Origin of the sequence: Candidatus Methanoprimaticola sp. MG2 (assembly GCF_047501175.1) — an archaeon.
In the GTDB taxonomy this organism is placed as follows: Archaea; Thermoplasmatota; Thermoplasmata; order Methanomassiliicoccales; family Methanomethylophilaceae; genus Methanoprimaticola.
The window spans coordinates 1-53,156 of sequence record NZ_JBEQWH010000007.1 but is presented as its reverse complement, the minus strand read 5'-3'; the positions used below and the strand labels follow the sequence as shown (position 1 = coordinate 53,156).

Below are 53,156 nucleotides of genomic sequence, written 5' to 3'. Positions count from 1 at the left end.
CCGTCTTGACGGTCTCATAGTCGTCCGGATCGTACCAGACGATGGCTTTCATGCGGACCTTGCCACGGCGCTCCCCCATCTCGTTCGTTCCGGAAAGATGCCATCCTGTGCTGTCTATCGCCATGTCGATGTAGGTCTCGCGCATGTAGATGGGTCTGCCGTTCTCCGCCACCTCGGACCACCCATCCGCTGGGGCGTCCACGCACAGGGAATACACCTCCGGGATGTCCAACAGACTGTCCGCCTCCGAGACGAAACGGGTGTTGTGCAGTGTCAACGATGACATCGTCTCGAGTGTGATGCCTTCTCCGAGGGCGAGTATGTTGTCCCTCCCGGACATCTCCGCATGCTGCACGGCCATCCTCAGCGACTCCACATGGTCCATCCTGGCACCGAGGGAGCGGACGATCAGCGGGTTCCCTTCGACATCCGTTACCAGGAACACCATCCCCTCGAAAGATATCCTCCTGGGACTCTCGTGATGGATGTCGGCACCGTGCAGGTCAGGCGAGTCCCAGAGCACGAATATATAGTGTCTCTCGTCCCGGTCCAGCGTGGATGCGGACGCGGACCTGTCTTGCAGGGCCGTGAGTGCCCTGTCCACGTCCGCCCTTACAACTTTTTCCTTATGCAGCAGGTCATCCAGGTAGTATTTGGGCATGCTTTCCATGAACCTCATGGCATGCACGGGGTCCATGGCCATGGTCAGGATTATCGCCAGCAGCATGTCAGACCTGTCTCCGAACCTGTTCTGCAAGGTCTCTCCGAGCCTTAGAGACTCGGCCGCCTTCCTGGCCATCAGGACGTTCCCCAGCTCGGCGCAGGTGAACTCCCCGTCATGGATGTGTGTGAGGAACTCCTCCGGAGGGACCTTCTTCGGAGCGACTAGTCCCGTGTCGGGATCGAGGATCCCTACGTATCTTTTGATGACAGCCGGTGTATCCTTCCCCGCGACTCTTCTGGATGTGTATAGGTACACGTAGTCCTTGGCTCCGCGTCTCTCTATTAAAATCTTCATTGTTCTGTGTTGTTTATATGGTTATACAATATTTCAAAATATTCCATAGTTTTTGAGCTATATATAGTGTTAAAACAAAATGTGATTGTGATGCACGATGAGGAACGAATCAAAGTGGTTGGTGGTCGTTGTTGTCGTGGTGGTTGTGGTAATGGCAGCAGTCGCAATCCATCTTTCTCAAGATGATACAGAGGATACAGGAATTAGGCCAGGAGACCATCCAGTTTTCCATCGCGGTTCAATCGTTACTGAAAGTTTCCGCCTGGATAGTGATGATAACGATACTTGGATCACGGGGACAATAGCCATATATAGGTCGGGGAGCGGGTTTGCGGGAGATATCGTTCTGCAATATTACGAGGATCCTGTAGATCCGTCCTGGATCGAGTTTGTCACATATCATGACTTTTATATGACTGAGGTTAGGACAGACCATGTACATCCTGATGGGGCCTGTCTGAATGCTACGACATTGTCATGGAATGGGGGGTCTATGAGTAATTCATTGCTCATTGAGAAGTATCATGACTGTGCGTATAGGGATGATGGGACGTTCATGATTCATATAGAATCAATAGACGGTATGAACCTCGATCAGACACAAGCTGAGTTTCTTGTCGGATTTGATAATGGTAACAAAATACACGTGTATGTGGATCTTCCGATGGGACAATGATGACGTAAAAACAAGGATTAAAACAAGTTGTATTGGAAAGGAGGAATGAAATATGAATAAGACGGCCGTATTGGGGACACTGGCGGTTTTCATAATCGCATGTTTGTCACCTTGTATGACCGATGCAGATGATGTTGCAGCAAATGATGTAGCAAATCCTGCTTTTGTAGAGATTACTGACAACAATCGTAACATTGTTGTTTTGACAGATCGTCCAATGACCAGATCGAACGGTTTTAACGAATCAATCACCTTCCAGAGCACATTCGAATCCATAGGTCCGGACGACATAGTCGTGCTTGACGGTCTTTGGGTAGAGGCTCAGGATCAGAGCACAGTGTATGACGACGTGAAGGCGTTGGTGGACAACGGGAATCCGGTCCTGCTTGTGGCAAATTCTCCCGAGGCCATCTCATATGACAAGATTGGTCATTCGACGGGATATTCGCCTTCGGCCCATGTCTACGGAGTGATATACGACCCATCGACCGGTGCGGTATACTGCAATAGCATATCGCATGTGGACGTGCCGAAGTCTTTCGATATTGCGATCCAATGGGTGTACAGCCACATCAGTGATCGTCATTCAGGCGAGAGCGAGCGATGTCGCAAGTGAATCTGGAACATGCAGTCCATCGAAGCAATCCACGGTCTCGGTATCGTTATCGATTCTGATGGGGATGTATCGCACTCGTGAATCCGCGGGTGCGATGCCGGTCAGGATCCGATCGAAGGATGGGACAGTGGCATCACGCGTGCGCATGTCTTTAATAAGTGTGGCGAATGGCCACCATATTAAGAGGCGCTCTTATGAGAAGAACAAACACCTGCGGAGAGCTCAGGTCCGCGGACCTGGGCAAAGAGGTATGTCTTCAGGGATGGGTCAGATTCTCCAGGGATCACGGAGGAGTGGCGTTCATCGACCTGGCGGACAGGTATGGGATCACTCAGGTCGTATTCGATCCGGAGGCACTGCCTGCCGGCGTCGACGCCAAGCGTCTGGAGGAGACCATCGGGACGTTCTCCCGCGAGTCCTGCGTCCAGATCAACGGTACCGTCAGGAACAGGGTCGAGGGCACCGAGGATGCCAGGAACCCCACCGGGGAGATCGAGGTCCTCATAACCGAGGCCGAGCTCCTCAACAGGTCCAAGCTTCCCCCCTTCGAGCTGGGGGACCAGAAGGAAGGCGTCCTTCCCGACGAGGACATCAGGATGAAGTACAGGTACCTGGACCTCAGAAGGACCGACATGGCGCAGGCCCTAGTGTTCAGGAGCAGGCTCGTGCACATCGTCAGGCAGTACCTCGAGCAGAACGGGTTCCTCGAGATCGAGACGCCCATCCTCGGAAGGTCCACCCCCGAGGGCGCGAGGGACTACATAGTCCCCTCCAGGATCCACCCCGGGACGTTCTACGCGCTCCCCCAGTCCCCTCAGCAGTTCAAGCAGATGCTGATGGTGGCAAGCATGGACCGCTACTACCAGGTGGCCAGGTGCTTCCGCGACGAGGACTCCAGGAAGGACCGTCAGCCCGAGTTCACCCAGCTGGACATAGAGATGTCCTTCGTGGACATGAAGGACATCCAGGACATGATGGAGGGCCTCGTCAGCACGATGTGGAAGGGCCTCTACGGAGAGGACCTCCCGACGCCGTTCCCACACATCGCCTATCGCGATGCGATGGAGCGCTTCGGGTCCGACAAGCCCGACATGAGGTACGGCCTGGAGTTCACCAAGCTGACCGACGTCGTCAGGGATGCCCCGTACAAGATCTTCCAGAACATCCTTGCCGAGGGCGGCATCGTCGCCGGAATGAACCTCAAGGCCGACATCGCCGGAAGCAAGGTCGGAAGGAACGATGTCGACAGGTACATCGCGTACGCCAAGAAGGTCGGGCTTGGAGGTCTCACATGGATGAGGTGCGAGGACGGGAAGCTTAACAGCAACATCGTGAAGTACTTCACACCCGAGATCCTCGAGAACATCAAGGTCACCATGGGCGCAGAGGAGGGCGACCTCCTGTTCATAGTGGCCGGACCCTGGAAGGCCACCTATGAGAGCGCTGGATTCCTCAGGAAGAAGATCGCGGAGGACCTCGGGCTCATTCCCGAGAACGAGTTCCAGTTCTTCTGGATGGACCAGTGTCCCATGTTCGAGATCGATCCCGTCTCCGGGAAATACGATGCGTTCCACCACCCGTTCGTCCTTCCGCAGAACGACCTCGACGACGATTACGTTGGAGGTGCCTGCTTCGACCTGTGCCTGAACGGGAACGAGCTCGGTTCCGGGTCGCTCCGTATCCACGATCCCGAGCTTCAGAAGGCCGTGTTCCACAAGCTCGGTCTCGATGACGAGAGGATCGAGAGGAACTTCGGATACTTCGTGGAGATGCTCAGCTACGGTGCTCCGCCACACGGCGGGATAGCCATCGGGATAGACAGGCTGTGCGCCATCCTCCTGAACAGGGAGTCCATCAGGGATGTGATCGCGTTCCCCAAGAACAGGAGGGCCATCTCCCTTCTGGACGGTTCCCCGTCCAAGGTGGACGACGACAAGCTGGAGGAGCTGCAGATCCTCTCCCTCGCGGGCGACCTCGACATCGGCGATATCGAGGAGCCTATGGACGAGGAGAACTGAAACCAGGGCCTTCGGGCCCTTTTTATACCGATTTTAAAAAGTTAAATACAAGCGGATTATCGCGATATCGCAGAGCTTGGTGCATCTGGGAGGATTAACTGGCTCTGTACCCTTATCACACAGAGTCCTTGATGTTTCCCGTCACGGGTGTTTTTGAGAAGGGAAGGTGCGGAGTCGCCTCCGCGTTTGATGTTCAGAGTCTGGACTCTATGTTCCTCTTGACCGCTTCCAGGACCTCGGCAGAGGAGTGGGCCCCGCCGGACTGCTTCATCACGAATCCGATGACGCGGTTGGCCGCCTTCTCGTTCTTCCTGTAGTCCTCCACGACGCCCGGGTTCTCGTCCAGGTATGCGCAGACGACCTTGTCCAGGTCCTCTGACGCTCCCTTCGCGGCCTCGGCGCTCTGTCCGGTCATGGCGCATTTGATCTCCATGGAGCATTCGGCATCGGTGATCTCCCCTCTGACGAACCTCTCGATGGATGCGACGGCCTCCGCCGGGTCCCTGCCCGCCGACTCCATCGCCTTCCAGTTGGCGCTGATCGGGCCCGCGACCCACTTGATGGCCGTCTGGGCATCGTGGTCGCCCGCGACCTTCTCGAAGATCTCCGCCAGCCCGATGGACGTGGCTATCAGCTGCTTGGCCATCTTCTGGTCTATGCCGTACTGGGTCGACATCCTGAGCGCCATCTTCTGGGGGCTCTCCTTGATCCTTATGCCGTCTGCCAGGTCCTTGATGTTGTACACCCCGAGGTCCGGCTCGTCTATGTACCCGTAGTCGGCCTCGAACTCCTTCTTCCTGACGGATATTGTGACGCCGCGCTCCTCGTCGAAGCGCCTGGTCTCCCTTTCGATCCTCCCGCCTGCGCGGAGTATCTTCGTCTGACGGAGCACCTCGAACGTGAGGGCCCTCTCGACGTTCTTCAGACCGGTGACGTTCTTGACCTCGCACCTCTCGGTCCCCACCGATATGTTGCAGTCGCAGCGGATGCTGCGCTCCCCGTCCCCGGGGAGGTCGATGACATGGCGTATGTCCTCTATCAGCTGCTTGAGGAACTCCCTGGCCTCCGCCGGGCTCTTCAGGTCCGGCTCGGTGACGATCTCCGCCAGAGGGATGCCGGAGCGGTTGTAGTCCACCAGCGAGGACAGGTCGCCGACCCTCTTGGTCTTCCCGGGGTCCTCCTCGACGTGTATCCTGGTGATCCTGATGGGCTTCTTCCCATCCATGTAGTAGACCCCGCCCTCCCCTATGGGGTTGTCGTACTGCGTAATCTGGACGCTCTTCGACATGTCGGGGTAGAAGTAGGTCTTCCTCGAGAACCAGGTGGTGTCGGAGACCTTGCACCCGAGCATCTTTGCCAGCATGATGCCGTACTCGAGGACCTTCCGGTTCAGGACCGGTCTGGACCCGGGCATCCCGAGGCACACGGGGCACACATGGGTGTTGGGTCCTTCGGCCTCGGTGGTCGGACACGAGCAGAACATCTTGCTCCTCGTGGGGAGCTGGACATGGATCTCCAATCCGATCTTCATGCGGACGGCCTCCTGAGCTCGAAGGTCCTCTCCCAATCCTCCGCCATCGTGAACAGTGAATCCTCGCTCCAATGGTCCCCGACGAACTGCATGCCGATGGGCATCCCGTCGGAGTCGTATCCGCAGGGGACGTTCAGATGGGGCATCCCTGCGAGGTTAGGGGGAACGGTCAGATAGTCCGCCTTGTATGATTCCAGCGCGGTCATCCTCTCGATCTCGTCGAACCGGGGGGCGACGAACGGCATGGTGGGCGTGAGGACCGCATCATGGTTCCTCAGGATCTTCCTGTAGTCGTCGATGACCAGCTGCCTGACCTGTCTGGCCTTGGCATAGTAGCGGTCACGGTATCCGACCATCCTGGTGAACGTCCCCAGGAGGATCCTCCTCTTCGCCTCGTCCCCGAACCCCTGCGAGCGTATGCTGGAGAAGTAGTCGTCGAACTTGAGCGAGAGGTCCCCCTCCTGCATCCCGTACCTCATACCGACGTAGCGGGCGAGGTTGGTCGAGGCCTCTGACGTAGCGATCACGTAGTACGCGGGGATGGCGTATTTGAAGGAGGGCATGTCGACCTCCTCGACGTCTATCCCCCTGGACCTGAGGGATTCCAGCGAGTCCCTGAACACCCTCTCCACATCGGCCGAGAGGCCCTGGACGCCGTCCTTCGGGACCGCGACGCTCTTTATGCCGCGCCCCTCGTTCTTCAGCTCGGGCTGCATGCAGGAGGTGGGGTCCCTCTCGTCCTTGCCGGCGATGATGTTGACGTACTTCCTGAGGTCTCCCGCCCTTGTAGACAGTATGCCGATCTTGTCGAGGGAGTTCCCGTAGTCTATGAGCCCGTACCTGGACACCCTCCCGTAGGTGGGGGCTATCCCGTACACCCCGCAGAAGCTCGCGGGACAGCAGATCGATCCGCCCGTGGAGACCCCTATGGAGACGTGGTCCTCCAGTACCATGGCGGCGCATGCGGAGCCTCCGGAGGACCCGCCGCACGCTCTCTCCAGGTCGAACGGGTTGCGGGGGACCTCATAGGCCGAGTTGGCGGAGAAGGTCCCGAACCCGAACTCGTCCATGTTCGTCTTTCCGATGAGCTTCCCGCCGGCCCCGCGCATCTTCGATATGCAGGTGGCGTCGAACACGGGATGGTATCCTTCCAGGATCCTCGATCCGGCGCAGGTCTCCATGTCCTTGGATGTGAGGTTGTCCTTCGCGGAGAACAGGAATCCCGCATCCCCGGGCTCCGTGTCCTCGGTCATCGCATGGAACATGCCGTATCTCGCATTGGTCTCCCTGAGGGAGCCGAGCACGGATTGCATCGTCATGAGAGCCTCGGCCCCCTGACGTATCCGTCGTAGGTGTTCATGTCCCTCGACAGAGTGTCGGGATCGAACTCCAGCCACGGCTCATCGTCCCTGGTTATGTCCGCGACCCCGATGGGGTCGATGCCGTAGGAATCGCATTCAGGAGCCTCGTCCAGCAGCTCGAAGTAACCCAATATGTCATTGAGGTCCCTACTGTACCTGTCGAGCTCCTCCTCGGTGAGCTTGATGTGCGCCGTGCGCGCAACCCTTTCGACGGTTTCTCTGTCCATCCGATAGACCTTCTATGCGCGAGCATGCGGGTTCTCTCTATAAACTATTGCGCACGCGAGCCCGTCACGTCCTCTTGAGGAGTATGAGCCCGTACAGCGTCGCATGGTCCTCGGAGAAGCCGAAGGACTTCCCGAACCCCTTCAGGTATCCCTCGAGGTCCACGCCGATGGACGATATGGACGGGACCAGCTGTTCCGGGAACCTGCACGGCTCTGGATAGGAGCATACGCCGCAGTAGCCGCATCTCCCGTCCGCGAAGCCCATGCATCCGCAGTCGGACGCCCTGAGCTCCGCGGTCAGCATCCTGATCAGCAGATGGAGCTCCTCGTCCGCCCGCCTCAGGGCCTCCGCGTCCTTCGGGTCTATGTCGAACCTCTTCTCCAGGAGGATGGCGCCGTCGTACGCGTCCCTGAGCGTGTCGATCCTCTCGGTCCACCCGGGCGGGCAGGACCATGAGGTCCCATAGTTCCCGCACAGGTTCCTGCGACAGCTGTCCAGGCATCTCAGGACATCGTCCTCGCGATGCTCCGGCGGGTCGCCCATCGTCACGGACCATCCCGATGCTTCGGCACTGCGGCGGACCCTCTCAAGCACGGTCATGATGACCTGTTTCCGTTATGGGCTTATAAGCCTAATCGACAGGGTTTATAATCGCATGGATTGTGGAGGAGTCCATGGCAGAAGCCTCTCCGGAAAAGAAGATCGCTACGGCGATGAAGGCGATGGACGAGGGCGACTTCAAGAAGGCATACACGGCCTTCAAGAAGCTTACGACCGAATTCTCCGATAACGCCGATGTTTGGTACTACAAGGCCGAATGCGGGAACTATGCCTCTGGCATGTTCGGCGCGAAGGTCGACACCCAGGAGATCATGGATGCGTACAAGAAGGCCATCGAGCTCGACGGTAGCCGTGTCGACTACTACCAGTCGTACGGGTCCTTCTGCATCTCCGTGAACAAGTATGACGAGGCAGAGGGCGCGTACAACGAGGCCGCCGAGATAGACGAGTCCATGTCCCCCTCCCTCTACTCGGAGTTCGCCATCGAGTACTTCAACAACGTCATGGCGTCCTACGGGGAGATCATGGACGACCCCAAGGCGCGTGCGCCGTACGCGAAGAAGGCGCTCACCTACATGCTCAAGGCCCTCGATCTCGATCCCGAAGAGGCCAAATCCCTGCTCTGAGCAGGTCCTTCCCAAACCATCGGGGTCGCATCTCGGCGCCCCGTTCATTCTTCCATACCATCCGTTTGACGCCATCATCCTCCGTCTCTCGGACCATCCGTCTTTTCATATGATTACAATTAGATGGATGCAAGCTTATATTCTTTTCAACCTGTCATCTGTCTATTTATTCCAATCTTAATATTTATTTGAACAATAAAACCTTAAAAATCTATTCCATCTGATAAGTTTTAAATAAAATAGATATTTACGCAGAATTCAGTCTATTGATTAGACAAATGAGGTATATAATGCTCAACAAGAAGTTCCTATTGACGTTACTTCTGGCAGTAACACTTTCAATTGTCGTTTTTTCATTAATACCGGACTCGGTCTCTGCGGCGGAGCACGATGTCGGGGAGGACCCCTCGGACTATGCCAACATAGCCTGGGTGGCGATCTGTTCTGCGCTGGTATTCATAATGACCCCCGGTGTCGCACTGTTTTACGGGGGCATGCTCAGGAAGCAGAGCATGACGTCCGTGATATCCCAGACCCTCCTCTCCATGGCGGTCATGGGGATCTCGTGGTTTTCAGTGGGATACTCTCTCGCATTCTCCGACGGTAACATGTTCATCGGAGGATTCGACAACGTCTTCTTCAATGGCGTCTCCGCATACACGATCGAGGACGGTTCGTATGTGCCAGACATGGAGTTCGCACTGTTCCAGATGATGTTCGCACTCGTCACTGCGGGGATCGTCCTCGGTGCCTGTGCCGAGCGCATAAGGTTCACCGCCATCACCTGGTTCCTGGCCCTGTGGTCCGTCCTCGTCTACGCCCCCATGGCGCACATGGTCTGGGGCGGAGGGCTGTTCATGAACCTCCCGTTCGGTCTGGAGACACTTGATTTCGCAGGCGGTACGGTCATCCACATATGTGCCGGATCCACCGGACTCGCACTGGCGGCATACCTCGGAAAGCGCTGTTCCAGGACTATGAAGAGGGCTCACAGCATCCCCATGGTGTTCTTCGGATGCTTCCTCCTCTGGTTCGGATGGTTCGGGTTCAACGGAGGGTCCGGACTTGCCATGAACGGACAGGCGGTCAACGCGATCATGGTCTCCATGGTGGCCGCGGTCTTCGCGATGGCATCCTGGGCCATCGTCCAGTATCTGCATGTCGGGCGTGTCGGCGTCCTCGGTCTCGCAGCGGGTTCCATCGCGGGACTGGTCGCGATCACCCCCTGTGCAGGGTACGTCTCCCCTCCCAGTGCAGCCATAATCGGGGTCGTCGGGGGCATAGTGTGCTACCTGGGTGTCATCCTCATGAGGAACCATTCCGGGCTGGACGATGCCCTGGATGTCATGGGCGTCCACGGGATAGGCGGCATATGGGGGGCCATAGCCACCGGTCTCTTCGCGGAGTTCAACATCAGCGGTGCCGGAGGTCTCTTCACCACAGGCGACTGGCAGCTGCTCGTGGGGAACGCCATCGCGGTGGTGATCACGGTGATATTCTGCTTCGTGGTCTCGTACGTCATCATATGGGCCATCGGAAAGGTCATGCGCGTACGCGTGACCGAGAACGAGGAGCTCATCGGACAGGACCTCGTCGAACACGGAGAACCGGCTTACGTGATGTGATTGGAATGAAGATGGTAATCGCAATAATCAGGCCAGACAGGCTCCAGTGCGTCAAGGACGGGTTGAAGGATGCCGGGATCTACGCGATGACGATAACGCATGTCACCGGTCGCGGGGAGCAGATGGGACTGGTATTCACCACGAGGGTGGGCGAGTTCACCGTGGACGAGATCGAGAAGATCAAGGTCGAGATCGTGGTGGAGGATGACCAGGTGGACACCGTCATCGGCGTCGTCAAGCGTGGAGCGGAGACCGGACATCCGGGGGACGGCAGGATATTCATCATCCCGGTCCTTGAGTCTATAAGGATACGGTCCGAATGCACGGAGGGAGATCAGGCCGAGTGAGTCCGCGATACACGTCTGGCACTTCGCACCTTCACAGGCCCCCATGGCTGTCCCGTATGGTCATGGGGGCGTCAAACTTCTGGACAATGTGGTTCGTCTTCAGGTCTGAACGACCGTGGCCGTATACAGTCGATGCATTTGGTTCTGAATCACACAACATCTCGGTGTCTCGGATGCGGTCAAATGATGTGAAGGGCCGAGAATCTTGTATCCCGGCCCGTTTGCTTTAGGATCAGTCGTTTCACTGATCCTTTCACTCATTCTGCAGATTGTTTCTTACCGGTTCTGGTGCAGTCTGCCACACCAAATACCCCTGCTGCGATCCAGATGACCGCGACCACGATGTATTCCTGCATGGACCAGGATATCTGGTAATGTGCGTGAGGCATGAGGAACACGAATAGCCCGATCATGGCCAGTATCATCAGGATGACTCCCTTGACGGTCTTGCCCATATACACGTGCCCTACTCCGGGCATGACCATTGAGAAGAGGATGGCGTATTCGTTCCTCATGATGATTCCACGACCCCTTTGTTACTTGATTCTATCATCGAGGTCGATGTCGTCGATCCGTTCTGCATTTCAATCACCCGTCTCGACGTAGTACACGATTTGGACCGTGGTTTCGATAGAGACAGTACTCAATCGACTGAATTTATTATAAAAACTTTCGTATAATCATCATAATTATTCGGATATGTAGCTATAAAACAATTTCATAATATATCCAGTCAGTCATGATGGTTTGTGAGAATCACCTACACGGAGATCAACGGGAGGAGGTATGCGTACGCGTGTACCTCCGAGCGCGTCCCTGGAAGAAAGAACCCTGTCTCAAGGAGGACATATCTCGGTATAGTCGATCCGGGAACGGGAGAGATAATTCCAAAGAAGGGATTCTCTGAAGCCGATCTTCTGATAGGCAGGATGTTGGACATCAAAAGTTATGGCGATGTCGCGGTGGTGATGTCCGTCATCAAGAGATTGAACCTGTTGGACGATCTGGAGGAGGTTTTTGGCGATCGCGGACTCAGGATATTGGCCATGGCCATGGCCCAGGCCATACGGCCATCATCATCGGATTATGTTGACAGGACTCTGAAGGAGTCATACATCCGTGAGTGTCTGGGGACGGGAGCAGAGACAATCAACTCGAAATGGGTGGCGGATGTCCTTAACTCATTCAGTCGGATCGATTCAGAGAGGTTCTTCAGAAACAGGGTCGGGCAGGATGATAATCGGATATTCTTGTTGCCGATCGTGGCATCATTATCCAAAGGATTCGGTGATTTTTTGAGGATGCTGTATTCCTCTACGAAGTCGGACGATGTGGCCGTGGTTGTGGCGATGGATGGAGAGGGAAAACCGATCGGATTCGATCTCATGAACAATCCTTCGTTGGACCCGTCCGATGTGATCAAGTTGATGTTACATATGAAGGAATCCGGGTACAGGCCGATACTTGTTTCGGATACGACATCGTCTTCAACTCTCCGTCTTGCCGACTTCATAGTGAACGATCTCGATTTCATAATCCCTTTTCCAGCATCATCAGTGCAATACGTCTCCATGTCCAGCGCGTTCGGGGTTCCGTTTGATGACATGGAGCATCACAGGGAGGATGGGTCCATCGTGAAGGAAACCCAGGTGGGCATTCTGATGGAACACGGCGCATATCGTGGCGTGTACGATTCCGATCAAAGATTCTCCAAGTGTGGGGTCCGTCTTCAGGCTTTCATGAGCTACAGCCCCCACATAAATTCAGACATCATAAGATTCGTCAACGATTCTATAAATAGCATAAAGTTGAGATTGAATGGGCAGTTTTCCAGTGATCCAGAAACCTCTCTTCGGAATGAAGCAGGGGGACTCGTAAACCTGTTGAAGGTTTCGACAGACAGGTATGGGTTGATGAAGGTAACAGTTAACAGGGATGCGATGTCGAAATTCCGTCGGAATGCAGGCTGTTCGCTTGTTCTTGCCACTGGTTTCTCTTGGGACGAGATATCTTTCGTCCGTTCTATGAGGAAGGGTCTTCTGGACACACTCCATCAGTTCTACAAGGGGTCGAGATGGGTAGCTGTGTTCAAGGGAGCGAATGTGAATCTATACAATCAGATGTTCATCGAGTTTCTGGTGGTAATAATCTATTCTGAGATCCAGACGGTTCTGCGGTCCGAGGGAATCCGCGACGAGGTCGGGGACGCTCTTTATCTGGCATCATCCCTAAAGCTGGTGGCCGTTCCATCCGGGATCATCCTGAATTCCGTTGATCGCAGAGCCAAGAGGATATTGGATGCGTTCGGGGTGGACACATCAACTGTTCCTGAGATGGTGACAGAGCCCAGAGCTGGCGAGCAGATCGAATGATACGGTAAATCAAGGGCTTTTCGAGCCTCCTGGTCACCAATCAGATGGGGATGATAATGATGTATGGTAGCGAGGGGTCGATTTGAACGACCGATCTCCGGGTTATGAGCCCGACGGGATATCCTGGCTACCCCACCTCGCTATGAAACCGCCTAACAAGGCGGTATATTTAATGTTTGTGTCTGTTCAGAACAGCTTCTTCAGGAACATCAGGTCGTCGATCTTCCCCTTGACCTGAATCTTCTTGAGGACGTACGCACGCATCGGCCTCAGGGATCCGTCTATGAGCCCCTGAAGGTTCTCGGGGGTGGTGGTGACCGTCACATCCGCGTTCGGGTCTAGTCCCGCGTCGAAATGGTAGATGCGAGCATCCTTGAGTTTCAGGGTGTATGTCTCCTCTCCGAGGTTCAGATTGAATATCTTCTCCAGAGGTTCGATCTCCTTCTTCAGTTCAGGATCCTTCTCCATCTTCCTGTGGAACCTGTCGATCACAGCCTGAATCTCCTGCTGCATGCTCATGTTGTCACCATTCGTCCAGCCTTCTCACCGCTTTGGCGGATATCATCTGTCTGACCGGTTCCCACGATCTCCTCGTGTGCGGAGGTGGACAGTTGTTCTCTTTCATCCAGTCCGTGATGAAATCCATGGTGTAGTGGTCGCTCGGATACCCGCTTCCGAAATCCCCGAGTTCCACATGAAGTTCCTCGATAATGCGGTCGCGCGTAACCTTCGCCACGATGGAGGCTGCTGATACGACTGGGTACATGTCGTCGGCTTTATGCTTTGCTATTATCTCGACATCCTGGAGCGATGCACCGAGGCGGGCGGAGAACTTGTCCTCGTTCACATCGGGACAGTCGGCATACGCTATGTCGCAGGGATGTGCCGATATCGCCTCGGAGAACATGTCCAGCTCGATATCGTTCAGGGAGATCTCCTTCCTCCGGGCATCTATGTCGCTCGCGGAGATCATGACGGTCGTCCAGGCATCGGCCCTTTCGACGATCATGTCGTACATCTTCTTCCGGGTCTTGGGGGTCAGCTTCTTGGAGTCCCTGACACCGATCTTCGAGAGCACATCGTCATCCTCCACCCATACGGCTCCTACGACCAGGGGCCCCATCACGGATCCCCTTCCGGCCTCATCTACGCCACAATGCATCTGTTACCCGTTTTCCTGTAGATTGCGCTTCATTTAAGAATTGCTCGGTTTTAAGGCGAGCCATGACTCTAAAGTGCGACCTGCAGTATGGCAAGGGCGATGCAAGCTATAAGCTAACCCGTGTCGGCGTTCGCAATGTGCGTAAACCCGTCGTCGTACAGAGGGAGGGGCTCAGCGAGAAGCTCAACAACACCCTCGGCTGTTCGATCGACATCTTCGTGGACCTTCCCGCAGACCAGAAAGGGTCCCACATGTCCAGGAACGTGGAGGTCCTGAACGAGGTCGTGGAGGAGAGCATCCGTCATCCGATCACCGCCATAGAGGACATGGCGGCGGACATCTGCAAGAGGCTGCTCGTCCATCACGAGTATGCCAGGAACGCGGAGGTCCACATATCCGCGGAGTACTACAGGCCCAGTATGACCCCCCAGGGCAGGGAGACGTTCGAGATCTACACGCTCCTCGCCGGAGGTACCATAGAGCGCGGGGGACCCCTGACGAAGACCGTCGGGATCCGCGCTGTCGGGATGACCGCATGCCCGTGCGCCCAGCAGACCGTCACCGAGATGCTCGAGTTCGACGGGGACATGCCTGTCATGTCCCACAACCAGAGGAACGTCTGCACCCTGACCGTCACGATGCCCGAGGACGTGTCCATCGAGGCCAACGATCTGATCGATATCGTGGAGGACTCGTTCTCGTCCCCCACGTTCGAGCTTCTGAAGAGGCCCGATGAGGGACAGGTCGTCATCAACGCCCACAGGAACACAAAGTTCGTGGAGGATGTGGTGAGGGGCGTGGTCCTCCGCTTCGTCAACAGGTATTCGGATCTGCCCGACTGCGTGAGCATCGACGTGATCAGCGATTCCGAGGAATCCATCCACAAGCACGATGCGTATGCCGAGAGGGTCGCCACGCTCGGCGAGCTCAGGCAGGAGAATCAGTGAACCGTGCGGGTCCTCCGGGATACCGGGGACCCGACACGATGTCCAAGTTTCAATGACAACGGCCGGAGGAGGTCACTCCTTCGGCCATTCCGCCGTCTTTTCCAGTTTCTTTCCCATCACGGAGATGTCGCAGACGTAGACGTTCTCCGGACAGTCGAGGTCGTCCAGGCATCCGACCCAGTAGACCACGAGCCCCGGACCGAACAGCTTGGTGTACGGGACCAGCTGCTTCCTGGCGTTGAACCTGAACTCCGTGTTGTCCCCGAACGACGCCTTGCTCTCGACCCAGTAGATCTCCTTGCCCTCGTAGATCACGGGATGGTCGAGCAGGCAGTCCGGGGTCTTGGTGAACTCGGTCCCGCGGAGGTCGTCCTCCGTGCGGTACGTTATACCCTGGCCGTCGAGCCACTGGTGGGCGAGGTCCTCCCCCCATATCCCACGCTCTTTCTGGCGGTCGTTGGCCTCGGGGGAGTAGACGATGTCGTTCCTCACGGCCTCGCGGACCTCGTCCGCGGTCTCGTCGCTCTCGAGCAGGGTAGGGTCGCGGACATAGGACCAGAACTCCTTCTTGGTCGCCCCGTCCTCCAGGAAGATGAACATGGCGGTCAGGAGAGGGGGGAAGCGGTTCTTCTCCGCCAGCTCCATGATCGATCTGCCCTTCTTCCATTCCTTGAGCATCTTGCTCGCGTTGTTCTTCACCATGTAGAAGCGCTTCTTCACCTCGCGGGTCGTCTTCTGGGTGAACAGGCTGTCCAACATGCGGGCGTCATAGTCGGAGGAAAGTCTCTCGACGTCCGCCGGTGTGCGGAGGTCGTTGTACAGCTGTTTGTATTCCTCGTACTTCATTTGATCACTGTTTCAATCTTAGGCAAAGGTCTTCGACGGCCGCGAGAACGACGTCCCTGACCATGTTGGTCGGCGGACAGTAGGCGTTCTCCGAGTCGACCATGAACGTCTCTGCGGTCTTCCCGTCTATTATCGCAGACGTGAGCCAGTTGATGCGGCCCGTGGCATCCTCGCCGGCGACGATCTGGGCCCCGATCAGGCGGTGGCTCGTCCTGTCCGCAAGGACCTTGACGACCAGCCTCTTCCCGCCGGGATAGTATCTGGCACGTGTGAGTCCCTCGGCCTTCCCGCATACGACGTCTATGCCGTACCAGGATGCAAGCCCCAGGGACATCCCCGTCCCTGCGATCTGCAGGTCGCCGATCATGCTCACCCATGGGCTCGCCACGGGTCCGAACTCCTTCTTCTCGCCTTTGGCGGCATTGTTCCCTGCCACAAGTCCTTCCTTGACCGCAGTGGATCCGAGCTGACTCATGGTCGCTCCGGGCATAACTGCGGACTGACACTGGACCAGGTCCCCGGCGACGAAGATGTCCGGGACCAGGCGGCCCCTCCTGTATGCGTTCATCGTCGGGGCCGCGATGACCGCGTTCAGCTGTCCGATGTCGAGCCCGAGCATCTTGGGTATGTCGAGATTGGCGCGGACGCCCGTAGCGAAGATCATGACGTCGCAGGGGTAGTCCTCTCCCGCGGCCGTGACGAACTCGACCTTCCCATCGCCCTTGACGGCCTGGATGGGCGCCTTCATGACGAACTTGATTCCTTTCGCTTCGAGCTCCTGCTGGATCATGTCTGCCATGTCCTTGTCCGCGATGCGGGGTATGACCTGGTCCATCATCTCGATGATCGTGACGTCCTTCCCCATGTCCCTCAGGGCAACGGCCAGTTCGAGGCCGATGACGCCGGCCCCACCGATCACGACGTTGGTGGAACCCTCCAAAGCCTTCTGGATGTTCTTCCCGTCCCTGACGGTCCTCACGACGAACACGTTGTCAAGGTCCTTGCCTTCGACAGGGGGGATGAACACGGTCCCGCCGGTGGCGATCACGAGCGAATCGTAGGGGTAGGTCACTCCTGCGGCCACGACCTCCTTCTTGTCCCCGTCAACCGTCTCGACCCTCGTCCTGATGATGACGTCTATGTCGCGGTTCTCCTTGTAGAACGCGGCATCATGCATGACGATATCGTCCCATCCCGTTTTCCCCTCGATTCCCCAGGGGATGGCGCAGGGCGAATATGCGATGTCCTCATCCTCGGTGATGACAGTGATCTTGGCATCCCTGGATGCCTTTCTCGCGGCGGATGCAGCGGACATTCCTGCGGCCCCCGATCCGATGACGACAATGTTCATGGACATATGTATCTGACACCCGCATGTGTGCGAGCATAAAGAGGTTTTTCTGTCGATGGGGGCCAAGGCCCATGTCGAGGTCGACCATCTGGCACATTGTTCCGTGGAACATATGCAGGCAAACCAATTTTAATGTGGTCTGGGATGCCTATCCGATGAAGGAGAAAAGGTCACCCTCTCAACTGGAGGCCTCCTGGAAGGAGACCGACATGGCCGGAGGCCAGAAGGTCGACGCCATGGTCATGATCATGCGTACCAACGGATGTTGCTGGGTCAGGGAAGGGGGTTGTACGATGTGCGGCTACAGGGAGGCATCCCTCGGTGGGGTCACCGAGGACGATCTGCTGAAGCAGCTGGATCAGGCCCTCTCCCGCTACAGGGACGAGCCCTTCGTCAAGATCTACACCTCCGGCAGCTTCCTGGACGATAACGAGGTCCCTCCGTCCGTTAGGGCGAAGATATTCGAGGCGTTCAAGGGATGTCAGCGCATCCTCTTCGAGAGCCGCCCGGAGTTTATCACCGACGAGTCCCTGGCCGACGTTCCCGCCAACGTGACCGTCGCACTGGGCCTGGAGAGCTCCGACCCGCAGGTCCTGGAGACGGCGGTCCACAAGGGTTTCACACCCGACGACATACTCCGTGCGGGGACGCTGTTGAAGTCCAAAGGCCTCGGGGTGAGGACCTATCTGCTCCTCAAGACGCCGTTCATGACGGAACGCATGGCGATAGAGGATGCGGTCCGTTCCGCAAGGTTCGCGGATCAGTTCTCGGATGAGATCTCCGTCAACCCCCTCAACGTCCAGAGAGGCACGTACGTCGAGAGGCTGTGGAAGCGCGGGGACTTCAGGTCCCCTTGGATATGGTCCCTCATAGAGGTGTTCAGAAGACTGTCTGGCACTGTCGATGCCAGGGTCATGTCGTCCCCTTCCGGGGGCGGGGCATCCAGGGGCGTCCACAACTGTGGCGAGTGCGACAAGGCGGCACTCGATGCGGTGGAGAGATTCAGCTACACGCAGGACCCTGCGGATCTGGATGTGAAGTGCGAGTGCCAGGCTAAGTGGAGGGCGTATCTCGAGTCAGAGGCCATCCTGGGGACTCCCGCGGATCTCGACAGGGGCCTTGAAAACGATTTGGCACTCAGGATGTGACACAATGGAGTACGACATCAAGAAGGGATGGTTCAAGAACATCGAGGGAGACCTGCTCAAGGCCATGATGGCCGACGTGTTCGGAAACGTGGAGCAGGACGGGGATTCCCTCGTGTCAAGCTACGGGGTACTCGAGAGGATCGAGGTCAAGGTTCTCGCCAAGGACAAGCTGGACATAACGACCGTCAACAAGTGCGGGTGCGAGGCCGACGACGCGGCCATCCTCGACAGCAAGAGGCGTCTCAACGAGTTCGCCGAGAAGGCGACGGGATTCGATGCCAAGGCCCGCATGAAGAGGGCGCAGAAGAAGGCCAAGGAAGGCAAGCTCTGAGCCCTTCCCCCAAACCTCTTCCCCTTTCTCTTACCTTATAAAGGAAGGCGGGCATAGGGTTAAATATAACACCCTTATACACACGCCTTAGATTGGACATAATAGTGTTCGACCAGACGCATCGGGCAATGCAGAAGCACCCCACGGCTGTCCTATATCCTTCGGGTTCTTGGGACGCATATGGCGTCACGGTCGGAGCATTAGACGTTGTTCGTCTGATAGCGCGAGGTTAGCGAAGATACCCTCGCAGGCAGGTTAAAACATGCCGCAAAGGAGACGTCCTAAGAGAGGATCCAGGGCATACGGCCCTAGGAAGAGAGCGCAGTCGCAGACGCCGAGGCTGGATTCTTGGCCCGAGATCAGCGGAGCCCCTAAGATTCAGGGATTCGCCGGATACAAGGCCGGAATGACCCACGCATTCGTCGTTGACAAGCGCGCAAAGAGCACCACCTCCGGAATGGAGGTTCAGGTGCCCGTGACGGTTGTCGAAGTGCCGCCCATGAAAGTGGCCGCCGTCAGGTTTTATGAGAGCAGCGTGATGGGCCTGAAAACGGCCGGAGAGGTCTGGGCAAAGGATCTGGACCCCCTCCTTGAGAAGCGCCTGAGCGTTCCCAAGAATCACGATGAGAGCACGTTCGCCAAGTACGATGGCCTCGACATCGAGGACGTCCGCGTTCTGGCATACACCCAGCCCAAGATGGTCTCCGGAGTCCCCAAGAAGGTCCCCGACCTCATGGAGCTCAGGATCGCCGGCGGAACCATCGACGAGCGTGTCGAGTACGCAAAGAAGGTCCTCGGGACCGAGGTGGGATTCACCGACTTCGTCAGCGAGGGAGCCCTCACCGACGTCATCGCAGTGACCAAGGGGAAGGGATTCCAGGGAGTCACCAAGCGCTGGGGAGTCAAGCTCCTGTCCCACAGGAACAGCAAGCACCGCCGCGGAATCGGTAACCTGGGACCCAAGAGACCCGGATATGTAAGGTCCACCGTTCCCGGATCCGGTCAGATGGGATACCACCAGAGGACCGAGTTCAACAAGAAGATCGTCAAGGTCGGAACCGAGGGTTCCGAGGTCACTCCCAAGGGTGGCTTCCTGAACTACGGAGAGGTCAGGGGCGCTTACGTCCTCGTCTACGGCTCCGTTCCCGGACCTACCAAGAGACTCATCAGATTCAGGGACGCCACCAGGATGCCCAAGAAGGCCGACAACGACGCAGTCGATGTCACCTATGTGTCCACCGAGTCCAAGCAGGGGGCATGAAGATGCAGACAAATGTCTATTCGGTTTCCGGAGGAGTCGCAGGCACCGTGGATGTTCCCGCGGCGTTCGAGACCCCCTACAGGCCCGATATAATCAAGAAAGCAGTATTGGCCGCAGCGGCCAACGCCAGGCAGCCTTACGGTCCCGGCGCCCGCGCAGGTATGAGGCACTCCGTCAGCACCTGGGGAAAGGGTAGGGGAACCGCCCGTGTCCAGCGTGTCCACGACGGCAGGATGGCCACCGAGTCTCCCAACAACGTCACCGGAAGGAGGGCTCACCCCCCCGTGCCCGAGAGGAAGTGGGAGCAGAAGGTCAACAAGAAGGAGCTCAGGATCGCCCGCCAGTCCGCACTCGCCGCAACGGCTTGCGCAGAGTGCGTCAAGGCCCGCGGTCACCAGTTCGATGATTCCGTTTCCTTCCCCATCGTGGTCGAGGATGCGATCGCCGACATGAAGGCGACCTCTGAGATCGTCGAGGTCTTCGAGAAGATCGGAATCGGATACGATCTCGAGCGTGCGAAGGACGGACGCAAGATCCGCGCCGGAAAGGGAAAGATGAGGAACAGGAGGTACAGAACCCCCGTGTCCGTTCTGATCGTCGTCAGCGACGCAGAGAGGAACGCACCCATCTTCAAGAGCGCATCCAACCTCCCCGGAGTCACCGTTGAGGAGGTCAAGACCCTGAACACCAGCATCCTCGCCCCCGGCGGAGACGCGGGAAGGCTCACGGTCTACACCAAGTCCGCCATCGACGCAATAGGAGGCTGGACCCAATGAAGCAGAACGACGTTCTCATCAGACCGTACGTCACAGAGAAGGCCATGAACCACATGTCGGGGACCCCGACCCAGGCCTTCAAGGACGGCAACAAGATCGAGTTCATCGTCCACAGGGATGCTGACAAGAGCCAGATCAAGACCGTCTTCGAGGAGCGCTTCGAGGTCAAGGTCGAGAAGGTCTGGGTAAGAATCCAGAAAGACGGGAAGCACGCCATCATCAAGCTGGCGGAGGGTTACTCCGCTGAGGATGTCGGTGCCCGTGTAGGAGTCTTCTGAAGGTGAGTGAACATGGGAAAGAGATTGATTTCTCAGAGGCGCGGCCGCGGAACTTCGCTGTACCGCTCGCCCAGCCACAGGCACGTCGACGACGTGAGGCTCCCCGCCATGTCCGAGGGCTCCGCCGTCATCAAGGACCTGATCCAGGCTCCCGGAAGGACCTGCCCCCTGGCAGTCCTCGACCTCAATGGCAGGACTGACTACCAGCTCGCAGTCGAGGGAACCAAGGTCGGCCAGACCATCACCATCGGCGGCAAGGCCGTCGTTGCCGGTAACATCACGCAGCTCATGAACATCCCCGAGGGTACCCTCGTCCACAACGTCGAGGCCAGGCCCGGAGACGGAGGGAAGTTCGTGAAGACCGCCGGTTCCTACGGAACCATCGTCTCCAGGGGAGAGAAGGTCGTCGTCCAGATGCCTTCTGGAACCCTGAAGGAGTTCAGCCCCGACTGCCGCGCCGCCATCGGCGTGATCGCAGGAGGAGGAAGGGGAGACAAGCCCCTCGCCAAGGCCGGTAAGAACGTTCACACTCTCAGGTCCAGGTCCACAGCGCCCTTCAAGACCAAGGGAGTCGCAATGAACCCCGTAGACCACCCCCACGGCGGTGGAAGCCACGCCCACGTCGGTGGACCCAACTGTCAGAAGAGGACCGCATCGCCCGGTCAGAAGGTAGGATTCCTGCCTCCTAAGAAAAAGGTAAAGAAGTGATATCATGGCAAAGAAGATCATCGCAGGATCGGCGAAGGCCTCCAGGAGAAAGTCCAGGAAGAAGGCATCGGCGATACAGGCGAGGAGGAAGAAGGAGTTCCTGTACCGCGGGTACAACATGGAGCAGCTCCTCGCCATGCCGTTCGATGAGTTCCTCACCCTGTTGCCCTCTAGGGCCAGGAGGACTTACCTCAAGGGCCTGAACTACGAGCAGCAGCTCGTGTTCGACAAGCTGATGACCGCAGAGGATGTCGTCAGGACACACCGCAAGGACCTGCCCATCATCCCCCAGTTCGTCGGAAAGACCGTGAGCATCTACAACGGCAAAGAGTTCAAAGACATCGAGATCAAGCCCGAGATGATCGGATGCTTCCTCGGAGAGTTCGTAATGACCAGGAAGCCTCCTGTGCACTCCGGACCTGGTGTCGGAGCGACTAGGTCGTCCAAGTTCATGCCGCTGAAGTGAGGTGCTGATCATGGTTTCAGGATACACAGCAATCGCAGATGCAGACACGACCGCAAAGGCACTCGGAAGGGAGATGCCCGTCTCCCCCAAGTTCGCCCGCGAGGTCGCAGGAATGATCCGCGGCATGAAGGTCGAGACCGCCAGGCAGGCCCTGGAGGACGTCATCGACAAGAAGAGGGCCGTTCCCCTCAAGAGGTACAACAAGCGTGTTTCGCACAAGCCCGGAGTGGGTCCCGGAAGGTACCCCGTCAAGGCAGCGAAGGCGATCCTCGGAGTCCTGAACTCCGCCGTCTCCAACGCCGAGTACAAGGGACTGAACGTCGACAACATGGCCATCGCGACCATCTCCGTCGCTAGGGGACGCGTCATCCCCGGGCACATGCCCAGGGCACACGGACGCGCCACCCAGTGGAACCAGGAGACCGTCAACCTCGAGATCATCATCGAGGAGGTGGAGTGAAATGGCAGCAGAGAGAAAATTCGTAGCTGAGAACATTCGCAGGGTCCTCCTCAAGGAGTACCTGATGAAAGAGGTCAGCCGCGCCGGGTTCGGCGGACTCGATGTCCAGAGGACCCCCATGGGAACCCGTGTCATCCTCACCACCGAGAGGCCCGGACTCGTCATCGGACGCCGCGGACAGACCATCAAGAACCTGACCACGGTCATCGAGGACCGCTTCGGGTTCGAGAACCCCCAGATCGAGGTCCAGGAGGTCGAGAACGCCTCCCTGAACGCACAGATCATGGCCGAGAAGCTCGCCTTCTCCCTCGAGAGGGGATGGCACTTCCGCAGGGCCGGACACTCCACGGTCCGCAGGATCATGGACGCCGGTGCACGCGGATGCCACATCATCGTGGCAGGAAAGCTGACCGGACAGAGGCACAGGACCGAGAAGTTCAAGGACGGATCCATCAAGTTCTGCGGAGAGCCCAAGGCCCAGTTCATGGACCACGGATACGCAGTCGCAAAGCTGAAGATGGGTGTCATCGGAGTCACCGTCGAGATCATGGACAAGGAGTCCAAGCTCCCGGCAGACATCAACGTCCTCAACAAGACCGAGGCGGCAGCAGTCCTTCCCGACCTGTTCGCCGCACCCGCAGCAGCCCCCGTGGAGGAGGCCGAGGCAGTCCAGGAGGCGCAGTGATGGCTTCCCTCAAGACCGCCGATATCAGGAACATGAGCGTCGAGGAGCGCAACCAGAAGCTGAAGGAGCTCCGCGACGAGCTGATGCACGAGAGGGGAGTCTCCGCCATGGGCGGTGCCCCCTCCAGCCCCGGCGCCATCCGCGCCCTCAGGCTGAACATCGCACGGATCCTCACCGTTCAGAAGGAGGAGGAAAAGATCTGATGGCCGAAATCTGCCCAGTATGTGGATTGCCTAAGGAGCTGTGCATGTGCGAGGAGATTGCACGTGAGCAGCAGACCGTAAGAATCTCGATCGACAGCCGCAGATACGGCAAGACCGTCACCGTGATCGACGGTATCGATGAGAATGACATCGATATCAACGATCTCGCAAAGAAGCTGAAGAACAGATGCGCCGCCGGCGGAACCTGCAAAGACGGGCGCATCGAACTCCAGGGCGATCACAAGAAGAAAGTGAAAGCCGTCCTGGAGGAGATGGGATTCCGCACAGAGGTCAGATGAGAGACAACCACTTCGTGAGGACCGAGCTCATTGGATTGGACGTGGAAGTGCTGTCAGCGCCATACTCCGGCATAGCCGGCAAGGTGGTCGACGAGACGAAGAACACGTTCACCATCGAATCGGCCGGAACTGAGAGAATGGTACCCAAACCAGGCAATGAGTTCAGGTTCACTCACGAGGGCAGGACGTTCGACATCAGAGGATCAGAAATAACCCACCGACCAGAGGACAGAATCAAGAAGGTTAGGTGAATAATGATGACAGCAGAGATCAGGAACATCGGAATCGAGGTCGCGCCCCCCAAAATGGAGTGCGACGATCCCAACTGCCCCTTCCACGGGACCCTTCCCGTGAGGGGACAGATCATCGATGGCGTCGTGTCCACGGTCAAGATGAACAAGACCGTCGTCGTCGAGCGCCAGTACATGAAGTACACGCACAAGTACGAGAGGTACGAGAAGAGGAGCAACAGGTACTCCGCTCACTGCCCCAGCTGCCTCGGCATCAAGCCCGGGGACAGGGTCAGGATCGCCGAGTGCCGTCCCATCTCCAAGACCGTCGCATTCGTAGTGATCGAGAAGGTGGAGTGAATGAAGGGAATCGCTGGAAACCAGACCAGGGGACTTCAGAACGGCTCCAGGCTCACGGTCATCGACAACACGGGTGCCAAAGAGATCGAGATCATCACCGTCCCTGGCTACCACGGCGTCGCCAGGAGGGTCCCCTCCGCGGGCGTCGGTGACCTCGTCATCGCATCCGTCAAGAAAGGAACTCCCGCAATGAGGAGGCAGATCGTCTTCGCGGTCATCGTCCGTCAGAGGCGCCCCATGAGGAGGCCCGATGGAACGATCGTCTATTTCGAGGACAACGCCGCCGTCATCACCACTGAGACGGGAGAGACCAAAGGGACCGATATCAAAGGCCCCGTCGCAAGGGAGGCCGCCGAGAGGTGGCCCCGTGTGTCCGCTACCGCGAACACAATCGTGTGAGGTGTGAGGAATGGCAGCAAGCAGCAAAGCAAGGGTTCAGAGGAAGAACCAGGCCAACGCCTCCGCGCACGTCAAGAGGAAGATGCTCTCCGCCCACCTCAGCGCCGAGCTCCGTGCCAAGTACGGGGTCCGCAGTGCCAGGGTGTGCAAGGGAGACACCGTCATCGTCGTCCGCGGCAACCAGGACATCAAAAACATCGAGGGAAAGGTTCTGAACGTCTACACCAAGACCGGCCGCGTGGCCATCGACGGTGTCACGATCAACCAGGCCGACGGCACCGCCGCCGAGCGCCCCATCCACGCATCCAACCTCGTGATCACCAAGCTGAACACTGAGGACCAGTGGAGGATGGACGCCCTCTCCAAGAAATCCAAGGAGGCATCCGAATGAGCGACCACATGAAGAGGCTCGCAGCGCCTAGGACGTGGCCCCTGAAGAGGAAGGCCAGCGTCTTCATCGCCAAGCAGACCGCAGGAGCGCATTCCATCGAGGAGTCCATGGCCGCCGTCACCGTCCTCAGGGACATGATGTGCATCTGTGACACCGCCAGGGAGGCAAAGAGGATCATCGGGAACAGGGAGCTGTTCGTCGACGGGAAGCCCGTCAAGAACCCCAAGATGCCCGTCGGATTCATGGACGTCATCTCCGTCCCCAAGATGGACCTGGCATTCCGCATGCTCCTGACCGACAAGGGAAAGCTCACCCTGGTCCCCGTCGACAAGGACGAGGCCGCATGGGAGCTTTGCAGGATCGAGGACAAGACCGTCGTCAAGGGCGGCAAGTTCCAGCTCAACCTCAGCGGCGGAAGGAACGTGGTCCTCGACAAGAACGACTACAAGTGCGGAGACTCCCTCAAGATCGCATTCGACGGACAGAAGGTCCTGGACCACTACCCCATGGCCGAGAACGCCGTCGTCTTCATCAAAGAGGGTTCCCAGGCCGGATCCATCAAGACCGTGAAGGCCGTCGAGGTCGTCAAGGGCCCTGCAGCGAACACCGTCGTCTTCACCGACGGCACCGAGACCGTCGCGAGGAACTGCTTCGTCATCGGCGGAAGCACCCCCGTCATCAAGCTCCCGGAGGTCTCCGAATGAGCGATGTCATGAGGCAGGTCTCTGTCGAGAAGGTCGTCGTCAACATCGGTGTCGGCGAGGCCGGAGAGAGGCTCGTCAAGGCGGAGAAGGTTCTCGAGATGGTCACCGGGCAGAAGCCCGTCGAGACGATCTCCAAGACCGTCAACAGGGATCTCGGGATCCGTGTGGGCATGCCCCTCGGATGCAAGGTCACCCTCCGCGGAGAGGCAGCAGAGGAGTTCATCTCCAAGGCTCTCACCATCAGGGAGATGCGCGTCCCCATATACTCCTTCGACAAGGAGGGCAACATGTCCTTCGGAATCTCCGATTACACGGACTTCGAGGGAATGAAATACGATCCCGAGATCGGAATCTTCGGAATGGACGTCAGCGTCGTCCTGAAGAGGCCCGGGAAGAGGATCGCGGTCAGGCCCCTCCTCAAGAGGAAGGTCCCCGCGAGCCACCGCGTCGACCGTAACGAGGCGATCCAGTTCATGAAAGACAAATTCCAGGTTCAGGTGATTGAATGAAGCCGAAGAAGCAGTTCGGAAGGTCTGTCGGCTGCACCCGCTGCGGACGCAGGAGGGGAATCATCAGGAAGTACGGCATGCATCTCTGCCGCCAGTGCTTCAGGGACATGGCTCCCGAGCTGGGATTCAAGAAGTATTCGTGAGGTGTTCCAGATGCAGAGCGATCCACTCAACGACGCAATGTGCGTCATCAAGAATGCAGCACTCAACGGTAAATCCGAGTGCATGATACAGCCTTCATCCAAGCTCATCGGGCGCGTACTCAAGGTCATGCAGGACCGCGGATACGTCTCCCAGTTCGAGTACATCGAGGATGGCAAAGCGGGCAAGTTCCGCGTCATGCTCGGTGGAGCAATAAACAACTGCGGCGTGATCAAGCCCAGGTACTCCGTCAAACTGGCGGATGTCGAGAAGTACGAGGCGAGGTTCCTTCCCGCTCAGGACTTCGGACTCCTGATCATGTCAACAACCGCAGGAGTCATCACCCAGGACCGCGCCAAAGAGCTCGGGATCGGGGGAAAGCTCCTTGCTTACGTGTACTGAGGAATAAGAATGACAATCGCAGGGAAAATCGAAAGCACTATCGCTATACCCAGCGGCGTGACGGTGTCCCAGGACGCAAGCGTCCTGACCGTCAAAGGGCCCAAGGGAGAACTTAGCAGAAACTTCGCGCACCCTGGAATCGACGTGGCCGTGGTCGGGGAAGAGGTCAGCGTAAGCTGCGAGTATCCCAGGATCAAGGACAAGGCTATGGTCGGTACCTATGTCGCGCATGTAAGGAACATGATCCACGGCGTGACCGAGGGATACACCTACCACCTCAAGATCGTCTTCTCCCACTTCCCCATGAAGGTGACAGTGAAGGGAGACCGCGTCGAGATCAACAACTACATGGGAGGCCACGCCCCCCGCTACGCCAACATCGTCAGGGGTTGCACCGTCAAGGTCAACGGCCAGGATGTTACCGTAGACGGAATCGACATCGAGGCTTGCGGCCAGACCGCCGCCAACCTCGAAAGGGCGACGTCCAGGCTGGGCTTCGACAAGAGAACGTTCCAGGACGGAATCTACATCGTCCAGAAGTCCCACAAGGTGAAAGAATGACAGTCAAGAATCTTACCGATCTGAAGGGCCTCAACGAGAAGAACGTCGAGGAGCTCGCCGGTATCGGCATCAGCAATGTGGCCGAGCTCAAGGAGGCCATCAATGATGACGAGAGGCTCAAGACCGTCATCAAGACCTGTTCCGGAGTCGGACCCAAGACAGTCAGCGTCTGGAAGGATGCCCTCGAGGGATCCGAGGATGCCGCGGCGAAGGCCGACGAGACCGAGGAGAAGACCGAGGTCGTCGAGGCAGCCGAGGGAGCATACGTCGTCAAGCTCAAGCCCGAGCTCAGCGACGAGACCGCAGACGCACTCGCGAAGAGGGCCATGATCTCCGGAAGGAGGCCCGCGTTCAAGAGGCAGGAGTGGTTCAGATACTCCAAGCTCGGAGAGATGTGGAGGAAGCCCAAGGGAATCCACTCGAAGATGAAGAGGGGCCTCAAGAGGCGTCCCCCCATGGTCGAGGTCGGATACCGCGGACCCGCTGACGTAAGGGGACTTCACCCCTCCGGATTCGAGGAGGTCCTCGTCTACAACGTCGACGGTCTCGAGGCCATCGATCCCAAGAAGCAGGCGGTCCGTATCGGCGGAACCGTCGGAACCAAGAAGAGAATGGCCATCGAGGACAGGGCCGACGAGCTCGGAATCAGGGTCCTCAACAGGATGGTGTGAGTATGGCCGATCTTAGCAACCAGAGAAGGATGGCAGCAGAGGTCCTCAAGTGCGGACAGAACAGGGTCTGGATGAATCCCGACCGCCTCGACGAGGTCGAGGACTGCATCACCCGCGCGGACATCCGCACCGCCATCGCATCCGGTCTCATCAAGGCGAAGCCGAAGAACGGCACGTCCAAGGCCAGGATAAGGTACGCGGCCGGCCAGAAGGCCAGCGGAAAGAGGAAGGGTCCCGGATCCAGGAAGGGAACCGCCAATGCACGCGTCCGCGACAAAGAGCGCTGGATGGCGACCATCAGGCCCATCCGTGCCGAGCTGAAGGCTCTCAGGGCCGACGGCGAGATCACCCCCGCAGTATACAGGCTGTACTACAGGAAGGCCAAGGGAGGAGTATTCAAGTCCCGCAGGCACCTCAAGCAGCACATGATCGCCGCGGGTCACCTCAAGGAGGAGGAGAACTGATGGCAAACGGTCCTAGATACAACGTGGCCTTCCGCAGGAGGAGAGAGGAGCGCACCAACTACTACGCCCGCAAGAAGCTGCTCTCGAGCCACGAGGCAAGGGCGATCGTCAGGAGGTCCAACAAGAACATCACCATTCAGTTCGCCGAGTTCGGAATGGAGGGTGACAGGGTCCTCTCGACAGCGAGCACCAGGGAGCTGGCCGGCATGGGCTGGACCAGGTCCTGCTCTTCGATCCCCGCGGCGTACCTCGTCGGGTACCTCGCAGGGAAGAGGGCCCTCGCAGCCGGAATCGAGTACGCTGTGCTCGATATCGGAATGCAGAAGGTCCAGCACGGCGGAGTTCTCTTCGCCACCGTCGCCGGAATGTGCGATGCAGGACTGGAGGTCCCCCACGGTGAGGACGTCCTTCCCGATGAGGACAGGATCCTCGGAAAGCACATCGATGAGGCGATCGAGGCCGAGGTTAACGGTCTCAAAGAAAAGATGGAGGCTGAGTAAAATGGCAGACTGGGTTCCCAAAACTAGGCTGGGACAGATGGTCCTCAACGGTGAGATCACCACCATGAGCGACGCCCTGGCCACCAAGCTGCCCCTGCGCGAGCCCGAGATCGTGGACATCCTCCTCCCGGACCTGAAGGACGAGGTCATCGACCTCAACATGGTCCAGAGGATGACCGACTCCGGAAGGAGGGTCAGGTTCGCGGTCACCTGTATCGTCGGAAACGGCGACGGGTTCATCGGAATCGGCAGGGCCAAGGGCAAAGAGGTCGGACCTTCCATCAAGAAGGCGATCGACAACGCCAAGCTGAACATGATCGAGATCAAGAGGGGCTGCGGCTCCTGGCAGTGCGGATGCGGACAGGCACACAGCCTTCCGTTCGAGGTCGTCGGAACTTCCGGTTCCGTTACGGTCACCCTCAAGCCCGCACCCAGGGGAGTGTCCCTCGCCGTGGGAGACGTCGCCAAGAGTCTGCTCACCCTCGCCGGTGTGCAGGACTCCTGGGGATTCGCCCGCGGTAACACCAAGACCAAGGTCAACTACGCCATGGCGACCTTCGACGCACTCAGGATGACCTCCCGCATGAGGATCACCGACGAGCAGGCCAACACCCTGAACATCGTCTCTGGACCTACCGGGGTCAACTACGCCGAGAGCGAGCAGCAGGAGGACTGAAGATGGCATACGCTGTTATCCGTGTACGTGGTATCCCCGATGTCAACAGGGACATCGAGCACACCATGGGACTCCTCGGAATCAACAGGGTCAACCACTGCGTGGTCGTCCCCGAGACCGATTCCATCAAGGGGATGCTCCAGAAGGCCAAGGACTACTGCACCTGGGGAGAGGTCAACCAGGAGACCCTCGCCGCGATGATCCGCGCACGCGGACGCGTCGCCGGCGACGATGCGGTCACCGACGACTACCTCAAGGACAAGTCCGAGTTCGCCACCGTGGAGGACATGGCCAAGGCCATCATCGAGAACGACTACAGGATGAAGGACGTCGAGGGCGCAAAGCCCGTGTTCCGTCTCCACCCGCCCGTGAAGGGATACGAGGGCAACAAGCGCTCGTACCAGAACGGCGGTGCCCTGGGATACAGGGGAGCGGACATCAACGACCTCATCAACAGGATGCTCTGAGGTGTGAGAAATGCCTAGCAGAACCAAGAAGTTCAGGGGTTACAGGACCCACGGCCGCGGTAAGAAATCCGGACGCGGTGCCGGTATCATCGGAGGTCACGGACAGGCCGGACTCGGCAAGACCGGTAAGATCGGTATGCTGAAGTACGACAGGAACCACTTTGGCCGCCACGGCTTCAAGAGGCCCCAGTGCATGGTCGAGGCCAACCGCACCATCAATGTGGGCGAGCTCTCCGAGCAGATCGAGAGGTTCGTCTCCATGGGCTTCGCCAAGAAAGAGGGCGACGCATACTGCGTCAACCTCACCGATGCCGGGATCGACAAGCTTCTGGGCAACGGTAGCATCGATTTCGCTGTCAACGTAACGGTCGCCGAGGCGTCCGAGAAAGCACGCGATAAGATTACCGGTGCCGGAGGCTCTGTGGCCGACGCAGCGGTAGCAGAGTGAGTCAACTGTCGGGAGTGTAGATAGGGATGGAAGAAACACCGAGCCTGTTGTACAAGGTCAAGCCCTTGAGCGACAGGCTTCCCTCCGTCAAACGTCCTGAAGGCCATGTGCACTTCAGGACCAAGATGATGTGGGTGATCGTAATATTGGTCCTTTACTTCGTAATGACCAATGTGTACCTGTACGGCTTGGACCAGTCCGAGTCCTTGGACATATTTGCTCAATATAGGACCATCATGGCAGGAGCTTCCGGTTCTATACTGCAACTCGGCATCGGACCGATCGTCACTGCATCCATCATAATGCAGCTGTTCGTCGGTGCGAAGATCATCAAACTCGATCTCACTAAGCGTGAGGACAAGGCCTGCTACCAGTCCGTCCTCAAGCTGCTCGTAATAGTAATGATCCTGTTCGAGGCGGTGCCCCAGGTATTCGGATACCTGGTGCCCTCCTCGGGCGCGGAGGAACTGCTCGGAGGGGCCGGGGCCAAGATACTGCTGATCGTCCAGCTGTTCGCAGGATCCTATATCCTGTTCATGATGGACGAGGTGGTGTCCAAATGGGGTATCGGCAGTGGAATATCGCTGTTCATCGCAGCCGGTGTAGCGCAAGCCCTGTTCACGGGAGCGCTGAACTGGAATGCGGTGGACATGTCTCAGGCGACGAGCCTGAGCAATCCACCAGCCGGTACCATCCCGATGGCGTTGTACTACGTGTTCAACGCCACTCCCGAGCAGTGGGCCGGCGGATATTACGAACAGGTGTTCCTGAACAATGCGAACCCAGTGATCGCATTGGTCGGGACGTTCGTGATCTTCATGCTGGTCGCCTATCTCGAATCGTCACGTATCGAGCTGCCCCTGTCCCACGGCAACGCCAGGGGAGCCAGGGGTCGCTACCCGATCAAGCTGATGTACGCAAGCAACATCCCGGTCATCCTGATGTCCTCGCTGCTCGCCATCGTCAGCATGGTCACGCTGCTGCTCTACAGCAACGGCGCGCTGAGCCAGATCCCGTTCCTCGGAGGAAACGCAGCTATCGGATACTTCGAAGAGGGATCGACGGCAGCCGCCGGAGGATTGGCATGGTACGTATCGGCCCCGACGGGACTGAACTCGTGGCTCATGCCCATCCTGGATCCGACCATGTACGGGAACGGACACAACGCGATACAGAATCTGGCGCACATGGCCATCTACTTCACGGTGATGGTCATGGGATCGATCATGTTCGCCAAGTTCTGGGTCGAGACCACGAATCTCGGTCCGGAATCCGTCGCGAACCAGATCCAGCGCAGCGGAATGCAGATTCCGGGATTCAGGCGCGACCCACGTGTCCTCAAGAGGGTGCTGGAGAGGTACATCCCCACCATCACCATCATGTCCGGAGCAATGGTCGGAGCGCTGGCAGCGTTCGCCGACATGATCGGAACCACGGGACATGCCAGCGGTACTGGAGTGCTGCTGTGCGTGGGAATCATCATCCATCTGTACGAGGCCATCGGTCGCGAACAGATGATGGAGATGAACCCTGTGATGCGTGGATTCTTCGGTAACGGAGAGTGAAGAAAATGCCCAACCCAGGAAGTCCTCAGAGCATGCAGCAGGTCCAGAGTCAGGCCCCGCCGATGTCGTCCAAGACGATGTTCGGAATGATGGCAGTACTTGTCGTCATGATGGTGGTCATGATGTTCAGGGCCCAGATCGGCAGTGCTCTGGATATAGTCTTCAAGTACATCGCGTTTGACGGGAAGTACCCGGTCCTGACGCTGATAATCGCCGGAGTGATCATGATCACCTTCAGTACGGTTATAAGGAGTCTGATGACCGATCCCATCAAGATGGCAAGGAACCAGCAGATTCAGAGCGACTTCAACAAGGAGTTCCGTCAGGCAAGGATCGAGAACAACTTGTTCAAGATGAAGAAGCTCCAGGAGATGCAGCCCCAAATCATGGCGATGTCCATGGAGGCCAGCACCCAGCAGATGAAGGTCATGCCGATATCCATGATCGTCCTGCTCCCGGTGTATGCCTGGGTATGGTACTTCCTCCTGGTGGGGGACTTCAACGGGGTCACGGGGCAGTACTTCACGGCGGAGAACCCTCCGCTCGCGGACATCCCGTGGTCTCCCGGGTTCGACCTGAATTCCACGATAATGGGATTCTTCCCGTCATGGATCATCATATACACCATGGTGAGCCTGCCTATCGGACAGATTGAGAACAGGCTGATCAGATTCCTCTTCCTCAAGAGGGACCTGAGGAGACTGGACCTCGAAGTCAAGAGGGCTGAGATCGAATGAGAATAACCATCAGCGGTCCCCCAGGATCTGGGAAGACGACCGCCTGCAGCAAGCTGTCCGAGGTCCTCGGTCTCGAGGCTGTCGTCTTCGGACGGATATTCCGTGAGCTTGCTGCCGAGAAACAACTTACCCTTTCCCAGCTCGGCGCCATCGCCGAGCAGGATCCCTCGATCGACAACATGATCGATGATCGCATTCTTCAGATGGCGAGGACGCATCCGGACCTCATACTGGAGTCGCGCCTCTCCGCATACATGCTGACGAGGAACGGCATCGAGGCATTCAAGATCCACATAGACGCGAGTCCCGAGGTCCGTATGAAGAGGGTCGGGCTCCGCGAGGGGGAGACCCTCGAGGAAGCGACGGCCGCTACGATCGACAGGCAACGCTCCGAGGCGAAGCGCTACAAGCAGTGGTATGACATAGACATCAACGACCTCAGCGTGTACGACCTCGTTCTGAACACAGACGATATGGATCCGGATCAGGTGCTGGCTGCCATCCTGGAGGGTCTGGATGCCTGGGATGCTCATTAAGGACGCGAATGCCATCCCCGATAAGTGGGGTAAACGGCCTTCCGACCGTACCCTCGGCGAGTTGCTTGGAGGGGGCATAATCATCCTCGACAAGCCTTCCGGTCCCACTTCCCATCAGGCGACCGCATGGGTCAGGGATGCGCTAGGGATGGACAAGGCAGGGCACGGCGGGACATTGGACCCGTATGTGAGCGGTGTTCTTCCGATAACATTGGGCAAGGCAGTCCGCCTCACGGACATCGTGCTCTCCTCCGACAAGGAGTACATATGCCTGATGCGCCTGCATGCGGACCGTCCCGAAGAGAGGATACGTGAGGTCCTCTCCCGCTTCGTCGGACGGATCTATCAGCTTCCTCCGGTGCGTTCGGCCGTCAAGAGACAGCTCCGTATCCGTACCATCCGTGATCTGGAGGTCCTGCAGGTCTCCGGTCGCGACGTGCTCTTCAGGGTCCATTGCGACGCTGGCACTTATGTGCGCACGCTGTGTGTGGACGTGGGCGACGTCCTGGGATGCGGTGCCAGCATGACCGAGCTCCGCCGTTCCCGTTCCGGGAAGATGACCGAGGCACGCGCGTACACCCTGCAGGAGATAAGGGATGCGTACGTCTTCTGGCAGCAGTACGGTCACGGCGAGATCCTCAGGGACATGATAACGCCTATGGAGGCCCTGGTAGAACCTCTCCCCAAGGTGGTGGTCAAGGCGACCGCCGTAGATGCGATCTGTCATGGTGCGGACCTTTCCGTCAGAGGGGTCCACATGTTGGACGACGGCATAAGGAAGAATGCGCTGGTGGCCATGATGACAGCTCGCGGCGAGCTCATAGGGCTCGGGAAGATGGGTATGTCATCCGAGAAGCTCATGCTCGCCAAGTCCGGTGTCGCGGTGAACACCACTAGGGTGCTCATGGACCCGGGCCATTATCCCAGGATGTGGAGGTATTCGTCGGACCTCGACCTTCCTGACGGGGAACCCGACTTTGTCAGTTGATATATAATCTGACAGCGGTATCCGGTCGAAGGTGATGGGATGGCGTTGTTCGTCAAGAGGGAGCAGGTCTATGGTCCGGAGACCATGAGGATCGGTGAGTTCGATATCACGGTCGACGGTTGCTATAGAAATGTTATCACGATACCGTTGGAGGTGAAGCCTAAACGCATGCTTCACGTCAAGGTGTCCTCGGACCATCCCATCGATGTCGCCGTCGCCAGGGAAGACCAGTCCGCCGCAGGCCATATGGAGGGGGTGACCGAGGCCACCCTGGGGCCATATGACACGGGGAAGTTCCACAGCATGGGGATATTCCTGGGAATATTCAAGGGTGACAAAGCGACGGTCACCGTAGAGGCCTGGACTGATGCGGAATGACATCCATCCGTAACGCTGGCTCGACGGTCATGAGGCTGGGGGACAGGTCGGCCATGACGGTGTTCGTCACATCGTTCGTCCTGGCATCAGTCATCACGCTGGCTCTGCCTTTCCTGTTGGATCACGTGGCGTTCTACGATTCCGTCGCCGCACTGTGCGCCCCGTTCGTAGCGGTGGCCGTCTGGTGCCTCGTATCGGAGAGGAAGTGGTTCAGGATGGTCATTCCCGCGGTCGTGTCGGTGGCGCTGTGCCTCTGGGACTGGAGGATAGGTGCGATATCCGTGATGGTCACCCTCGGCTCGACCGGGATCTCCTACCTCACGGGATTGCTCCAGAGGAGGCTGTTCCTGGGAGCATTGGACTGTGTGGAGCATTGCAACGTCCGTGACAGGACGTTCGCCGACCATCTGATAGCGTTCCTCTTCAACATCCCTCCGGACCTGGACACCAGGGACCTCAGGATCAACGGCGCTGTGCACAGGGAGAGTCTCAGATGGACATCCATGGTCGATATACTGATACCTGCGATGGTACCGATGCTCTTCCTCTGGATGTTCGCCGCTGTCGGCTTCGGGTCCAGTCATGGTATGGCGGATGTGGCCATGCCCGTGACGATAGCGGTGATGTACATACTCGTGTTCACGCTACCATGGTCGATATTCAGGACGCTGGACGTCAGGGTCAAAGAATCCGGATCGGTATTCCGTGTGTACGACGGTCTCATCGGCACGTTCTCGAGGATGATCGTTCCCGCGGTCATAGGGCTCGGGATAGTGCTGTTCGCGGCGGAGCCAGGATGGGGGTCGGTGGTCCTGATGGCCATCTCGGCGCTGTTCTGCATCGTCCTCATGGTCCTGTCGATGGTCGCGTACATGATGGATCAGGAGGCGGACCTCGTCGAAGTCCTCGCGGAACACTGGTACGAGGATCATCCCGTGGACTTCTACTGCGGATTCGACGGGAAGGACGGGAAGCATCCTCTGGATGACGGGGTCCCGGGAACACCCAGGCGCCCCGCAGATGAGTGTTTCCCGACTCAGAAGTAAAACATCTGGTTCTGCTGTGTCGAATTGGCCTTTCCCGGGTCGTCGAGGGCCTTGATGATGGGCTTGAACACCGCTCCAGAGGACATCCCGGGCGTCTTGTTCAGTCCTATGATCTCGGGCTCCTCCCAGTTGGTGATGATGACCTGGTACTTCTGGCGGACACCCTCCACCTCTACGCAGGGCTCGGCCTCCACGGTCCTCTTCAGGATGTCCAGCGTGATGTCGCACATCATCTGGATCTGTTCGGGAGTGACGTCGTCGGGAACGCGTATGAAGAACGTGTGCTCCTCCGTGGTGCCGTTCAGCAGGTATGTGACCTCGGACCGGTCGAGCTGTTCGGTGAACGCTTTCTCATCATCGGTCGCCAGTTCGCCCATGCGCGACTTGAACGTCTGGGGAATGTCGATGTAGAGGGCATCCTTGCCCAGTATCTTGAACATGCCCCCTGAATCGGCTTCGGATTCAAATACGTGTGCCGTCGGACCATACGGCCCCAATCCCTGCGCGTGGGACCAGATGGGTTTAAGACGCATGCGCGTATCACGCGGACGGGAATATTCGATGCCAGGAGACTTCAAGGTCACACCATGGGAGGTCACGGGAGACATAGACTACGATCTGCTGATGAAGCAGTTCGGGACGCTTCCGATAGATCAGGATCTACTGGACAGGCTGTCCGGATACGGGGATCTCCATCCGATGCTCAGGCGCGGCATATTCTACACCCACAGGGACCTGAAATGGATCCTGGACGAGTACGACAAGGGCAACCGCTTCACCATATACACGGGAAGGGGCCCTTCCGGGAACACGCACCTCGGCCATCTGATGCCCTGGATCTTCAACAAATGGATGCAGGACACGTTCGGATGCGACATGCTCTTCCAGATGACCGATGACGAGAAGTTCCTGTTCAAGGACCTGTCCCTCGAGGAGACTGGGAAGATGGCGTACGAGAACGCCCTCGACTTCGTCGCGCTCGGTTTCGATCCCAAGAGGACGAAGATCATCGTCGACACGAAGAACGTGGGCCGGATGTACCCCATAGCGCTAGAGGTCGCCAAGAGGACGACCTTCTCCACGGCGAAGGCGGTCTTCGGATTCGACAATTCCACGAACATCGGGTCCATATTCTACACGACCATGCAGTCCGTGCCAGCGTTCCTCCCCACGGTGGACGCAGGCAGGCAGGTGCCGGTCATCATCCCGTGCGGCATAGATCAGGACCCGCACTTCAGGGTCACCAGGGATGCCGCCCCCCATCTGGGGTATCCCAAGCCGTCGCTGATCTTCTGCAAGATGTTCCCCGGACTCAACGGAGGGGACAAGATGTCGTCGTCCGACGAGAACGCCACGATCTACACCACCGATTCCGCCAAGGCGGTCAAGAAGAAGGTTGGCAGGGCGTTCACCGGCGGGCGCGTCTCCGTGGAGGAGCAGCGTCAGCTCGGAGGGAACCCGGAGGTCTGTGCGGTCTTCAAGTACAATTTCTACCTCTTCGAGCACGACGACTCGAAGCTCAACGAGCTCGCGGACAAGTGTAGGAAGGGGGAGATCCTCTGCGGCGAGTGCAAGATGTGCCTCACCCAGAAGATAAACGTCTTCCTCGAAGAGCATCAGGACCGCCGTGAGAAGGCGAAGGATATCGTAGGCGATATGACATACGATGGGTTCGAATGGTGATTCACATGGACAAGGCACTGCTAGAGGGACTCAGTCACAACGAGAAGAGACTCCTCCTCGCTCTCGGCGAGAGAGGAGGGAAGGCATCCCCTGCGGACCTCGTGTCCGAAGGAGCATTCTCCGTAGAGGTCGAGGCGATGAGCGCCGCATCCTGGTTGGAATCGAAGGGCCTCGTCGGGATCTCCGAGAGGTCGGAGAAGTTCTATGCCCTGGCGGACGCGTCGGTCGTCAGCGAGGGCCTTCCGGAGAGGATCGCCATGACCGTCATCGGAGACAACGGCGGGAGCATGCCCATGGCAGACATGGAGGCGTCCATGCCCGAGGGCATGGGCAAGGTCGCGGTGGGCTGGCTCAAGCGCAAGGCTCTTGCGGACATCGTCACCGCGGACGGGGTCAAGACCATGGTCCTCACCCAGAACGGCAGGGACATGCTCGGTTCCAGGATGTCCGACGAGCTGCTTCTCGCAAGGATGGCCGAATCCCCAGTATCCGAGAGGGATGCCGATGCCAAGGTCATCAAGGACCTGAAGGGTCGCCAGGGCATGATCGTCGAGAAGGTCGTCACGGAGAGGACGATCGCCCTCACCGCGGACGGGACCGAGGCGGCATCATCCGGGATAGAGTTGAAGCCGCAGGTCACCGACATAACGGACCGCATAATCCAGAGCGGGGAATGGAAGGATGCGGAGTTCAGGAGGTACGACATCCAGACGTTCGCACCCACCGTCCATCCGGCCAAGAAGCACATGCTGTCCCGTCTCGGCGCACAGGTCCGCAGACTTTTCACGGACATGGGATTCACGGAGATGAAGTCCGAGTACGTCCAGCCCGCGTTCTGGAACCTGGATGTCCTATTCACGCCGCAGGACCATCCTGCCAGGGACCTTCAGGACACGTTCTATCTGGAGAACCCACCGTCCATACACATCGATGACGAGGCCCTTGTGGCCAAGGTCCGTGCCATACACGAGACCGGGGGCGACACCGGCTCCACCGGATGGGGTGGGGAGTGGTCCAGGGAGAAGGCGGAGATGGCCCTCCTCCGTACGCACAGCACCGTCAGCAGCATCAAGTACATCGCAGAGCACCCGGACTCTCCCAGGAAGGCGTTCTCGATCTCCCGCATCTTCAGGAACGAGAGCATCGATGCCACGCATCTGCCCGAGTTCACCCAGATCGAGGGCATAGTGATCGACGAGAACGGCAACTTCGACATGCTGATCTCCATGATCAGGGAGTTCTACGCCCGCATGGGATTCGACCAGATCCGCATCAGGCCCGCATACTTCCCGTACACCGAACCGTCCCTCGAGTTGGAGGTGTTCTTCAACGGGAAGTGGATGGAGCTCGGAGGGGCAGGCATCTTCAGGCCTGAGGTGGTCGCCCCGTTCGGGATCGATGTGCCCGTCCTCGCCTGGGGATTCGGATACGAGAGGCTTGCGATGCTCAAGTGGAACATCACGGACATCAGGGACCTCTACATCTCCGACCTGGACCATCTGAAGTCCAACCCCTCGCTCTGATCGGCAACCGTCTGGGAAGGCCTTCTTCCAGCAGTTGGCCATCTCTAGCATGCTGTCGGCGCCGACCGTGTCCCCGAGCCCTCTCAGGGCCTCGGAGTGCGTCGACAGCACCTCGTCTATCCTGAACAGGCATCCGGTGCGCTTCATCTCGCTCCTGCACCTGTTCAGGTAGGTTATGGCCTCCTCGTACCTTCCGTTGGCCGCCATGCACTTCCCCAGTGCGGCAGCGGAGTCTATGTCGCCCACGTACGTGTTCAGGGCGGTGTCCAGCGCAACGGCGTTCTGACCCTCCGCCAGGAGGATCTCCGACATCAGGGACTCCCATGCGATCTCCTCCCTCTCGCGGATCCGTCCTAGCTCCGCCTTCGCACTGGTCGTCTCCCCCAACCTGAGGCTCATGCGGGCGGAGATCATCAGCAGGTCGTCCCGGTCGCATTCCTCTGCGATCCGGTCTATGATGTCACGCATCTCCGTGTCCGGGAAGTCCATGAGCATGAACCTGTTGGAGACGATCATCCTGAGGGCCTCCTTCCTCCTGCCTGAACGGTACAGGTGGTACATCCTCTCCTTCGGGTTGTTCACATGGTCCGCGCACCAATCCGCCGCCGCGCTGTGCCACTGCCTGAGGGATTCGGTGTCGGCACGCTGGATGTACCACCTCTTGGTCTCGGGTTTGATGGAAAGGGCCCCCTTGTAGCTGAACGGGACGATCGAAGGGAACGATTCCAGGTCATCCCTGCATACGGGCGTCCGGAGCACCATCAGACATCCTATGAGGGTCCTGTCCTCGAAGGGGAGGTTCCAGAACACGGACGAGGCACAGTAGTTCAGGTTGTTGGGGAGTCCCTCTCCCCCGCCGTTCTCATCGGATTCCTCTATGATCCTCATGATCGTCTCGCATTCATGGATCCCGGCGGGGGTGATGAAGTACACCTTGCGGGCGCCGCCCTGCAACTGGCCGATGACACGGCTCTTCCCGGAATACAGCTTCCTGTCCTGCTCCAGGCGGTTGACGAGGAGGGCCGCATGTGAGCGGGATACCCCGAGGACCTCCGCGACGCCGTCCTGGGTTATCTCCTTGGGCGCCCCAACCTCTATGGATGGGGATATGTGCCGGTACCTGTACAGGTGCAGCAGTGCACGGTTGGAGAGCGTAAGTCTGTTCATGGATGTCTGCTGTTTTTCCGAGAATAAAAGCTGACACCGTTCGGACTAGCAAAGTTAAACACGAGAGGCAACGGGCGTATGCGGCATTTCCATTGGAACCCGCTTATATCCGTAATGATTCGGGCGGATCATGTCAAAGCTCATCGTCTGCAGTGAGGCGGACCTCCCTTCGGTCAACATGAGGGCATCCCTTCTGAGGATGCATGAATGGGAGGATCTCGGGTCGTTCGACGGTTCCAGCTACATGTCCTCCGGAGACTGTCTGATGATGAGCATCCCGGACATGCACATCCGGCACGACGGTCTCGACAGGGAGGCCGAGAGGTTTGGCATCAAGGTGGACTCCGTCATAGTGATGTCCAGGCACTCCGCCAAGAGCGGAAGGCCCGCGCTGACCGCCCACCCCATAGGGAACTATCACGAGGCGGAGCATGGAGGAAGGCCGGAGACCCTCGTCAGGGCGTGCCCTTCGGAGATGACGGATGCGGTGCGCAGGATTCACGAGTACAACAGGGACCCCGGTGTACAGACATGTTTCGAGGTCACCCACCACGGACCGTATCTGGACAAGCCTACGTTCTATATCGAGATCGGGAGCGACGAATCACATTGGGGAGACATGCATTCCGCAGAGTTGCTGGCACATGTGATCTCCGACCTGGAGCCCCATGACGAGTACCCGATCCTGGTGGGCATCGGGGGAGGCCATTACGCTCCCCGTTTCACGGAGGCTGTGCTGTCATCCAAGGTCAATTTCGGTCACATGATCCCGAACTATCAGTTGGAGGGCAGGGACGATGATGACATAGCCAGGATGGTGAGGGATGCCTGTGATGCATCCGGCACCGACTCGGTCTATGTCCACAGAAAGTCCATGAAGGGTCCCGAGGCCCACAGGATATCGGACATAGTCCGTTCCGCGGGGTTCGACACGGTGGCCTCGAAGGATTTCGAACCCATCAGTGGGAATTGACGAAGGTGCCGTTGAATGGCTTTCCCAGGATGGCCTTCTCGAGCTCGATCAGGTCCCTGCCGTCGACCATCGAGATGTCTATGCGGCATTCCTCGGCGATCTTCACACCGAGGGGATCGAACACGCTCGACCTGGACGCGTCATGCTCCTTGTAGACGATCTCCCCAAGTCTGGCTATGGTCATCTCGGGGATCCTTTCGGCAGAGGGGTTGGTGCGCGGGTCATCCGTGTAAACGGCATCCACGGCCGTCGCATTCACCACACGGTCCGCCCCCATCTCACGTGCGACCATGGTGGCCACGGCATCCGTCGTGTGTCCCGGTTCGGTCCCGCCCATCACGACGATCTTCCCGGGCTTCGATGCGTTGGCGGTCTCCTCCACGGTCTCCGGCACACGGACCGGCATGTCTCCGAGGGCGACCCCGAGCAGCTGTGCGTTGAGCCTGGTCGCACCGATGCCCATGATGTCGAGCTGATAGGTGTCTCCTCCGAGCTCGCGCCCTGTGGACGCATAGTAGCGCGCGGTCTTCCCGCCTCCGCATACCACCGCAAGCTGCACCTCCTTGGATGCAGATATGAGCATCTCGGCAAGTCTGGCTATGTAATCTGAATCATTGTTTCCGGGGATCAGGACAGATCCCCCTATGGATACGACAACCTTGTCTATAGGGACCACGACCAGTAATGTTATTAATCAAGCGCACTTGACATAAAAAGATTAGGTGACCCAATATGGGAGAAACGAATTCAGAGGACAGGGCGAAGTACGACTTCAAGAAGGATATGCAGGAGATCCAGAACTACAGGGGCAGGGGCACCGAGCTCATCTCCGTGTACGTTCCCAGGTCCAAGCAGATCTCCGATGTCATGGCCTACCTCAGGAACGAGCAGTCTCAGGCGTCCAACATCAAGTCCAAGACTACGATGAAGAACGTCCAGAGCGCCATCGACTCTATCGCGGCTCGACTCAAGACCTACAAGACGCCTCCTGAGAACGGCGTCGTCATATTCTGCGGGGAGGTCCCCAGGGCCGGCGACCAGACCAAGATGGTCCAGTACGTCATCAACCCGCCCGAGGCGATCACCGCGTTCCTGTACAGGTGCGACTCCACCTTCTTCACGGAGCCGCTCCAGTCTATGCTTCTCGACAAGAAGTGCTACGGGCTGATAACCATCGACAGGTCCGAGGCGACCATCGGGATACTCTCCGGAAGCAGGATCCAGGTGCTGAAGCACTTCGACTCGCTGGTTCCGAGCAAGCATCACCAGGGAGGTCAGTCGTCCGTCCGTTTCGAGAGGCTGATCGAGATAGCCGCCCACGAGTTCTTCAAGAAGGTCGCGGACAACGCCACGGAGGTGTTCCTCAACCGCCCGGAGCTGCTGGGCATCCTGGTTGGAGGCCCCGGCGCGACCAAGGACTTCTTCGTCAAGGAGGAGTACCTGCATCATGAGCTCAGGAAGATCGTCGTCAGTCCCCTCGTGGACACCGGTTACACCGATGAGTCCGGCCTCAGGGAGCTCGTCCAGAACTCCCAGAACATCATCACGGACCTCCAGCTGACCCAGGAGAAGATGTACATGCAGAGGCTGTTCACCGAGATCAGGAAGACAGACGGGGGTCTTTCATGCTATGGTGAGCAGGAGGTCAGGGACGCCCTGGACATGGGCGCGGTCGACATGCTGCTCCTGTCCGACACTCTCAAGAAGAGGAGGATCACCATCGAATGCGCGAACGGGCACAGGCACGACCTGACCGTCGCCGATGCGGACGAGAGGGTCCTCTGCCCCGACTGCGGACAGTCCACCACAGTGGTGAACGACGAGGACCTGATCGACGATTTCTTCAACAGGGCGGACGCGTACAACACGCGCCTTCAGCTCATCTCGGGCGATTCCGAGGAAGGGGACATGCTCCTGAAGGCGTTCGGAGGCATAGCCGCGCTTCTGAGGTACAGGCCCAACTGAGGTTCATACAATGTCAATCATAGGCGAATTCGAGCAGCAGGTGCGCACGGCAGTGACCGCTGCATTGTCCGATCTGGGGGCCGCAGACCTCCAGTTCGTCATAGAGCTGTCATCGGTGGAGGGCGTGGACCTATCGGTCCCGTGCTTCCCCATGTCCAAGGCGATGAGGAAGGCCCCCGCGATGATCGCGGAGGACATGGCCTCTAGGATCCAGCCTTCCGGGCTGATCGCCGGCGTCTCGGCGATGAACGGATACCTCAACTTCGTGATGGATTCGAAGCCGATGGTGGCAGGCGTCCTGAACGACATCATCGAGCGCGGGTCGGATTACGGCAGCATGCCGTCGTCGGGCCTCAGGGTCAATGTGGAGCACACATCCACCAATCCCACGGGGCCGATCCACGTCGGAAGGGCGAGGAACCCCATCATCGGGGACACGCTGGCCAGGTGTCTGAGGAAATGCGGACACGATGTGACCACCGAGTACTACGTCAACGACGTGGGCAAGCAGGTCGTCATCCTCACATGGGGCGTAATGAACGTCTCCGACGAGGTGGCCGATGCGGAGCGCGAGGAGCATGCCAAGGCGGCCGGTCATGAGAAGGAGAGGGACAAGACGGACCACCGTCTGGTGGCTAAGTACCGTGTGGCCAACCGCCGCATGGAGTCCGAGCCCGAGGTACAGAGGGAGATCGCGGACATGCTGCGCAGGTTCGAGGACGGGGACGAGGAGGTCATCGGCAATGTCCGCAGGACCGCCGAGTCCATGCTCGACGGCCTCAGGGAGACCCTCGAGGCCATCAACGTCACGCTCGACAGGTACACATGGGAGTCCCAGTTCATCACCGACGGAACCGCGAGGGACGTGGTGGAGCAGCTGAAGGGATCCGAGTATGCGGGTCAGACCGATGATGGTGCCTGGTTCGTCGACCTGAAGGACTTCGGCATCCAGGGGAAGAACACCAAGTTCACGTTCACCCGTTCGGACGGCACCACGCTGTACACCACGCGCGACCTCGCATACCATCTGGACAAGTTCACCCGTTCGGACCGCGTCATCGACGTCCTCGGGGAGGACCAGAAGCTGGGTTCCAAACAGCTCTGCTCTGCATTGGAGATCCTCGGCAAGGAGACCATGCCCGAGCCCCTGTTCTACTCGTTCGTGTCCCTCCCGGAGGGCAAGATGTCGACCAGGAAGGGGGTCGTGGTCTATCTCGACGATCTGATCGACGAGGCCGTCGCCCATGCCTATGATGAGATCAAGGCCCGTTCCGTGACCCGCGGCAACGACATGTCCGAGGAGAGGATGATGGAGATCGCCCGCATCGTTGGGATCGGAGCGATAAGGTACAACATAGTGAGGGTCCAGCCCGAGAAGCAGTTCGTCTTCAAGTGGAGCGAGGCCCTCAACTTCGACGGGAACTCCGGACCGTACCTCCAGTACGTACATGCCAGGGCATGCAGCATGCTCCGCAAGGCAGGGGAGTTCAAGCACGTCACGGACCCGGACATGCTAGACGACGGGTTCGAGGTCAATCTCGTCAAAGTCCTGTCCAGGTACGAGGAGATCCTCAGGCAGGCGGGGGAGGACAAGAAGGTCCATCTCCTGCCGGCATATGGTCACGACGTGGCGGTGGCGTTCAACCAGTTCTACGCATCCGTGTCCGTGCTGGACTCCGGACCCCGCAGGGATGCCAGGCTCACCCTGGTCGAATGTGCGAGGACCGTCATGGCCGATGTTCTCGGTTGCCTTGGAATGGGCGCTCCCGAGGAGATGTGAGATGGAGATCCGCAACGTCCGCGTGAAGGACATCGAGAGCGTGCGCGGGCTGGAGGTCTCCTGCATAAAGGAGTACTTCGCCGCCACGTTGGAGAACAAGTGGGAGGACCTCCCCCAGGATTGGAAGGACAATCTGGGGGCCTCGTCCCCCAGACACTTCAAGGCCTATCTCGACAGCGGACTTAGCTTCGTCGCCGTGGAGGACGACGAGGTGGTCGGGTTCATCTTCGCCCAGATGCTGCATCACATCTGCGATGAGGACAATCTCCTCTGGATAGAGAACATGGGCGTCCATCCGTACTTCAGGAGGAACGAGATCGCGTACCGTCTCCTCAGGGAGTGCATAAGGAAGGGCATGGAGCTCGGGGCGACCGTCGCCCACAGCACGATCCAGCCCGACAACGCACCTTCGATCCTGCTCCACAAGAAGGCCGGTTTCTTCATAGACAGGCGTGACGTCGCACTCCTGGACCTGAGGGACCCCAAACTCAGGCTCTGAATGCCTGCCGAGGGGTGGGATCCACCCCGTCGGTCAGCATCCATCTCAGGACGGAGGGGTCCAGCGGACCACCCTCATCCTGTTCATCTCGTCGTAACGGACGAGCCCGTTCTCGGAGATCGGTTCCAGGATGTCCCTGGCTATCCGTTCGGCCTCTTCCCCGTAGCCGTACGTCTCGAACGCCTTGCGCTCCTTGGCAACGAGCTCTTCCAGAGGGATGTCCGCTACTATGCGGGCCTCGAACGTCTCCGTCACCGGGCCGCGTCCGTTCTCACGCAGCCATTCCTCCCCGGGGGAGGAGTTCCGCACGTCGTACCCATAGTCCTTTCCCAGGCCTTTCCAGACCATCTCGTTGAGGTCATCGCCATGGTTCACGATCCATGAGACCAGCACGCAGCCCCTTCTCGCCGCCCTTTCCATGAGCCCTAGGGCCTTGGGGGTTCCCGCTCCGGGACACAGTGTCGCGATCGCCACATCATGGCTTTTGGTGGATGAGAACCTGTTCCAATCCATGTTGAGATACTCTATGTTGGTCACTCCTCTCTCATCCGCGTAACCTTTTAGCCGTTTGAGCATGTTCGCAGAGGCATCGAGACATGACAGGGATCCGATGCGGGGCGCCATTTTGAGGGAGTAGGTCCCGGGTCCAGAACCGAGCTCGAGGACGCTGCATCCGGCCTCCAGCAGGCCGATGTCGAAGAGGCGGTCGATTATCTGATCGGGGATGTCCCCTTGTTGGAATCCGGAGTATTTCTCGGCGTAGTTGTCCCAGAACCTGAGTGTCTGTTCGTGTGTGAGGCCTTCTCCCTCGAATGGATGCGGTTTCATTCCATCACTCCGTATGTCCGTGTCCGCCGACCCCCGGAAGCGTGAGGTCATCGAGGTTCGGCTGTTCCTTCAGCGGTACCACGATGGCCTGACCCTTGTGTTGGATGACATCCACTTCGATACCGTACACGTCCCTGATCGTCTCCGGAGCGATCACCTCGCTCCCCCCGTAGGCGACGATGTGCCCGTTCTTCACGAACATGAACCGGTCCGAGTAGTACGTCGCAAGGTTGATGTCATGCATGGTCATCACGGTGCACAGTCCGTGTTGGCGAACGACGTGTTCCACCATCCTCATCGTCATGTGCTGGTTGGCGATGTCCAGATTGTTGGAGGGTTCGTCAAGTATGAGGATCTTGGGCTCCTGGGTTATCGCCCTGGCTATCTGCACCTTCTGGAACTCCCCTCCGCTTATCTCGTCCACATACTCCAGGGATTTGTCCTGGAGTCCCAGGGACTCCATGGACCTCCACGCGATCTCCATGTCCTCCTCAGTGGTCGTCCAGTCTATGTGCGGCCTGCGGCCGATGAGCACCGAGTCGAATACGGTAGTGCGTGTGGCCGCGGATTTCTGAGGGACATATGCGATGTTCTTAGCCATCTCGCGGGCATTGAGCTTCAGGATGTCGGTCCCGTCGACCTCTATCGATCCCCTTTCCGGTCTGTGGAGTCCGCATATGCATTTCAACAGGGTGGTCTTCCCAACGCCGTTGGGCCCCAGGATGGACAGGATCGTGTTCTTCTCCGCGGCGAAGGAGATCTCTTCGAGAACCCTTTTCTCACCGTATGAGAACTGGACGTCATTCACATCCAATATCGACATCTCATTGCCTCCGGGATATGAATTCCTTCAGTCTTCCATTCTTCTTCCTGTATCCCATGACCAGGAGATACAGGAATAGGGGGCCTCCAAGGAACGATGTGATTATGCCGACGGGCAACGTGAAGTCCATGAGGTTCTGACCGACGCAGTCCGATATCAGCAGGATCAGCGCACCAAGCAGCATCGATCCCGGCAGGAGATAGCGATGGTCATTGCCTACGAGCCTTCTCACGATGTGGGGGCCCAGAAGTCCTATGAACGCGACGATCCCCATGAATGACACCACGACCGCGGTCAGGAGCGCAGACAGTACGAGAGATATTATTCTAAGGCGTTCCACATTGACGCCTACGGATGCCGCTACGTCATCTCCTGTATCGAGTGCGTTGTAGTCCAGTCTGTTGTAGAGGAAATACAGGCATATCGCAGCCGCTACGATGGCGATCATGGTCAGCTCCTCTATCGTGGCCTTCCCCATAGACCCGAACTGCCAGAACACTATCGTGGACAGTGCATATTCGTTGTAGATGTACTGGAGGAGGCTGATCCCGGCCGAGAATATGGAGCTCAGGGCGACCCCTGCCAGCACCATCGTCTCGGGACTGACCTTGGTCACCTTGACGAGAGCTACAATAACCATCGTGGCTATCATCGCCCATACGAACGCGCTCCCCGCGACGATGTACGGATTGCTTATGTTGATCTCCGCACCGCTCTGTCCCAGTATCGTCCCTCCTCCGAGGAGGACGATCCCGATGGACGCTCCGAACGCGGCCGCATTGGACACTCCCAATGTATAGGGGGATCCGAGGGGGTTCTTCAGCACGCATTGCATCACGGCACCTGCGATCCCGAGAGCGAAACCCGCCAGTATGCACGACAGGATGCGTGGGACGCCGGCCGTCAGGACGATGGTGCGGTCTATGGATGCGATGCCCTCGTCGATGCCGAGAAGGATCTTGACGATATCCTTGAACGAGACCCCTCCTGCGTTCAGATACAGTACGCCTATCGCGGAGATCGCGGTCATCACTCCGAGCGATGCTATGATGAGGGCCCTGCGGTGTCCGTGCTGTTTGAATCTCGATACTCCTTCACTCGTCATCCGTATCAACTGAATCTAATGGTGGGCCCTCCGGGGAAGGCCCTGCGTTTATCAGAACGAGAGCGTCCCGTCGGAGTTGGCCGTCAGCTTCCCGTAGATGGGATTGCCCTTCGCAGCCATGTACATGGCGTTCATGTCCTCAAAGATGCTGGTCCCCTTCTCGGGAAGGGCGATGGTGTACTTGGAGAACTCGGATATGTTGCGGTTGGACTCGTGAGTCCCGAAGAACTTGTCATACACATCGTTGATCTTCTTCTCCAGCTGTTCTTCGGTGATTATGTCGTCCCCGTAGGCGTATCTGAGGATCTGATATGCATCGATGAACACGTTCTCGTAGTTGATCCCAGTCCAGATGTACGGTGCGATCAGGTATGCATCATGTCCGGCGAACATCTCGATGATCCCTTTGGATGTGTTGTCCGTGTTCATGGAATATCCGGATGCATCGACGAAGAGGATCGTATCGCTTTGAACACCGGATGCTATCGTTGAAATGGAGTATTCCTTCACTCCGGACTCGACGTATTCCGCTTCGCCGGCGATGATGTTCGTGACGCCTGCAAGCTCGAAGGGCAGATAGTATCTGAGGGAGGAGCTCATCCCGTGGGCGCCGTTGTATGCGACGGATCCGACGTACGCGGTCCTCTTGATCTTCATCTTGGACGAGAGGTCCTGAAGGTCCTCGACGATGGAGGAGAATGCGTTCTTGAGCTCCTCTCCGCGAGGCTCCATGTTCAGGGCCCTGGAGAGGATATCGATGTTCTGTTCCAGCTTGTCGGTTATCTTCATGTCCTTGTCAAGGAATGTGTAGATGTATCCGATGGTGACGGTGTTTATCCCCTCGCTCTCTATGGCCTTCATCTCGTTACGATAGTCCGTGTAGAAGCTCTCGGGTACGATCATTATGGATGGGTCGAGTTCGATGATGGTACGGACGTCGTCCATCGTGATCCCGCAGTTGGTGTGTGTGAAGTATTTCCGAGCGGCATCGTCGCCTGTGAGCTTGGCAGAATCCCCGCCCTCGATATCCACGATCGCGCGTCCGTGATACATGAATGCCTTTCCAAGGTAATTCGTCATGTCATTCTGGTCGATCATGACGCATTTATCCGCAATCCCGAAATAGGTGGCCCATCTGAACGAGTCCTGTCCGACGGCGATGACGCCGTTGTCCAGGTTTTCAACGGTCACAATCTCCTGTCCCGCGAAGTCTTTCAGATCTGTGTCATCTGTAGGCGTGTCCTTATTTGTCAAAAGGACAGCTGCGGCAGCTACGATCACTATGGCTATGACCGCAACTGCCAAGAATGTCTTTTTGTCCGCCATGCGAGCGAATTCTCATGCTTGTAGATAACACTATCTCAAAATTTGTAACACTACATGCATAAGTATATTGAATTTGTATTTTTAAACAACTTGATGCGAATGATGCGAGATGGAAGATGTTGGATGGGTGAGTGTTATTTATATTAAAAACGTGTTACTGAAGATAGTGGCTGACGAATGGGTCGGTAGCCGGCTACTAGAAGACAGATAACTCGCCCGCATCGTACCTCGCAAGAATGTGTGCACAGGCTGAGCATACCTCCGTTCCGACCCATTCAATTCATGGATGGCCCGGGGACGGTATAATTCACGCGACCGAGGGTCGTTGGCAATAATGTGATAATGTGGCCCCCATCCCACGATGTGGGACAGGGGCCGTTTCCGGATCAGTCTTTCTTCTTCTTGTCAGCCAGGTACCTCTGCCTCTCGGTGGTGGGTGCCGCATCCTTGGACTTCCTCTTGTCGGATTTGGCAGCCATCTCCGCTTTGCGTTCGGCCTCCAGCTGTTCGAATGTCATCTCGGTCTTCTTCTTGGGCGAGTCGCGTATCTTGAGGTACGCGAAGACCGCGATGACGATGATCACGATCGCGATGACGATGTATGTCGCGGCATTGTTGAGGAGGTTCTTCCCGACCTCTATCTCGGCATTGAACTCGTTCCCTTCGAAATTGCCTGCAGGAGTGCAGATGACCCTGACCTGATGGGTCCCGACATCCTTGAAGTCGCCCATCGGGACGGAGACCACCACCTTCTCGCCTGCCGGCACATCTATGTCTTCGACGGACGCGACGGTCCTGCCGTTCTCCTGGACGACCACGTCCATGACGAAACTTCCGCCATTGGTGTTGTTCACCGTGAATGTGAGCGTCCCTCCGTTCCTGTTGTCGAACTCGAAGGTTCCATCAGGGGTGTCTATGGATGCCCCGTCCGAGTCGAATGCGGGCACCATCATGACCGCGAGCACGGCGAGGATCGCGAATGCTATCGTATGACTCTTCATATGAAACGCCTCATGTGACGATCTCATCGACACGTTCCTGCTCGATCGCCTCACGGACGAGCATGGCAAGCCTCCTCCCGGATGACATGTTGGTCCTCCAGAGCGTGTTGCCATAGGGATGTCCCCAGGACATGTGAACGTTGGTCCCTCCGCCTATGCGGGGTGCGACGTCGTATATGTGGAAGTTCAGGTCCTTGTCGACACAGGTCTGGAGGCAGAACGGCCCGATGATCCCGGGGTCGTAGAACTTCTTCGTCGCCTCCACATACTTCTCGGCAAGCTCGAAGGCCTTGTCCAGGAGCGATTCCCTTATGGTGGCCATGTTGTGTCCGCAGACGGTGTACTCGGGGATGATGCCGTCCTCCTCGAGCTCCACCTGCTGTTTGGCGGGGAGCCTGACGTATCCGTCCAGGGAGCTCTCGAACCTCCAGTCGACGCCCAGGAGCTCGGTCTTCTCTCCCTTCTCCTCCAGCGGATTGTAGAAGAAGTCGAGGTTGAACACTGGACCTATGATGTACTTCTCCATCCTGGCGTGCTCGACGAAGTCGGGCTCCAGGACGCCCTGGGCGATGAGCTCGGTGGACTTCTCCACGAACTGGTCGTAGTCCTTCGCGGTGAAGAACCCCCTCTCCAGCTTCTTGACGGCATGATGGACCTTGATGATCGTGAGTCCGTCTATGTCCTCGGGTTTCTCGACCTTCTGGGGGAAGGGCATGCCTGCCTTCTCGAGAAGCCAGTAGTAGTCCCTCTCCTCCCCTCTCTCCTCGGAACGGAGGAGGTTCCTGCTCCCGACCATGGGAACGGCGTAGTTGTCCTCTACGTCGTCGATCGAACAGTAGGATGTGAACGACCTGTTGGGTACGAACAGCGCGTTCCTTTTCATGAGGTCCTGCTGGACCTCCGGCTGCATGATCTGGTTGAACTTGTCGAGCATTATGGTGTCGTCGACGACCCCTCTGGTCAGGTTGCCCGCAGAGTCCCTCTGGGCCCTGAAGTACCTGGAGAAGGCGGCGTCCCTGCCTTTCTGGCAGACGGCGACGGTCCTGAAACCCTCCGATGCGGCACCTTCGCAGGTGTCCAGCGCGGAGTGTGATGCCAGGACTCCGATCTTGGCATCTTTGAGGTCGTACCCCTCAAGGTTGCCAAGAACAACGTCTCTGCTGATCATTTAATAAACCTCTAGGTCGGGATAGAGGGTGCAGGTATTTATGCGTGCCATCGGGTCCGACGATGGACCCAGTGTGTTCGCGGCAGGTCGTACCTGTCCTGCTGCAGGAGCCGGGGAGGTCGCTGTCGCGATGCACGCCGGGTCATTCTCAGGATGATGCGGGATGGTAATCTCGGGCCTTGATGTCGGGGGCCATCACCAGGGCGGAAGCTCCACCGTGAGATCCTCTACGGTATAGTTCGCTGTGAATCTGAATCTGATCGATCCTGCTCCCTTTTCGAGTTGGTCCGAGCCCTCGCATCTCATGACGATCGTCCCGTCCCCGCCTACTCCGTCGTTAGGAAGGTCCAGATGGAATGACATTACTTCGGCCCCTTTTAAGATCATGATATACTTATCTGGATCAATGGAATCCCTGTACTCAAAGTCCACTTCGGAGATTATAAGCTCTGGATATACAGCCAGAGCTATGCCGCACTTGTCCCCGGGTGCGACATGGGCATGTGCAACGATTAAGACCTCCAGGGATTCCCCCATATTGTATATGAATATCTTTCCGACCAATCTCGAACCGAGCCGAGGGTCGTCGATGGAGAAGTTCTCTGTTTTGATGAGGCCCTCATTGACCTTTGGAGTCTCAAACCATTCGTTCTTCTCCATGTTCTCCTGTCTTACATGCACCAGAGCGACAGATGACACTACTATTATCGATATCAGTGCAAATGTGATGATGTAACGATATCTTTTACTCATGTGATCACCATCTAATGGGTGTAATGGGGGCGAACCTCCAGTTAGTACTGCTTTGTCATAAGATCTAAATGATTCTCGAGCATCTGTCGCCGAATTGCTTAGTGAGATAGCATTGCGGTTTGCTAGAGAATCATACGTTCGTAGGGTCTATGTTTCATTCTACTCTGTAAATGCATTCCATTTCTGGAGTTTTTGTCAAATCACTTCTATCGCACTCCATGTTACTACATGTCTCGTGTTGAAAACTCAATTGTTCAACTCGATATTCTTTTCATTTATTACGGTCCATATCTTGGTATCACACCGCCCGGTGCCTTTCTCAGAGCACCTGCATATCAATGTACGATTCATGACTATTTAATTGGATGTATGTTCCAATGTTAAATATCAATAATTCTAGTGTAGAATCATGTTGGAATAACCGCTCGATGTACTAGTGTGTTTCCTAATTCTGGTGTCATATAGACATCCTCGTGGATTTGAAACGGT

At 57.8% G+C, this 53,156-nt stretch carries 68 protein-coding genes and 1 tRNA gene; 50 read left to right on the top strand and 19 right to left on the bottom strand.

Annotated features, from left to right (window positions below; all coding sequences use genetic code 11):
• The first annotated feature begins 149 nt into the window (after window positions 1-149).
• From V5D86_RS06580 to aspS, 5 genes are all read left to right on the top strand, one after another.
• Window positions 150-482: a hypothetical protein gene (locus V5D86_RS06580; protein ID WP_414595890.1), complete on the top strand. Its 333-nt coding sequence runs from the start codon at window positions 150-152 to the stop codon at window positions 480-482.
• A gap of 177 nt (window positions 483-659) precedes the next feature.
• The gene (locus V5D86_RS06575) at window positions 660-983 is read left to right on the top strand and encodes a hypothetical protein (RefSeq protein ID WP_414595889.1); all 324 of its coding nucleotides are present in this window, start codon (window positions 660-662) and stop codon (window positions 981-983) included.
• Between the two features lie 132 nt (window positions 984-1,115).
• Window positions 1,116-1,694 carry a hypothetical protein gene (locus tag V5D86_RS06570; RefSeq protein ID WP_414595888.1) on the top strand — a complete coding sequence of 193 codons (579 nt, stop codon included), beginning with the start codon at window positions 1,116-1,118 and terminating at the stop codon, window positions 1,692-1,694.
• 115 nt (window positions 1,695-1,809) lie between these two features.
• Window positions 1,810-2,310, top strand: a complete 501-nt coding sequence (locus tag V5D86_RS06565; protein ID WP_414595887.1) for a hypothetical protein — start codon at window positions 1,810-1,812, stop codon at window positions 2,308-2,310.
• Between the two features lie 194 nt (window positions 2,311-2,504).
• Window positions 2,505-4,328 (top strand): aspartate--tRNA ligase, encoded by a 1,824-nt coding sequence (gene aspS, locus V5D86_RS06560; RefSeq protein ID WP_414595886.1) that lies wholly within the window; start codon window positions 2,505-2,507, stop codon window positions 4,326-4,328.
• Window positions 4,329-4,521: 193 nt separating this feature from the next.
• On the opposite strand, the gene gatB is transcribed toward aspS, so the two are convergent.
• From gatB to V5D86_RS06540, 4 genes are all read right to left on the bottom strand, one after another.
• A complete protein-coding gene (gene gatB, locus V5D86_RS06555; protein ID WP_414595885.1) occupies window positions 4,522-5,859 on the bottom strand; it encodes an Asp-tRNA(Asn)/Glu-tRNA(Gln) amidotransferase subunit GatB in 1,338 nt (445 codons plus the stop codon).
• Window positions 5,856-7,178 carry an amidase family protein gene (locus V5D86_RS06550; RefSeq protein WP_414595884.1) on the bottom strand — a complete coding sequence of 441 codons (1,323 nt, stop codon included), beginning with the start codon at window positions 7,176-7,178 and terminating at the stop codon, window positions 5,856-5,858. Before V5D86_RS06550 ends, gatB begins: the two co-directional genes overlap by 4 nt.
• Window positions 7,175-7,447, bottom strand: a complete 273-nt coding sequence (locus V5D86_RS06545) for an Asp-tRNA(Asn)/Glu-tRNA(Gln) amidotransferase subunit GatC (protein WP_414595883.1) — start codon at window positions 7,445-7,447, stop codon at window positions 7,175-7,177. Before V5D86_RS06545 ends, V5D86_RS06550 begins: the two co-directional genes overlap by 4 nt.
• Before the next feature lie 64 nt (window positions 7,448-7,511).
• A complete protein-coding gene (locus tag V5D86_RS06540; protein ID WP_414595882.1) occupies window positions 7,512-8,048 on the bottom strand; it encodes a DUF2284 domain-containing protein in 537 nt (178 codons plus the stop codon).
• Between the two features lie 74 nt (window positions 8,049-8,122).
• On the opposite strand from V5D86_RS06540, the gene V5D86_RS06535 reads away from it, so the two are divergent.
• The 3 genes from V5D86_RS06535 to V5D86_RS06525 all read left to right on the top strand — a co-directional run bounded on the left by V5D86_RS06535 (window position 8,123) and on the right by V5D86_RS06525 (window position 10,607).
• On the top strand, window positions 8,123-8,635 hold the full coding sequence (locus V5D86_RS06535; protein WP_414595881.1) for a tetratricopeptide repeat protein: 513 nt from the start codon (window positions 8,123-8,125) through the stop codon (window positions 8,633-8,635).
• A gap of 278 nt (window positions 8,636-8,913) precedes the next feature.
• Window positions 8,914-10,260, top strand: a complete 1,347-nt coding sequence (locus tag V5D86_RS06530; RefSeq protein ID WP_414595880.1) for an ammonium transporter — start codon at window positions 8,914-8,916, stop codon at window positions 10,258-10,260.
• 5 nt (window positions 10,261-10,265) lie between these two features.
• Window positions 10,266-10,607: a P-II family nitrogen regulator gene (locus tag V5D86_RS06525; RefSeq protein ID WP_414595879.1), complete on the top strand. Its 342-nt coding sequence runs from the start codon at window positions 10,266-10,268 to the stop codon at window positions 10,605-10,607.
• Window positions 10,608-10,864: 257 nt separating this feature from the next.
• Here the strand turns inward: V5D86_RS06525 and V5D86_RS06520 are convergent, their stop codons facing one another.
• Entirely contained in the window at window positions 10,865-11,122 is a 258-nt protein-coding gene (locus V5D86_RS06520; protein ID WP_414595878.1) for a DUF6677 family protein, read from the bottom strand.
• 234 nt (window positions 11,123-11,356) lie between these two features.
• Between V5D86_RS06520 and V5D86_RS06515 the strand changes: the two genes are divergently transcribed.
• Window positions 11,357-12,979 carry a hypothetical protein gene (locus tag V5D86_RS06515; protein ID WP_414595877.1) on the top strand — a complete coding sequence of 541 codons (1,623 nt, stop codon included), beginning with the start codon at window positions 11,357-11,359 and terminating at the stop codon, window positions 12,977-12,979.
• Between the two features lie 64 nt (window positions 12,980-13,043).
• On the opposite strand, the gene V5D86_RS06510 is transcribed toward V5D86_RS06515, so the two are convergent.
• The 3 genes from V5D86_RS06510 to rnhB form a co-directional block, all read right to left on the bottom strand.
• Window positions 13,044-13,121, bottom strand: a tRNA-Met gene (locus V5D86_RS06510).
• Window positions 13,122-13,165: 44 nt separating this feature from the next.
• Window positions 13,166-13,498 (bottom strand): SCP2 sterol-binding domain-containing protein, encoded by a 333-nt coding sequence (locus V5D86_RS06505; protein ID WP_414595876.1) that lies wholly within the window; start codon window positions 13,496-13,498, stop codon window positions 13,166-13,168.
• A 4-nt stretch (window positions 13,499-13,502) separates the two neighbouring features.
• Window positions 13,503-14,141, bottom strand: a complete 639-nt coding sequence (gene rnhB / locus V5D86_RS06500; protein WP_414595875.1) for a ribonuclease HII — start codon at window positions 14,139-14,141, stop codon at window positions 13,503-13,505.
• A 62-nt stretch (window positions 14,142-14,203) separates the two neighbouring features.
• On the opposite strand from rnhB, the gene mptA reads away from it, so the two are divergent.
• Window positions 14,204-15,088, top strand: coding sequence for a GTP cyclohydrolase MptA (gene mptA, locus V5D86_RS06495; RefSeq protein WP_414595874.1), 885 nt, complete (start codon window positions 14,204-14,206; stop codon window positions 15,086-15,088).
• A 72-nt stretch (window positions 15,089-15,160) separates the two neighbouring features.
• On the opposite strand, the gene V5D86_RS06490 is transcribed toward mptA, so the two are convergent.
• Together V5D86_RS06490 and V5D86_RS06485 are read right to left on the bottom strand one after the other, a co-directional pair.
• The gene (locus tag V5D86_RS06490; protein WP_414595873.1) at window positions 15,161-15,934 is read right to left on the bottom strand and encodes a C15orf41 family protein; all 774 of its coding nucleotides are present in this window, start codon (window positions 15,932-15,934) and stop codon (window positions 15,161-15,163) included.
• 4 nt (window positions 15,935-15,938) lie between these two features.
• Window positions 15,939-17,291: an FAD-dependent oxidoreductase gene (locus tag V5D86_RS06485; protein WP_414595872.1), complete on the bottom strand. Its 1,353-nt coding sequence runs from the start codon at window positions 17,289-17,291 to the stop codon at window positions 15,939-15,941.
• Window positions 17,292-17,440: 149 nt separating this feature from the next.
• On the opposite strand from V5D86_RS06485, the gene V5D86_RS06480 reads away from it, so the two are divergent.
• The 32 genes from V5D86_RS06480 to V5D86_RS06325 all read left to right on the top strand — a co-directional run bounded on the left by V5D86_RS06480 (window position 17,441) and on the right by V5D86_RS06325 (window position 36,073).
• Window positions 17,441-18,433: an archaeosine biosynthesis radical SAM protein RaSEA gene (locus tag V5D86_RS06480; protein ID WP_414595871.1), complete on the top strand. Its 993-nt coding sequence runs from the start codon at window positions 17,441-17,443 to the stop codon at window positions 18,431-18,433.
• Between the two features lie 4 nt (window positions 18,434-18,437).
• Complete coding sequence (locus tag V5D86_RS06475; RefSeq protein ID WP_414595870.1) at window positions 18,438-18,764, top strand: DUF5611 family protein; 327 nt, start codon at window positions 18,438-18,440, stop codon at window positions 18,762-18,764.
• A 262-nt stretch (window positions 18,765-19,026) separates the two neighbouring features.
• Complete coding sequence (locus V5D86_RS06470) at window positions 19,027-20,025, top strand: 50S ribosomal protein L3 (protein WP_414595869.1); 999 nt, start codon at window positions 19,027-19,029, stop codon at window positions 20,023-20,025.
• Window positions 20,022-20,801 carry a 50S ribosomal protein L4 gene (gene rpl4p, locus V5D86_RS06465; RefSeq protein ID WP_414595868.1) on the top strand — a complete coding sequence of 260 codons (780 nt, stop codon included), beginning with the start codon at window positions 20,022-20,024 and terminating at the stop codon, window positions 20,799-20,801. The genes V5D86_RS06470 and rpl4p overlap by 4 nt, the downstream gene beginning before the upstream one ends.
• Entirely contained in the window at window positions 20,798-21,079 is a 282-nt protein-coding gene (gene rplW / locus V5D86_RS06460) for a 50S ribosomal protein L23 (protein WP_414595867.1), read from the top strand. Before rpl4p ends, rplW begins: the two co-directional genes overlap by 4 nt.
• Before the next feature lie 12 nt (window positions 21,080-21,091).
• Window positions 21,092-21,787 (top strand): 50S ribosomal protein L2, encoded by a 696-nt coding sequence (locus tag V5D86_RS06455; protein ID WP_414595866.1) that lies wholly within the window; start codon window positions 21,092-21,094, stop codon window positions 21,785-21,787.
• Window positions 21,788-21,791: 4 nt separating this feature from the next.
• On the top strand, window positions 21,792-22,253 hold the full coding sequence (locus V5D86_RS06450) for a 30S ribosomal protein S19 (RefSeq protein ID WP_414595865.1): 462 nt from the start codon (window positions 21,792-21,794) through the stop codon (window positions 22,251-22,253).
• A gap of 10 nt (window positions 22,254-22,263) precedes the next feature.
• On the top strand, window positions 22,264-22,713 hold the full coding sequence (locus V5D86_RS06445) for a 50S ribosomal protein L22 (RefSeq protein WP_414595864.1): 450 nt from the start codon (window positions 22,264-22,266) through the stop codon (window positions 22,711-22,713).
• 1 nt (window position 22,714) lies between these two features.
• Window positions 22,715-23,398, top strand: a complete 684-nt coding sequence (locus V5D86_RS06440) for a 30S ribosomal protein S3 (protein WP_414595863.1) — start codon at window positions 22,715-22,717, stop codon at window positions 23,396-23,398.
• Window positions 23,398-23,601, top strand: coding sequence for a 50S ribosomal protein L29 (rpmC, locus tag V5D86_RS06435; protein WP_178195941.1), 204 nt, complete (start codon window positions 23,398-23,400; stop codon window positions 23,599-23,601). Before V5D86_RS06440 ends, rpmC begins: the two co-directional genes overlap by 1 nt.
• Window positions 23,601-23,900, top strand: coding sequence for a stress response translation initiation inhibitor YciH (gene yciH, locus V5D86_RS06430; RefSeq protein ID WP_178195939.1), 300 nt, complete (start codon window positions 23,601-23,603; stop codon window positions 23,898-23,900). Before rpmC ends, yciH begins: the two co-directional genes overlap by 1 nt.
• The gene (locus V5D86_RS06425; protein ID WP_414595862.1) at window positions 23,897-24,151 is read left to right on the top strand and encodes a ribonuclease P protein component 1; all 255 of its coding nucleotides are present in this window, start codon (window positions 23,897-23,899) and stop codon (window positions 24,149-24,151) included. Before yciH ends, V5D86_RS06425 begins: the two co-directional genes overlap by 4 nt.
• A gap of 6 nt (window positions 24,152-24,157) precedes the next feature.
• Window positions 24,158-24,490, top strand: a complete 333-nt coding sequence (locus V5D86_RS06420) for a 30S ribosomal protein S17 (protein WP_414595861.1) — start codon at window positions 24,158-24,160, stop codon at window positions 24,488-24,490.
• A complete protein-coding gene (locus V5D86_RS06415) occupies window positions 24,491-24,889 on the top strand; it encodes a 50S ribosomal protein L14 (protein WP_414595860.1) in 399 nt (132 codons plus the stop codon).
• A 10-nt stretch (window positions 24,890-24,899) separates the two neighbouring features.
• Entirely contained in the window at window positions 24,900-25,280 is a 381-nt protein-coding gene (gene rplX, locus V5D86_RS06410) for a 50S ribosomal protein L24 (RefSeq protein ID WP_414595859.1), read from the top strand.
• The gene (locus V5D86_RS06405; RefSeq protein ID WP_414595858.1) at window positions 25,277-25,984 is read left to right on the top strand and encodes a 30S ribosomal protein S4e; all 708 of its coding nucleotides are present in this window, start codon (window positions 25,277-25,279) and stop codon (window positions 25,982-25,984) included. The genes rplX and V5D86_RS06405 overlap by 4 nt, the downstream gene beginning before the upstream one ends.
• Window positions 25,981-26,493, top strand: coding sequence for a 50S ribosomal protein L5 (locus tag V5D86_RS06400; RefSeq protein ID WP_414595857.1), 513 nt, complete (start codon window positions 25,981-25,983; stop codon window positions 26,491-26,493). Before V5D86_RS06405 ends, V5D86_RS06400 begins: the two co-directional genes overlap by 4 nt.
• Window positions 26,490-26,636, top strand: a complete 147-nt coding sequence (locus V5D86_RS06395; protein WP_178195925.1) for a 30S ribosomal protein S14 — start codon at window positions 26,490-26,492, stop codon at window positions 26,634-26,636. Before V5D86_RS06400 ends, V5D86_RS06395 begins: the two co-directional genes overlap by 4 nt.
• Before the next feature lie 10 nt (window positions 26,637-26,646).
• Window positions 26,647-27,036 carry a 30S ribosomal protein S8 gene (locus V5D86_RS06390; RefSeq protein WP_414595856.1) on the top strand — a complete coding sequence of 130 codons (390 nt, stop codon included), beginning with the start codon at window positions 26,647-26,649 and terminating at the stop codon, window positions 27,034-27,036.
• A 9-nt stretch (window positions 27,037-27,045) separates the two neighbouring features.
• Window positions 27,046-27,597, top strand: coding sequence for a 50S ribosomal protein L6 (locus V5D86_RS06385; protein WP_414595855.1), 552 nt, complete (start codon window positions 27,046-27,048; stop codon window positions 27,595-27,597).
• Entirely contained in the window at window positions 27,594-28,268 is a 675-nt protein-coding gene (locus tag V5D86_RS06380) for a 50S ribosomal protein L32e (protein WP_414595854.1), read from the top strand. Before V5D86_RS06385 ends, V5D86_RS06380 begins: the two co-directional genes overlap by 4 nt.
• A 2-nt stretch (window positions 28,269-28,270) precedes the next feature.
• Window positions 28,271-28,732, top strand: a complete 462-nt coding sequence (locus tag V5D86_RS06375; protein WP_414595853.1) for a 50S ribosomal protein L19e — start codon at window positions 28,271-28,273, stop codon at window positions 28,730-28,732.
• A complete protein-coding gene (locus tag V5D86_RS06370) occupies window positions 28,732-29,232 on the top strand; it encodes a 50S ribosomal protein L18 (protein ID WP_414595852.1) in 501 nt (166 codons plus the stop codon). The genes V5D86_RS06375 and V5D86_RS06370 overlap by 1 nt, the downstream gene beginning before the upstream one ends.
• Window position 29,233: 1 nt before the next feature.
• On the top strand, window positions 29,234-29,908 hold the full coding sequence (locus V5D86_RS06365; protein WP_414595851.1) for a 30S ribosomal protein S5: 675 nt from the start codon (window positions 29,234-29,236) through the stop codon (window positions 29,906-29,908).
• 2 nt (window positions 29,909-29,910) lie between these two features.
• On the top strand, window positions 29,911-30,375 hold the full coding sequence (locus tag V5D86_RS06360; protein WP_414595850.1) for a 50S ribosomal protein L30: 465 nt from the start codon (window positions 29,911-29,913) through the stop codon (window positions 30,373-30,375).
• Window positions 30,376-30,385: 10 nt separating this feature from the next.
• A complete protein-coding gene (locus tag V5D86_RS06355) occupies window positions 30,386-30,823 on the top strand; it encodes an uL15m family ribosomal protein (RefSeq protein WP_414595849.1) in 438 nt (145 codons plus the stop codon).
• Between the two features lie 26 nt (window positions 30,824-30,849).
• The gene (gene secY, locus V5D86_RS06350) at window positions 30,850-32,388 is read left to right on the top strand and encodes a preprotein translocase subunit SecY (RefSeq protein WP_414595848.1); all 1,539 of its coding nucleotides are present in this window, start codon (window positions 30,850-30,852) and stop codon (window positions 32,386-32,388) included.
• A 5-nt stretch (window positions 32,389-32,393) separates the two neighbouring features.
• Window positions 32,394-33,125 carry a DUF106 domain-containing protein gene (locus V5D86_RS06345; protein ID WP_414595847.1) on the top strand — a complete coding sequence of 244 codons (732 nt, stop codon included), beginning with the start codon at window positions 32,394-32,396 and terminating at the stop codon, window positions 33,123-33,125.
• Window positions 33,122-33,661 (top strand): (d)CMP kinase, encoded by a 540-nt coding sequence (gene cmk, locus V5D86_RS06340; RefSeq protein WP_414595846.1) that lies wholly within the window; start codon window positions 33,122-33,124, stop codon window positions 33,659-33,661. The genes V5D86_RS06345 and cmk overlap by 4 nt, the downstream gene beginning before the upstream one ends.
• Window positions 33,651-34,649, top strand: a complete 999-nt coding sequence (locus V5D86_RS06335) for an RNA-guided pseudouridylation complex pseudouridine synthase subunit Cbf5 (RefSeq protein WP_414595845.1) — start codon at window positions 33,651-33,653, stop codon at window positions 34,647-34,649. Before cmk ends, V5D86_RS06335 begins: the two co-directional genes overlap by 11 nt.
• A gap of 39 nt (window positions 34,650-34,688) precedes the next feature.
• Complete coding sequence (locus V5D86_RS06330; protein ID WP_414595844.1) at window positions 34,689-35,027, top strand: hypothetical protein; 339 nt, start codon at window positions 34,689-34,691, stop codon at window positions 35,025-35,027.
• Entirely contained in the window at window positions 35,024-36,073 is a 1,050-nt protein-coding gene (locus V5D86_RS06325; RefSeq protein WP_414595843.1) for a hypothetical protein, read from the top strand. Before V5D86_RS06330 ends, V5D86_RS06325 begins: the two co-directional genes overlap by 4 nt.
• Here the strand turns inward: V5D86_RS06325 and V5D86_RS06320 are convergent.
• The gene (locus V5D86_RS06320; protein WP_414595842.1) at window positions 36,064-36,513 is read right to left on the bottom strand and encodes a hypothetical protein; all 450 of its coding nucleotides are present in this window, start codon (window positions 36,511-36,513) and stop codon (window positions 36,064-36,066) included. The genes V5D86_RS06325 and V5D86_RS06320 overlap by 10 nt on opposite strands.
• Window positions 36,514-36,634: 121 nt before the next feature.
• Here V5D86_RS06320 and V5D86_RS06315 point away from each other — a divergent pair, with 121 nt between their 5' ends.
• The 5 genes from V5D86_RS06315 to V5D86_RS06295 all read left to right on the top strand — a co-directional run bounded on the left by V5D86_RS06315 (window position 36,635) and on the right by V5D86_RS06295 (window position 41,419).
• The gene (locus V5D86_RS06315) at window positions 36,635-37,756 is read left to right on the top strand and encodes a tryptophan--tRNA ligase (protein ID WP_414595841.1); all 1,122 of its coding nucleotides are present in this window, start codon (window positions 36,635-36,637) and stop codon (window positions 37,754-37,756) included.
• A gap of 5 nt (window positions 37,757-37,761) precedes the next feature.
• Window positions 37,762-39,279, top strand: coding sequence for a phenylalanine--tRNA ligase subunit alpha (locus V5D86_RS06310; protein WP_414595840.1), 1,518 nt, complete (start codon window positions 37,762-37,764; stop codon window positions 39,277-39,279).
• A 49-nt stretch (window positions 39,280-39,328) separates the two neighbouring features.
• Complete coding sequence (locus V5D86_RS06305) at window positions 39,329-39,451, top strand: hypothetical protein (protein ID WP_414595839.1); 123 nt, start codon at window positions 39,329-39,331, stop codon at window positions 39,449-39,451.
• Between the two features lie 285 nt (window positions 39,452-39,736).
• The gene (locus V5D86_RS06300; protein ID WP_414595838.1) at window positions 39,737-39,976 is read left to right on the top strand and encodes a hypothetical protein; all 240 of its coding nucleotides are present in this window, start codon (window positions 39,737-39,739) and stop codon (window positions 39,974-39,976) included.
• 600 nt (window positions 39,977-40,576) lie between these two features.
• The gene (locus V5D86_RS06295) at window positions 40,577-41,419 is read left to right on the top strand and encodes a D-aminoacyl-tRNA deacylase (RefSeq protein WP_414595837.1); all 843 of its coding nucleotides are present in this window, start codon (window positions 40,577-40,579) and stop codon (window positions 41,417-41,419) included.
• Here the strand turns inward: V5D86_RS06295 and pyrH are convergent.
• Entirely contained in the window at window positions 41,406-42,095 is a 690-nt protein-coding gene (gene pyrH, locus V5D86_RS06290) for a UMP kinase (protein ID WP_414595836.1), read from the bottom strand. The genes V5D86_RS06295 and pyrH overlap by 14 nt on opposite strands.
• Before the next feature lie 56 nt (window positions 42,096-42,151).
• Here pyrH and prf1 point away from each other — a divergent pair, with 56 nt between their 5' ends.
• Genes prf1 through V5D86_RS06275 form a run of 3 tightly spaced genes read left to right on the top strand, consistent with a single transcriptional unit; the run spans window position 42,152 to window position 45,663 of the window.
• Complete coding sequence (prf1, locus tag V5D86_RS06285) at window positions 42,152-43,384, top strand: peptide chain release factor aRF-1 (RefSeq protein ID WP_414595835.1); 1,233 nt, start codon at window positions 42,152-42,154, stop codon at window positions 43,382-43,384.
• A 10-nt stretch (window positions 43,385-43,394) separates the two neighbouring features.
• The gene (argS, locus tag V5D86_RS06280; RefSeq protein ID WP_414595834.1) at window positions 43,395-45,164 is read left to right on the top strand and encodes an arginine--tRNA ligase; all 1,770 of its coding nucleotides are present in this window, start codon (window positions 43,395-43,397) and stop codon (window positions 45,162-45,164) included.
• Window position 45,165: 1 nt separating this feature from the next.
• Window positions 45,166-45,663, top strand: a complete 498-nt coding sequence (locus V5D86_RS06275; protein ID WP_414595833.1) for an N-acetyltransferase family protein — start codon at window positions 45,166-45,168, stop codon at window positions 45,661-45,663.
• A gap of 45 nt (window positions 45,664-45,708) precedes the next feature.
• On the opposite strand, the gene V5D86_RS06270 is transcribed toward V5D86_RS06275, so the two are convergent.
• From V5D86_RS06270 to V5D86_RS06240, 7 genes are all read right to left on the bottom strand, one after another.
• On the bottom strand, window positions 45,709-46,491 hold the full coding sequence (locus V5D86_RS06270) for a class I SAM-dependent methyltransferase (RefSeq protein ID WP_414595832.1): 783 nt from the start codon (window positions 46,489-46,491) through the stop codon (window positions 45,709-45,711).
• 4 nt (window positions 46,492-46,495) lie between these two features.
• A complete protein-coding gene (locus tag V5D86_RS06265; RefSeq protein WP_414595831.1) occupies window positions 46,496-47,314 on the bottom strand; it encodes an ABC transporter ATP-binding protein in 819 nt (272 codons plus the stop codon).
• A gap of 1 nt (window position 47,315) precedes the next feature.
• Window positions 47,316-48,419 carry a FecCD family ABC transporter permease gene (locus V5D86_RS06260; protein WP_414595830.1) on the bottom strand — a complete coding sequence of 368 codons (1,104 nt, stop codon included), beginning with the start codon at window positions 48,417-48,419 and terminating at the stop codon, window positions 47,316-47,318.
• A gap of 51 nt (window positions 48,420-48,470) precedes the next feature.
• Entirely contained in the window at window positions 48,471-49,745 is a 1,275-nt protein-coding gene (locus tag V5D86_RS06255) for an ABC transporter substrate-binding protein (RefSeq protein WP_414595829.1), read from the bottom strand.
• Between the two features lie 386 nt (window positions 49,746-50,131).
• The gene (locus V5D86_RS06250) at window positions 50,132-50,746 is read right to left on the bottom strand and encodes a hypothetical protein (protein WP_414595828.1); all 615 of its coding nucleotides are present in this window, start codon (window positions 50,744-50,746) and stop codon (window positions 50,132-50,134) included.
• A gap of 10 nt (window positions 50,747-50,756) precedes the next feature.
• Complete coding sequence (locus V5D86_RS06245) at window positions 50,757-51,914, bottom strand: formate--phosphoribosylaminoimidazolecarboxamide ligase family protein (RefSeq protein ID WP_414595827.1); 1,158 nt, start codon at window positions 51,912-51,914, stop codon at window positions 50,757-50,759.
• 195 nt (window positions 51,915-52,109) lie between these two features.
• Window positions 52,110-52,667 (bottom strand): hypothetical protein, encoded by a 558-nt coding sequence (locus V5D86_RS06240; protein ID WP_414595826.1) that lies wholly within the window; start codon window positions 52,665-52,667, stop codon window positions 52,110-52,112.
• Window positions 52,668-53,156: the final 489 nt, after the last annotated feature.

Coding starts and splice junctions, on each gene's coding strand:
- V5D86_RS06310 (WP_414595840.1), top strand. CDS start 37,762: ATGGACAAGGCACTGCTAGAGGGACTCAGTCACAACGAGAAGAGACTC.
- V5D86_RS06300 (WP_414595838.1), top strand. CDS start 39,737: ATGTCACGCATCTCCGTGTCCGGGAAGTCCATGAGCATGAACCTGTTG.
- V5D86_RS06405 (WP_414595858.1), top strand. CDS start 25,277: ATGAGCGACCACATGAAGAGGCTCGCAGCGCCTAGGACGTGGCCCCTG.
- V5D86_RS06520 (WP_414595878.1), bottom strand. CDS start 11,122: ATGAGGAACGAATACGCCATCCTCTTCTCAATGGTCATGCCCGGAGTA.
- V5D86_RS06375 (WP_414595853.1), top strand. CDS start 28,271: ATGGCCGATCTTAGCAACCAGAGAAGGATGGCAGCAGAGGTCCTCAAG.
- aspS (WP_414595886.1), top strand. CDS start 2,505: ATGAGAAGAACAAACACCTGCGGAGAGCTCAGGTCCGCGGACCTGGGC.
- V5D86_RS06250 (WP_414595828.1), bottom strand. CDS start 50,746: ATGAAGAGTCATACGATAGCATTCGCGATCCTCGCCGTGCTCGCGGTC.
- V5D86_RS06535 (WP_414595881.1), top strand. CDS start 8,123: ATGGCAGAAGCCTCTCCGGAAAAGAAGATCGCTACGGCGATGAAGGCG.
- V5D86_RS06565 (WP_414595887.1), top strand. CDS start 1,810: ATGACCGATGCAGATGATGTTGCAGCAAATGATGTAGCAAATCCTGCT.
- V5D86_RS06315 (WP_414595841.1), top strand. CDS start 36,635: ATGCCAGGAGACTTCAAGGTCACACCATGGGAGGTCACGGGAGACATA.
- V5D86_RS06370 (WP_414595852.1), top strand. CDS start 28,732: ATGGCAAACGGTCCTAGATACAACGTGGCCTTCCGCAGGAGGAGAGAG.
- rpmC (WP_178195941.1), top strand. CDS start 23,398: ATGGCTTCCCTCAAGACCGCCGATATCAGGAACATGAGCGTCGAGGAG.
- V5D86_RS06470 (WP_414595869.1), top strand. CDS start 19,027: ATGCCGCAAAGGAGACGTCCTAAGAGAGGATCCAGGGCATACGGCCCT.
- V5D86_RS06385 (WP_414595855.1), top strand. CDS start 27,046: ATGACAATCGCAGGGAAAATCGAAAGCACTATCGCTATACCCAGCGGC.
- V5D86_RS06455 (WP_414595866.1), top strand. CDS start 21,092: ATGGGAAAGAGATTGATTTCTCAGAGGCGCGGCCGCGGAACTTCGCTG.
- V5D86_RS06275 (WP_414595833.1), top strand. CDS start 45,166: ATGGAGATCCGCAACGTCCGCGTGAAGGACATCGAGAGCGTGCGCGGG.
- V5D86_RS06550 (WP_414595884.1), bottom strand. CDS start 7,178: ATGACGATGCAATCCGTGCTCGGCTCCCTCAGGGAGACCAATGCGAGA.
- V5D86_RS06330 (WP_414595844.1), top strand. CDS start 34,689: ATGGCGTTGTTCGTCAAGAGGGAGCAGGTCTATGGTCCGGAGACCATG.
- V5D86_RS06440 (WP_414595863.1), top strand. CDS start 22,715: ATGGCAGCAGAGAGAAAATTCGTAGCTGAGAACATTCGCAGGGTCCTC.
- V5D86_RS06400 (WP_414595857.1), top strand. CDS start 25,981: ATGAGCGATGTCATGAGGCAGGTCTCTGTCGAGAAGGTCGTCGTCAAC.
- V5D86_RS06415 (WP_414595860.1), top strand. CDS start 24,491: ATGAAGGGAATCGCTGGAAACCAGACCAGGGGACTTCAGAACGGCTCC.
- rplX (WP_414595859.1), top strand. CDS start 24,900: ATGGCAGCAAGCAGCAAAGCAAGGGTTCAGAGGAAGAACCAGGCCAAC.
- V5D86_RS06545 (WP_414595883.1), bottom strand. CDS start 7,447: ATGGACAGAGAAACCGTCGAAAGGGTTGCGCGCACGGCGCACATCAAG.
- V5D86_RS06355 (WP_414595849.1), top strand. CDS start 30,386: ATGCCTAGCAGAACCAAGAAGTTCAGGGGTTACAGGACCCACGGCCGC.
- cmk (WP_414595846.1), top strand. CDS start 33,122: ATGAGAATAACCATCAGCGGTCCCCCAGGATCTGGGAAGACGACCGCC.
- V5D86_RS06575 (WP_414595889.1), top strand. CDS start 660: ATGCTTTCCATGAACCTCATGGCATGCACGGGGTCCATGGCCATGGTC.
- rplW (WP_414595867.1), top strand. CDS start 20,798: ATGAAGCAGAACGACGTTCTCATCAGACCGTACGTCACAGAGAAGGCC.
- V5D86_RS06530 (WP_414595880.1), top strand. CDS start 8,914: ATGAGGTATATAATGCTCAACAAGAAGTTCCTATTGACGTTACTTCTG.
- V5D86_RS06325 (WP_414595843.1), top strand. CDS start 35,024: ATGACATCCATCCGTAACGCTGGCTCGACGGTCATGAGGCTGGGGGAC.
- rnhB (WP_414595875.1), bottom strand. CDS start 14,141: ATGCATTGTGGCGTAGATGAGGCCGGAAGGGGATCCGTGATGGGGCCC.
- rpl4p (WP_414595868.1), top strand. CDS start 20,022: ATGAAGATGCAGACAAATGTCTATTCGGTTTCCGGAGGAGTCGCAGGC.
- V5D86_RS06240 (WP_414595826.1), bottom strand. CDS start 52,667: ATGAGTAAAAGATATCGTTACATCATCACATTTGCACTGATATCGATA.
- mptA (WP_414595874.1), top strand. CDS start 14,204: ATGACTCTAAAGTGCGACCTGCAGTATGGCAAGGGCGATGCAAGCTAT.
- secY (WP_414595848.1), top strand. CDS start 30,850: ATGGAAGAAACACCGAGCCTGTTGTACAAGGTCAAGCCCTTGAGCGAC.
- V5D86_RS06295 (WP_414595837.1), top strand. CDS start 40,577: ATGTCAAAGCTCATCGTCTGCAGTGAGGCGGACCTCCCTTCGGTCAAC.
- V5D86_RS06245 (WP_414595827.1), bottom strand. CDS start 51,914: ATGATCAGCAGAGACGTTGTTCTTGGCAACCTTGAGGGGTACGACCTC.
- V5D86_RS06505 (WP_414595876.1), bottom strand. CDS start 13,498: ATGAGCATGCAGCAGGAGATTCAGGCTGTGATCGACAGGTTCCACAGG.
- V5D86_RS06305 (WP_414595839.1), top strand. CDS start 39,329: ATGCTGTCGGCGCCGACCGTGTCCCCGAGCCCTCTCAGGGCCTCGGAG.
- V5D86_RS06485 (WP_414595872.1), bottom strand. CDS start 17,291: ATGTCCATGAACATTGTCGTCATCGGATCGGGGGCCGCAGGAATGTCC.
- V5D86_RS06360 (WP_414595850.1), top strand. CDS start 29,911: ATGGCATACGCTGTTATCCGTGTACGTGGTATCCCCGATGTCAACAGG.
- V5D86_RS06365 (WP_414595851.1), top strand. CDS start 29,234: ATGGCAGACTGGGTTCCCAAAACTAGGCTGGGACAGATGGTCCTCAAC.
- V5D86_RS06270 (WP_414595832.1), bottom strand. CDS start 46,491: ATGAAACCGCATCCATTCGAGGGAGAAGGCCTCACACACGAACAGACA.
- V5D86_RS06450 (WP_414595865.1), top strand. CDS start 21,792: ATGGCAAAGAAGATCATCGCAGGATCGGCGAAGGCCTCCAGGAGAAAG.
- V5D86_RS06380 (WP_414595854.1), top strand. CDS start 27,594: ATGACAGTCAAGAATCTTACCGATCTGAAGGGCCTCAACGAGAAGAAC.
- V5D86_RS06420 (WP_414595861.1), top strand. CDS start 24,158: ATGACAGCAGAGATCAGGAACATCGGAATCGAGGTCGCGCCCCCCAAA.
- V5D86_RS06390 (WP_414595856.1), top strand. CDS start 26,647: ATGCAGAGCGATCCACTCAACGACGCAATGTGCGTCATCAAGAATGCA.
- V5D86_RS06320 (WP_414595842.1), bottom strand. CDS start 36,513: ATGTTCAAGATACTGGGCAAGGATGCCCTCTACATCGACATTCCCCAG.
- V5D86_RS06480 (WP_414595871.1), top strand. CDS start 17,441: ATGAAGGAGAAAAGGTCACCCTCTCAACTGGAGGCCTCCTGGAAGGAG.
- V5D86_RS06490 (WP_414595873.1), bottom strand. CDS start 15,934: ATGAAGTACGAGGAATACAAACAGCTGTACAACGACCTCCGCACACCG.
- V5D86_RS06345 (WP_414595847.1), top strand. CDS start 32,394: ATGCCCAACCCAGGAAGTCCTCAGAGCATGCAGCAGGTCCAGAGTCAG.
- argS (WP_414595834.1), top strand. CDS start 43,395: ATGTCAATCATAGGCGAATTCGAGCAGCAGGTGCGCACGGCAGTGACC.
- V5D86_RS06255 (WP_414595829.1), bottom strand. CDS start 49,745: ATGGCGGACAAAAAGACATTCTTGGCAGTTGCGGTCATAGCCATAGTG.
- V5D86_RS06525 (WP_414595879.1), top strand. CDS start 10,266: ATGAAGATGGTAATCGCAATAATCAGGCCAGACAGGCTCCAGTGCGTC.
- V5D86_RS06265 (WP_414595831.1), bottom strand. CDS start 47,314: ATGTCGATATTGGATGTGAATGACGTCCAGTTCTCATACGGTGAGAAA.
- V5D86_RS06580 (WP_414595890.1), top strand. CDS start 150: ATGGGTCTGCCGTTCTCCGCCACCTCGGACCACCCATCCGCTGGGGCG.
- gatB (WP_414595885.1), bottom strand. CDS start 5,859: ATGAAGATCGGATTGGAGATCCATGTCCAGCTCCCCACGAGGAGCAAG.
- V5D86_RS06395 (WP_178195925.1), top strand. CDS start 26,490: ATGAAGCCGAAGAAGCAGTTCGGAAGGTCTGTCGGCTGCACCCGCTGC.
- prf1 (WP_414595835.1), top strand. CDS start 42,152: ATGGGAGAAACGAATTCAGAGGACAGGGCGAAGTACGACTTCAAGAAG.
- V5D86_RS06335 (WP_414595845.1), top strand. CDS start 33,651: ATGCTCATTAAGGACGCGAATGCCATCCCCGATAAGTGGGGTAAACGG.
- V5D86_RS06425 (WP_414595862.1), top strand. CDS start 23,897: ATGAGAGACAACCACTTCGTGAGGACCGAGCTCATTGGATTGGACGTG.
- yciH (WP_178195939.1), top strand. CDS start 23,601: ATGGCCGAAATCTGCCCAGTATGTGGATTGCCTAAGGAGCTGTGCATG.
- V5D86_RS06475 (WP_414595870.1), top strand. CDS start 18,438: ATGGAGTACGACATCAAGAAGGGATGGTTCAAGAACATCGAGGGAGAC.
- V5D86_RS06570 (WP_414595888.1), top strand. CDS start 1,116: ATGAGGAACGAATCAAAGTGGTTGGTGGTCGTTGTTGTCGTGGTGGTT.
- V5D86_RS06540 (WP_414595882.1), bottom strand. CDS start 8,048: ATGACCGTGCTTGAGAGGGTCCGCCGCAGTGCCGAAGCATCGGGATGG.
- V5D86_RS06260 (WP_414595830.1), bottom strand. CDS start 48,419: ATGACGAGTGAAGGAGTATCGAGATTCAAACAGCACGGACACCGCAGG.
- V5D86_RS06445 (WP_414595864.1), top strand. CDS start 22,264: ATGGTTTCAGGATACACAGCAATCGCAGATGCAGACACGACCGCAAAG.